Here is a 57,671-nt window from a genome sequence, read left to right as displayed (position 1 = left end):
GTAGGGGTGCACGTTCCAGAGCGCCCGGCCGATGTTGCCGCTCTTGGAGGCGGAGGCGGAGTAGAGCTGCTTCGCGAGGTCGACGGAGGCGGGAGCCGTCGCGACCTGCAGACCGTTGAGGTACAGGGTCACGGTCGTGCCGTCCATCGTCGCGGTGACGTTGACCCACTGGTCCTTCTGCAGCGGCGAGGAGCTGGAGACTCCGGTCTCGCCGCCGTCCTTCAGCTGCTTGATGATCGCGCGGGCGCTGCCGCCGTCGAACGACGGAGCGAAGGCCGACGCGGCGTCGGGGCTGATGCCCAGGCACCACAGCCACTGGAAGCCTCCGGTGCCGGACCACTTCGTCCAGGCGGAGACGGTGGTCTGCGTCACGCCCTGGAAGAGCCCGTTCGGCACGGTCAGGTACGGCGCGGAGGTCGAGTCCGCCGCGCCCCCGGGAAGGTCGATCGCGGTCGTACCGGCCTTCCGACCCGCGACGTACGTCGCTCTCGCGCTGTTGACGACGGTGCCGTCGAGCTTCTTCGACGAGAGGTCGGCGACCGTGGATCCGGACACCTGCCCCTGCTCGAAGTCGTACTGGAGGATGAGCGCGTCGGCGGGGACGGAGGTGTCGGCCGCGGAGGCGGACTCGGCGCTCGGGAGAGCGACGGCGAGGGCGGCGAGTGTCGCGGCACTCAGCGCGAGGGCGAGGGAGCGGGTGCCGCGCCTCGGGGAGGACATCGTTGTCACGCTGGTCACTTTCTGTGGGGACAGCCGGCCGGACGACGGCGGGCGTCGGTCCGGGGTCGGAGCAACAGTGCTTCGAACCGGTTCGACAAAACTAGGTTCCGCGCCTGCGACACGCAAGAGGACCTGAGAAGTTCCTCGTCCGGCTCGCAGGTGCCGGCGGTCGCTCGGGCTCTCGCCGGGACCCGTCAGCCCGCCGGAGCGGCCGTCGCCGCGGAGATCGGCGACCGGCCCGCAGGAGGACGTCCTGGAGGCGGTCGAGGGGAGCCGCCCGGACTGGCTGAGCCCCGACGGCGTCCTCCCGCGGTGACCCGCAGGACCGCGGCGGCCTGTGCCGCGTGCGGGAGGATGAGGGCATGACGCTCCCTCCGCCGACGCTCCTCTCCCCGCCGCTCCAGGACCGGCTGGCCCGGTGGTTCGACGGGGAGGCGCCGCCGGCCCCCTCGGTGAGCTGGGCCCTGTTCGACCGCACCGGGCTGCTCGTCCACCACGGCCGCGGCGAGCACCGCCTCGACGGCGCCGCTCCCGGGCCCGGGACCGTGCACCGCATCGCCTCCATGTCGAAGAGCTTCGAGGCGGCGGCGGTGCTGATCCTGCGCGACCGCGGGCTGCTCCGCCTCGACGACCGCGTCGCCGACCACGTGCCGGAGTTCACCGACCCGCTCGACTCCGCGGGCCGGCCGCTGCCCGTGACAGTCAGGATGCTCCTCAGCAACTGCTCGGGGCTCCCGGAGGACAACGGCTGGGCCGACGACGTCATGGCTCTGACGCGGGAGGAGTTCCTCGAGGTCGTCAGCCGCGGGCTGACCTTCACGGAGCGGCCGGGTGAGGTCTACCAGTACTCCAACATCGGCTTCTGGCTGCTCGGCGTGCTCGTCGAGAACGTGACCGGGGAGGACTTCCCGTCCTTCGCGACGCGGACGATCCTCGAGCCGCTCGGCCTCCACGACACCCGCTACGACAGCGGCGACTACCCCGACGGCACCGACCTCGCGGCCGGCTTCAGCACCTTCGACGACGGAGCGACCTGGGTGCCCCGCCCCGTCACCGGCACCGGAGCGGGCGCCTGCGCCGCGAGCATGTTCAGCACGGTCGGCGACATCGCCCGCTGGAGCGGCTGGCTCTCCTCCGCGTTCGAGGGCGAGGACGGCGCGGACGACGACCCGGTGCTGAGCCGCGCCTCCCGCCGCGAGATGCAGCGCGGCTGGACGCCGGTCCCCGCGCTGAGCCCTCGCGCCGTCGAGAGCACGCTCGACGGCTCCGCGTACGGGTTCGGCCTCGTCGTCGAGCACGACGTCCGCTTCGGCGGGATCGCCCACCACTCCGGCGGCCTGCCGGGCTGGTCGTCGAACATGCGCTGGCATCTGGAGTCGGGCCTGGGGGCCGTGGTCTTCGCGACCGCGAACGGGGCGAAGCTCGCCGCCGCCGCGACGGGACTGCTCCGCGCCGCCCTCGAGGACACCGCTCCTCCGGCGCGGACCATCACCCTCCTCCCGTCGACGCTCGCCGCGGCCGCCGCCGTCGAGGCCGCGATCGTCGCGGGAGACCTCACCCGGGCGGGGGAGGCGGGCAGCGGCGCCCTGTTCAGCCCCAACCTGCTGAGCGATGTGCCGGCCGACGTGCGCGCCCGCCGCCTCGCCACGGCGATCGCGGAGATCGGCGGGCTCGCCGAGGACCCGACCGCGAGGCCGCTGGTGGAGCGGCTGCTCTGGAGCGCCTCCGCGGCGCAGGCGGCCTTCCTCCTGCCGGGCCGCGACGGAGAGCTCGAGTGCCGGCTCGAGACCACGCCGACCGTCCCGGCCCTGATCCAGCGCCTCGAGATCGTCGTGCGCGAGGCGCCGACGGCTGCCCTCCCGGTCGTGCGCTTCTACCGTCCTCGGGCCGGCTAGCGGTCGAAGACGAGGCGCGGACGCGGCGGACCTCGACGCTCCCGCACCGAGAACGGCGGGCGGCCCTCGAGGGACCGCCCGCCGTCACGCTCCCGCGGTCAGCGGATCGTCGTGCTCGCCGTGTCCGCGTTGCTGCGGATGGACGGGTCGGGCGTCTTCGTCGAGAACGCCGCCGCCAGCGCGGTCGCCGTGCCCGAGACGGCCGCCCTCACCGTGATCTTCTCCGACACGGTCCGCCCGTCCGCCAGGCCGGCCCGCTGGAACACCACGACGTTCCCGACCCTGGTGTACGAGCCGGTCGCCGAGACGAACTGCACACCCGCGGGCAGGACGACCTGCGAGAAGACCGACCCAGACGCAGCCGGACCGGCGTTCGTCGTGATGAGGGTGTAAGTGAGCGTCCTCCCCTTCACCGCCGAGGCCGGCCCGGAGAGGTCGACGCGCAGATCGGCCTTCGTCGCGACCTGCTTCGGCGAGACCGTCAGCGTGCTCGTCGCCCGAGCCGTGCCCGCCGAGTTCGCGGCCTGGATGCTGAAGGTGGTGGTCCCGGCCGTGGTCGGCGTCCCGGAGAGGCGCCCGGTCGCGTCGAGGGTGAGTCCGGCGGGCAGTGCGCCGGAGACCAGGGAGACCGACGGAGCGGGCGTGCCGCTCACCGCGTAGCGGAAGTCGTAGGCCGAGCCGACGACGCCGGCCGCGACCGTCCCGGAGAGGGTCGGCGCGACCGTCGGTGACGAGACGGTGACGGTGCTGGTGGTCTCCGCGGAGGCGGTGCCGGCGCGGGCCGCCAGCGTGAACGTGAAGGTGCCCGGCGCGGACGGAGTCCCGGTCAGGCGCCCGGCCGGAGTCAGGGTGAGGCCGGACGGGAGCGCACCGGAGGAGACGGCCACCGACGGCGCGGGGAAGCCGGAGACGGTGTAGCCGAAGTCGTAGGGGGTGCCGACGACGCCCGGCCCGGGGGTGCCGGAGATCGCCGGTGCAACGGCGGCGGGGGAGACGACGACGGTGCTGGTGGTCTCCGCGCTCCCCGCAGCGTTCGAGGCCCGCAGGGTGAAGGTGGAGCGTCCGTCGGCGGTCGGCGTCCCGGTCAGGCCGCCACGATCATCGAGGCTCAGGCCGGCGGGGAGCGTTCCGGAGACGAGCGAGACCGTCGGCGCCGGTGTGCCCGTCACGCTGTAGTCGAAGTCGTACGGGGTGCCCACCGTCGCGGCGGGCGGGTCGCCGGCCAGGGTCGGCGCGACCGTCGTCTCCGCCACGGCGAACGTGTGCGGGGCCCCGACGGTAGCGCCGAAGGGGTTCCGCGCGGAGACGGCGAAGGTGGACGTGCCCGCGGTCGTCGGCGTGCCGGAGAGGAGCCCGGACGCGCTGAGGGTCAGGCCGTCGGGGAGTGAGCCGGAGGCGATCGCGAACGAGGCGGGGCGGTCGGCCGCGAAGGTGTACGAGGCGGCCGCTCCGAGCGGCCCGGACGCGGGAGGAGCATCCGCCGTCAGGACCGGACGCGGGCCCCGGGCGAGCACGTGATCGGGTCCGGCTGCGAGAGCCGTCGTGCCGGCGAGGCCGGCGGGTGACTGCAGCTGCCCGGCCGAGCTCCGGCCCCAGCCGACGATCGTGCCGTCGCCCTTCAGCGCGAGGCTGTAGTCGGACGCGGCGGCGATCGCCACGACCCCGGACAGGCCTTCCGGCACCGTGGTCTGGCCGTAGTCGACGACGACCGAGTCGGAGCTCGCGCCCCAGGCGACGACGGTGCCGTCCTCCTTCAGCGCGAGGCTGTGGGTCTCTCCCGCCGCGACGGCCACCACGCCCTCGAGCCCCGCGGGGACGTCGGTCTGCCCGTAGAGGTCCCAGCCCCAGGCGACCACCCTCCCGCCGGACACGGCGAGGCTGTGGCGCTGGCCCGCGGCGATGGCCGTGACGCCTCCGAGGCCGGCCGGGACCAGGCCCTCGCCCAGCCCGTTGCTGCCCCACGACGTGACGGTGCCGTCGTTGCCGAGCGCGAGGCTGTTGTCGCGGGAGGACGAGATCGCGACGATCCCGGTCAGCGCGGCACTCCTCGACACCTGCCCGTCGCCGTCGTAGCCCCAGGAGACGACGGTCCCGTCGCTCTTCAGCGCATGGCTGCTGTAGTCGCCGGCGGAGACCGCGACGACCCCCGTGAGACCGTCGGGGACGCTGGTCTGCCCGTACGACCCGCGGCCCCAGGCGACGACCCCGCCGTCGCCTTTCGCGGCGAGGCTGTGGGTCCGGCCCGCGGCGAGGGAGAGGACGCCCTCGACCCCGGCCGGGACCGTGGTCTTCCCGTCGGTGCCGCTTCCCCAGGCCGCCACCCCGAGGACAGGGGCGGACGGAGCGGCGACCGCCGCGAGAGGAACGGCGGTGCCGACGAGGAGCGCGACGGCCGCGGTCAACCCGAGCAGACCCCGCCGGAGCCGCCGCGCCGCTCCTGGATCCCGCGGCTGCGACGTGCCGTCCTGGACGGCGGGCGGACGAGGGACGGTGCTGGAGCGCATGTGCTGCCTTCGATCGGGACGGCCCTCATCGGCCGTCCTCGAACCGTGGCACGGCCGTCCCGCCGCTGACAATGTCCTCTAGCGGCCCTGTCCGGAAGAGGGCGCCGCGGAGCTCCGCGGAGGGGACGTAGGCCCGGTCTCACTGCGGCCGAGCGCTCCCGCCGCGGGCCCGTGACGGTCAGCGCATCCCGAGGGACGCCGTCGCGTCCGGACCGCTCAGCGGGGTCGGAACGGGGACCCCGGCTCTCCCGCGTACGGGGCGTCCGCCTGGTCGAAGTCCCAGCGGCCCGCGGTGGACGGGCGGACGACGGGGGTCTTCGTCGGGGTCGGCGTCGCCGACGGCGCCGGCGCGGCGGCCAGCCCGGCGTGCCAGCGGAAGATCGCGTCGATGCCGTCCTGGTTCACCCACGACGGTGCGTTGTGGCCGAGCGCGTGCGTCCGGACGGTCGCCTCCCTGGCCGTGGCCGTCGCCTTCTTCACGAGGGCGAGCCCGTGCAGTGCCGGCGGCACGCTCGGGTCCGGGTGGGCCGTGTCGGACACCACCGCGCGGATGTTCGCGCCGGCCCAGGCGGAGGCGGGCAGCCGCTTCGGGTTGTGGGAGTCGATCTGAGCGGTGCTGCCGCCGAAGGCACCGCCGATCGAGAAGCGGCCCCGCGTCGTGCGGTCGTGGGTGTCGCGGAGGTCGTAGACGCCGTTGACCAGGTAGACGCCGTTGATGCCGGGGAAGACCCGCGCGCCGTAGTCCTCGCAGGCGAGCGCGCCGCCGGCCGACATCGCCCAGAGGTAGCTGGCGGCGATCGGGAACTGGCCGGAGAGGTAGGCGTAGCCGTTCCGCTGGTGCTTCTGCGCGGTGTCGTTGGTCCAGATCGTTCCGCCGAGCGTCTGGCAGATCGCGATGGCGCCCCGCTCGACGGCGAGCTCGGCCGGGTACGCGAAGACGCTGGACAGCGAGGTGTGGTCGGCCTGCGCGGAGTGGATGAACCAGATCACCGGTACCGCCGCGGCCTGCCGCGGCTTCACCGTCTGCGGCACGAAGATCCGCGCGAGGTCGCCCGCGATCGAGACCGTGAGGACGTCGTAGAGCACGCCGCGGTTCTTCGTCCTCACGTTGATCGTGCGGGTCCTCTCCCCGGGCAGGCCGGGCACGGGGGAGGCGGAGGCGGAGGCGGCCGGGAGCGTCGCCGCGCCCAGAGCGAGAGCACCCGTGAGGGCGCCGCCGATGACGGCGCGCCGCCGGAGGCCGGGAGTTCGAGAGGGGGGTACTGCTGAATCGTCGGGGGACACGGGGGCTCCTCGTGCAGGGACCGCGAACCGACGAGGTCGGCGGAGCGGTCCGGGTCGGCGGGGGGTGTGCCTGCAACGCTAGCCGGAGGACCGGCCGGACGACCCGTCGATGCGCGCCAGTCGCGGGACGGCGGAGGGACGACGCCGCAGGGGCGGAACGATCCACGGCTCGGCGACCGCATCGGCGGCGGATCGAGGCGCTCAGGAGGCGAAGGAGAGGCCCGTTCCTGATCGTCCGCCCCGCCGGTTCCGACCCTTTCGCCCCGTTCGGGAGCACTTCCCCGCACCGGTCTGGCCCCCCGGTGTGAAGGCTCCCAGGTTCCTCGCGCTCGTCGGCGGACCGGTGCCAGCGTGAAGGGACCGAGAAGCAGAAGGAGAAACGACCATGACTCTTCGACGAACTCTTGCCACCCTCGCCCTCACGGGCGCCATCGCCTCCGTCGGCGTCGTCGCTGTCGCGACGCCCGCCTCCGCGGCCGAGGTCGCGAACGGACAGTACGTGAACGCCGGGAACTACGCGTGCGGAGCCCAGGAGGTGGCCACCGGCGCCACCCTCGGACCCGAGGGCGTCCTGCGCCAGCGCGCTCTCGTCTTCCGCAACTGCGGGTCGAGCACGGTCGAGCGCAAGGCCGACATCATCGCCGACTTCGACGGCAGCTGCTACTCCGTGGCGCCGGGCAAGGCCCGAGTCCTCGACGCGCTGTTCGTGGCGGCGGGACGCAACACCTACCGCGCGTCCAAGGCCTGCTGAGGTCGCGTGCTCCGCCGGAGGGGCGGGTCGGGGACATCCCCGGCCCGCCCCTCCGGCTGTCCGGAACGACCACGCCGTCCGAGCCGTCCTCCCGCCGACCCGCCCGCGGATCACTCCAGCACAGGCCCCAGCTCCGCCAGGACCTCCGCGACCCGGGCCCGCGCCCGTGCATCCAGCCCGCGGACCGGACGCGGGAGGCAGCGCGCCTCGGCGAGACCGAGCTGCTCCGCCATCGCCGCGACCACGCGGTAGCTGCCGCCGTGCTCCGCGAAGAGGTCCCAGACGGGCTGCAGGCGCGCCGATCCCGCGATCGCCGCCGCCTCGTCGCCCGACTGCGCCGCCCGGGCGATCGACAGCGCCGTCCGCGGGAAGAGGCCGCCGATCACCGAGTACCAGGCGTCGCAGCCGCCGAGCAGCCCGCGCGCACCCGCGGCGTCCCCCGAGACCCCGACAGTGACCCCCTCCGGCACCCGCGCCCGGATCTCGCGGACGCGCGCCGCCGCGGCGCCCGGTCCCTCCGGCACGCCGGGGATCTTGAGGGAGGCGACCTGCGGCAGCCGGGCGACGGCCCCGTAGAGGTCGTCGGAGAAGGAGAAGCGCGTCGTCCCGGGGTTGTCGTACACGACGAGCGGCACCGAGAGCTGAGCCGTCACGTCCTCGTAGAGCCCGAGCACGTCCTCGTCCGTCAACGGCTGGTAGCCGAGCGGCGCCAGGAGCACCGCGCTCGCCCCGGCGCTCTGCGCGTCCTCGGCGAGCGCCAGCACCTGCGAGGTGCGCAGCGCCCCGATCCCGACCACGACCGGCACCGGGCCGGCGCTGCGGACGGCGATCTCGGCGGCGCGCCGGCGCTCGCCGCGGTCCAGGTACGGAGCCGAGCCGGTCGAGCCCAGTGCGCCGATCGAGTCGACTCCCGCCCGCGCGAGCCGCTCGACGAGAGCGGCGAACGACCGCTCGTCGATGCTGTCGTCGCGGAGCGGAGTGAGGGGGAAGGCGCTGAGTCCGGTGAGCACGTCGGTCCGTTCGCTGGGGGCGGGAGGGGCCCGGCCAGTCTCCCCGGCGGCAGGGGCCCGGTCGAGGCCAGAACCGCCGGGGGCCGGGGGACCAGCCGTCACTCCGCGTCGAGCACCACTCGGGAGTGGAGTCCGAGCCGGTCGAGGAACGCCTCGTCGTGGCTGACGACGACCAGGCCGCCCCGCCAGACGGCGAGAACGTCGACGAGGTGGTCGGTCGTGGCTAGATCGAGATCGTTCGTCGGCTCGTCGAGCACGAGCAGCTGCGGAGCGGGCTGCGCCAGCACGAGCCCGGCGAGCGCGACGCGGAACCGCTCGCCGCCCGAGAGCGACGCGATCCTCCGATCGACCACGTCGCCGCGCACCAGGAGCCGCGCGAGGGCGTTCCGCAGCTCGACCGCCGGACGATCCGGCGCGGCCCGGGAGACGTGCTCCCGCACGGTGGCCTCCTCGTCGAGGAGTCCCTCGCGGCGCTGGGGGAGCCAGCCGACCCGCTCCGTCAGCGCTCGGGCCGTGGTGCCGGCGAGCGGATGCTCCCGCGCACCCGGCGCCCCGACGAGGTGCTCGAGCAGGGTGGTCTTCCCCGTCCCGTTCGCGCCGACCACGGCGATCCGCTCCGGCCCCTGGAGCACCGTCGTCCGGCCGCGCACCGTCACCTCCGCCAGACGGCGCCCGGCCGCGACCCCGGGGTCCGGCAGGTCGAGGCGGACCCGGTCGTCGTCCCGGACTGCTCGCGACGCTGCGTCGACCTGCTCGCGCGCCCGCGCCTCCGCGGCCCCGTGCCCGGAGCGCAGCCGTCCCGCGGTCGCCTCGGCTCGTCCTCTCCGCGCGTTCGCGAGGATCGCGGGCATCGACTCCGCCGATCGCGCCCCCGCCCGCGCGCGGCGGGCGATGGTCGTCTCGGCCTCGATGCGCTGCCGCCGCTCGGCGCGGAGAAGCCGGTCGGCGTCGCGCAGATCGCGCTCCGCGGCCGCCTGCTCGAGGGCGAGCCGCTCCTCGAACGCCGAGAACGTCCCGCCGGAGGTGCGGACCGCCCCGTCGCGCAGCTCCGCGATCTCGTCGACGTGCTCGAGCAGCTCCCGGTCGTGGCTGACGAGCACGAGCGTCCCGCGCCACCGGTCGACCAGGTCGAGCAGAAGCCCTCGGGAGCGCCGGTCGAGGTCGTTCGTCGGCTCGTCGAGCACGGCGATCGGCCGACCGCGCAGCCGGACGCCGGTCACGGCCGTGAGGACGGCCTGCCCTCCGGAGAGGGTCGCGACCGGCCGCAGCAGGTCCGCCTCCTCCAGGTCGAGACCGGCGTCGCCGAGTGCGGCGAGCGCTCGGGCCTCGAGGTCCCAGTCGTCCGCGAGCATCTCGAAGTGCCGCGGATCCGCGTCGCCGCGGAGGATCGCGTGCAGAGCGTCCAGGCGATGCCGGATCCCGAGGAGATCGGCGACGGTGTCGCCGGGCCCTCGCCGGAGGCGCTGGGGCAGCAGGTCGACGGGTCCCGTCGTCGAGACGCTCCCGGCGGTGGGGGAGAGGCCGCCGGTGACGAGGCGGACGAGGGTCGACTTGCCGGCGCCGTTCGCGCCGACGAGACCGGTGCGCCCGCGTCCGAACGCAGCGGTGACGCGGTCGAGGACGACGGAGCCGTCGGGCCAGGCGAACGTGCAGTCGTGGAGGACGACGGCGGGCGGGGTGGTGCGGGAAGTGGAGGGCACGGTGCTCCAGGGGTCGGTGTCGGCGCACGACGACCACCGGACTCCGAGGGAGCAACGGCTCGCCCCTGAGGGGCGGGCACGGGGGACGTCAGTGCGAGAGCAGCTGCTGCGTCGTGGACGCAGTACCGGTGCTGGAGCGCAAGAGTCCGTCTTCCGTGCGGGGAGCCCCCGTGACCGCGAGCCGCTGGATCGGCCGGTATAGCGGCCGGCACCGACGTCGCGGCTCGCGACGAGGTACGGGTCGACCGTACGTGCCCGTCGGACCCGCGCGCAACCGTGACCGACTGCTCGTCCGCGGCCTGCGTCCGTCGGCGCCGTCGCGCGGCTCGCGGCGGACGGCTCTCCACCCACGGCGGGACGGCCGGACCGCCCTGGTATGCACGCTGCTGCCCACCGGTCGAGGGGGTCGCCGGCGGGCCCTCCCGTCGCCGCGCCCTCACTACGCTGAGCCCATGGTGACCATTCGCGACGTCGCGGCCGATGCGGGGGTGGCCCGCAGCACGGTGTCCTACGTGCTCTCCGGCAACAAGAAGCTCCCGGAGGCGACCCGCCTGCGCGTGCTCGCGAGCGTGGAGCGGCTCGGCTACCGGCCCGACCCGATGGCGCGGGCCCTGGCGCTGCGGCGCACGAACATCCTCGGCTTCTTCGCCTCCGTCGATCCGGAGTCGCGGCAGACCGATGTCGACGTCTTCATGCGCTTCGTGCGGGCGGCGATGTACGCGGCCCGCGCCCGCGGCTTCGACCTGCTGATGATGGGCACGGGCGAGGGGGAGCTCGCGCGCGACGTCCTCGCCGATGCGCTCGTCGTGATGGACATCCGCCGGGACGACCCCCGGCTGCCGGTCCTCGCGAGCATCGGCCTGCCGACCGCGCTGGTCGGCTACCCGGGCGAGGGCAGCCCGTTCAGCGCGATCGACCTCGACTTCGACGGCGCGGCGCGGGTCGCCGTCGACCACCTCGCCGACCTCGGGCACGTCGAGATCGCGGTCCTCGGGATGGGCCCCGACGCCTACGAGAGCGGCTACGCCTTCGCCCTGCGGTTCCGCGAGGGCTTCCTCGACCAGTGCCGCCTGCGCGGCGTGCGGGGCGCCGTCATCCCCAGCACCGACGACGTCGACGACTGGTTCGAGCAGGCGCAGGAGCAGCTCCCCGGCCTCAGCGCCGTGGTCACTCACGGGCCGGGCGTGCTCGAGCCGTTCCTGCAGCGCCTCAGTGGCCTGGGCCTGCGCGTCCCGGAGGACTGCTCGATCATGACCATCGCCCCGGAGGCGGTGATGCGGCACGCCGACCAGCCGGTCACCGTGGTGGACCTGCCCGGCGACGAGATGGTCTCGCGGGCGGTCGACCTGGTGCTCGACGAGCTCGCCGGCACCGCGACTCCGGGAGTGACGGAGCTGCTGCCCGCAGTGGTCGTGGACCTCGGCACCACCGCGCCCTTCTCGCCGGGCACCAGCCGGGGCGTCGTCCCCTCGTGGCGGCGGGCGCGCGGCTGACGTCGACCGGGTCGCCGGGGGCGTTCCCCGGGCGATCGGTGAACCGGTTCTCCGAAATCTATTGAACCGGTTCTCCGACTCGGTTAGGCTCGCCACGACTACCGGACGGACCGCCTCAGCGGGCGCCCCCGGAGGGTCTTCCCGGCGCGAGCGCTCCGCTCGTCCCGACCGTATTCAGAGAGGAATACCGTGAAGAACAGCATCCGACGGGCCGCAGGCGCCGCCTCCCTCGTCCTCATCGCCGGAGTCGCCCTCAGCGCGTGCAGCGCACAGGGAGCGGGCGACGACTCGTCGAAGTCGCTCACTCTCTGGGACAGCTTCACCCAGTACGACGCGTCCTCCCCCTACGGCCAGCTTCTGGCCGGCTGCGAGGCCTCGACCGGGATCACCCTCGAGCGCACCTCCGACCCCGACCTCACCACCAAGCTCCTGCAGTCGGCCGCGTCGAAGACCACGCCGAACCTGGTCGTCCTCGACAACCCCAACGTCGCGAAGTTCGCCGACACCGGCCTGCTCGTCGACAACGCCGCCTCCGGGCTCGACACCAGCGACGTCCTCCCGAACGTGCTCGCCGCCGGCCAGCTGGACGGGAAGACCTACGGCTCGTCGATCGGCTCGAACACCCTCGCGCTCTTCTACAACAAGGCGCTCTTCGAGGCCGCCGGCGTCACTCCGCCGACGACCTGGGACGAGCTGACCACCGCCGCGAAGGCCCTCACCGCGGGCGACGTCACCGGGCTCGGCTTCTCCGCGATCGGCACCGAGGAGGGCACCTTCCAGTTCCTGCCCTTCTTCTGGGGCTCCGGTGCGACCCTCGAGGACATCTCCTCCGACGACGCCGTCTCGGCGCTCGCGCTCTGGACCGACCTGGTGAAGAGCGGCTCGGCCTCGCAGGCGAACGTCAACGCCAACCAGCAGGACGTCCGCGACCAGTTCCTCGCGGGCAAGCTCGGGATGATGGTCAACGGCACCTGGCAGCTCTCCGCCCTCGACGAGGCGGGCATCGACTACGGCGTCGTGCCGATCCCGGCGAAGGACGGGGGAGCGGCACCGAGCCCGCTCGGCGGCGAGTTCGTCGAGGTGGTCGCCTCCGACGCCGCGAAGCAGACCCTCGCCACGGAGTTCGCGCAGTGCGTCATCCAGCCCGACAGCCTGAAGGCCTGGGCGGCCGGCCAGTCGTACATCATGCCGTACGCCGACGCGGCCGCCGAGCAGGCGACCGAGGACCCCGCGCTCCAGCCGTGGGTCGAGGCCATCTCGGTCGCGCAGGGACGCACCAGCGACCTCGGCGTCGCCTACCCGGACACCTCGAAGGCGCTCTGGACCGCGATCCAGGAGTCGCTGACCGGCTCGAAGACGCCGCAGGCGGCCCTCGACGACGCCGCGGCGAGCCTGAAGTAGCGGCCGCATGACCGACCCCGCCGTGCTCACGGCGCCGGTCGCGGGCGGGGCGGCCACCAGGCCGCCCGCCCGCCGCCGACCCCGCTCCCACCTCCGCCTCGCCGCAGCCGCCTTCATGGCGCCCGTGGTGATCTTCCTCGCCGTCTTCTTCGTCTACCCGATCATCCGCGGCGTCGTCCTCAGCCTCCAGGACTTCGGACCGTCGTCCTTCGTGACCGGGATCGCCCCCTTCGTCGGCTTCGACAACTACGTCACGGTCGTCACCGATCCGATCTTCGCGAGCATCGCCTGGCACACCGTGGTCTTCACCGTGGTCTCGCTGGTGGGCCAGTTCACGATCGGCATGGCCCTGGCGCTGTTCTTCAGCCGCCGGTTCCCGCTCTCGGCGACGTTCCGCTCCCTCATCCTGCTGCCGTGGCTCCTGCCGCTGATCGTCTCGGCGACGGCCTGGCGCTGGATCTTCGACCAGCAGTTCGGCATCCTGAACGCCGCGATCGGCACGCCGGTCGGCTGGCTGACCGATCCGTCCGTCTCGCTGTGGGCGGTCATCATCGCCAACATCTGGCTGGGCATCCCGTTCAACATGGTGCTGCTGCACGGAGGCCTGCAGGGCATCCCCGAGAGCCTCTACGAGGCCGCGGCACTGGACGGCGCCTCGCGCTGGCGGTCCTTCTGGAGCATCACCTGGCCGCTGCTGCGACCGGTGACCTCCGTCACGCTCCTCCTCGGCCTCGTCTACACGATCAAGGTGTTCGACGTCATCTGGATCCTCACCAAGGGAGGCCCGGCCAACAGCTCGCACACCCTCGCGACCTGGGCCTACGAGCAGTCCTTCACCGACCTGCAGTTCGGAGTCGGTGCGGCGGCCGGCCAGATCCTCGTGATCGTCGCCCTCGTCTTCGGCGTGATCTACATCCGCGCCCAGCGCAAGGAGGACCTCGGATGAACCGGCACACCACAGGGCTGCGCCGCGGGATCGACGTGGTCATCGCGATCGTGCTCTGCGGCTTCCTCCTCTTCCCGCTCTACTGGATGGTCAACGTCTCGCTGACCAAGCCGCAGAACCTGATCCAGACCCCGCCGAGCCTGTTCCCCGGCGACCCGACCCTCGACGGGTACGTGCAGGCGTTCTCGACGCAGCTGCCGAACCTCATCACGAGCCTCGTGATCTCGATCGGCTGCGTGATCCTGACGCTGGCGATCGCCCTGCCCGCCGCTTTCGCGATGGCGAAGTTCCGGGTGCGGGGGACCGGCGTAGTGATGTTCGTGTTCCTCCTCGCCCAGATGATCCCCGGGATCGTCCTGGTCACCGCGCTGTTCGCGATCTACAACGCGCTGGGGCTGCTCAACACCTATCCGGGCCTGATCCTCGCCGACGCGACCGCCTCCGTGCCGTTCGCGGTGATCATCCTCCGGGCCTTCATGCTCGGCATCCCCGACGAGCTGATCGAGGCCGCGCGGATCGACGGTGCGAGCAACTGGCGCTCCTTCGTCTCGATCGTCATCCCGCTGAGCCGGAACTCGATCGTGACCGCGGGCCTGTTCTCGTTCCTGTTCGCCTGGGCCGACTTCCTCAACGCGAACTCGCTCACCTCGGGCAACAGCATCGTGCCGTTCACCCTCGGCCTCTACCGCTACATCGGATCGACCACCACCAACTGGAACGGGATCATGGCGACCGCCGTGATCGCCTCCATCCCGGCCGCCGTGCTGCTGATCGTGGCCCAGCGCTACGTCGCCGCCGGGGTCACCGCCGGCGCGGTCAAGGACTGAGCGCCGTGCCCGACTCGAGGAAGCAGGAGCACATGGACACCGACGCGTTCGCGCTCGAGGGGGACCGCCTCGTCTGGCGCGGCGACGGCGAGACCGTCGTCGTCGAGCCGTGGGGGAGGGACAGCGTCCGGGTCCGCGCCCGCCGGTCCGGGGAGGTCCTCGACACCGACTGGGCGCTGATCGCCCCCGAGCGCCACGCGCCGGAGGTCTCGATCGAGGGACCGCGGGCGACGCTGCGCGCCGGCGGCATCACCGTCGTCCTCGAGCAGCAGGAGGGCTACGGGTACCAGACCGGCTACCACGAGCTCTCCTGCTCCCTCTCCTTCTACGACCGTCGGGGGGAGCTGCTCTTTCGGGAGCTCGGGAGCGGGGGAGCGCTCAAGCTGCGCGCCCGCGAGCAGCGTCCGCACCTGGGCGGCGACTTCCGGCTGACCGCGCTGTTCGAGACGTCCCCCGACGAGAAGCTGTACGGGATGGGGCAGTACCAGCAGGACATCCTCGATCTGAAGGGCTGCACGCTCGAGCTCGCGCACCGCAACTCCCAGTCGAGCGTCCCGTTCGTGCTGTCGAGCCGCGGCTACGGGTTCCTCTGGCACAACCCCGCGATCGGCCGCGCGACCTTCGCGGCCAACCGCACGGAGTGGTCCGCCGAGTCCTCCCAGCAGCTCGACTACTGGGTGACCGCGGGGGAGACCCCGGCCGACATCACCCGGGCCTACGCCGACGCGACCGGGCACGTCCCGATGATGCCCGAGCACGGCCTCGGCTTCTGGCAGTGCAAGCTGCGCTACTGGAACCAGGAGCAGCTGCTCGAGGTCGCCCGCGAGCACCGGCGCCGCGGCCTGCCGATGGACGTGATCGTGGCCGACTTCTTCCACTGGCCGCACATGGGCGACTTCCGCTTCGAGGAGGAGTTCTGGCCGGATCCGTCCGCCATGGTCGCCGAGCTGCGCGAGCTCGGGATCGAGCTGATGGTCTCGGTCTGGCCGCAGGTGTCGGTCGAGTCCGAGAACTACATCGCGATGAAGAAGGGGAACCTCCTCGTCAAGGCCGAGCGGGGCCTGGACCTGCACATGCAGTTCGAGGGTCCGAGCGCGTTCTACGACGCGACGAGCCCCGCCGCCCGGAGGTTCGTCTGGGAGGCGTGCCGGCGCAACTACGGCGAGCACGGGATCCGGCTCTTCTGGCTCGACGAGGCCGAGCCCGAGTACGGCGTCTACGACTTCGACAACTACCGCTACGCCGCCGGCCCCGCCGTCCAGGTCGGCAACCTCTACCCGCAGGCGTTCTCCCGCGGCTTCTTCGAGGGGCAGAGCGAGGGCGGGGAGACCGCGATCGTCAACCTCGTCCGCACCGCGTGGGCGGGCAGCCAGCGCTACGGCGCGCTCGTGTGGTCGGGCGACATCCACTCGACCTTCGCGGACCTGCGCCACCAGATCACGGCCGGCATCCACATGGGCGTCGCGGGGATCCCGTGGTTCACGACCGACATCGGAGGATTCGCCGGGGGAGACCCGTCGGATCCGGAGTTCCGTGAGCTCCTCGTGCGCTGGTTCCAGTTCGGCGCGTTCAGCCCCGTGATGCGCTTGCACGGCGACCGCGCGCCGTCGGCCCCGGTCACGGCCGCCGACGGGAGCCGCCGCGCCGAGACCGGAGCCGCGAACGAGGTGTGGAGCTTCGGCGAGGAGGCCACGCCGATCCTCACCCGACTGCTGCATCTGCGTGAGACCCTGCGCCCGTACACGCGCGAGGCGATGCGGGAGGCGCACGAGCTGGGCCAGCCGGTGCTGCGCGCGGTGTTCCACGAGTTCCCGGGGGACCCGGAGGCCTGGGATCTGGCCGACCAGTACCTCTTCGGATCGGACCTGCTGGTGGCTCCGGTCACGCACGCCGGAGACGTCTCCCGACGGGTCTACCTGCCCGCCGGGGCGCGCTGGACGGAGCTCTCGACGGGCGCCGAGCACGAGGGCGGGCAGTGGATCGTCGCCGACGCGCCGCTGGCCGTCATTCCGGTCTTCGCGCGCGACGGCCGGCAGGCGCACCTCGTCGGGCAGCTCTGAGCGGAGGCTCCCCGCTGACCGGAGGGTTCCGCCGGGAGGAGCGCCCCGCGTCAGCCCGTCCCCGCGAGCCAGAAGTCGACCGCGTCGGGGGACGGGCGCCCGGCGACCCGGACGACGTCGCCGAACTCGAGCACGCTGTCCGGATCCTCCTGGACGGCCGGCCACCGCTCGCGGCCGGCGGCGTCCGGATCGCCGTGGGAGATGAATGCGAGCCAGCGCGCGGTCATCTCCTGCTCGAGCCGGCGGTCGACGTCCGTGTAGTCGGCGTCGCCGTCCGCCCCGAGGTTCCCGTACGCGTACATCACCTCGGCGCCGTGGTACGCGCCGAACCGCTCGAGTCCGCTCTCCGGGGGAGTGCGCGTGAAGATGTAGGCGTGGACGCCCGCCCGCCCGGTCCGGGCGGCCGTCAGCGCCCAGAGCCGCATCGGGGCGGTCATCGTCCGGTCACTGCCGGCGCGCAGCCGGGAGTCGACGACCTGATCCTCGACGGCACCCGGGTACAGCGCGAGGAATCGGTCCGCGTCGTCTCCGTGCTCCCGGCGCACCTCCTGCTCGTAGGCGTCCGGATCCGAGTCGACGCCTCCCAGCAGATCGAGCGAGGTCTCGTCGGAGTTGCTGCCGAGCAGGAGGGGGACGTCGTTCTGCCGACCGGCCTTGTAGACGGCGAGCGGCGTGTCGGGGAGGACGACGCCGTCGATCGAGGGCCACCAGTGCTGCGAGAGGTCCGCGGCGGCCGAGACGATGCGCTCGGCCGGCAGGGCCCTCATCTCGGCCAGGCTCGCCCCGCCGAGCGCCTCGCTCAGGCGCGCAGCCGCCTCCCGTGCGGTGGCGGCGTCGTCGTAGAGGTCGCCGGCCTCGCGGTCTCCCGCCGACCCCAGGCATCCTCCGCTCTCCCCGATGATCCCGTGGAGGAGGCCGGCCGCGAGGGGCGAGGCCCCGAGGATGCAGGCGCTGCCGGAGCCGGCGGACTGGCCGGCGGCCGTCACCCGCCCCGGGTCCCCGCCGAAAGCGGCGATGTTGTCCTGCACCCACTGCAGAGCGGCGACCTGGTCGAGCAGTCCCTGATTTCCCGGGGTGCCGCCGCCGAGCACATCACCGGCGAGGAAACCGAGGACGCCCAGACGGTAGGCGACGGTGACGACCACCGCGCCCCGGGAGGCGAGCGCCGCGCCGTCGTAGGCGGGGAGGGCGCCGGACCCCGAGACGAACGCGCCGCCGTGGAGGTAGACGAGGACCGGGCTGGAGTCGCCCGCCCCGCCGGCCGGCGTCCAGATGTTCAGGCGGAGGCTGTCCTCGTCCGTCGCGTACCCGCCGAGGAGCGTCTCCTCCAGCGGCAGGTCGAGCACGCGGGTCGCCGCTCGGGAGAGGAACGTCGGCTCCGGCTGAACGGCGGAGGGGCCGAAGTCGTCGGCCACGAGGGTCGCCGACCGCTGCGGGGCCGGGCGGGGCGCCTCCCAGCGCAGCGGGCCGACCGGGGGAGCGGCGTAGGGGATCCCCGCGAAGGCGTCGACCCCGGCCGCGGCGTCGTGCACACCGACGACGTCGCCCTGCCGGGTCGTGACCGGGGCGGTGTGCGGACCGGCGAGCGTCCGCGTCGCCGGGAGAGGACCCGCGGCGAGGGCGACGGCTCCGACGAGCCCTGCGGACGCGACCCAGGCCGCCGTGCGCAGCATCCAGTGCCGGTGCCGCCAGCTCCTCGAGACGGCCGCGATCAGGACCGCGGCCGCCGCGACGACGAGCCACCCCCACCACTCCACCCGGTTCAGCCAGGCGAGGACCGCCCCGATGAGCACGACGGTCGCGGTCGACAGCCACCGGGACCGTCGCCGTCGAGGTTCGGGCGTTCCAGTTCTCGATACGGTATGCATTGGAAACGAAACGTACTGAAAAGGCCCATCCAGCGCAAGGATCCGAATAGGCTGGGGGCGTGGTCACAGGCGAGCAGGCTCCGGTCCGGCGGAGGAGCGAGACGCGACGACGTCTCCTCGCCGCGGCCGCCGAGCTCTTCGAGAGCACGGGCACCATCGGCCAGCGCGTCGAGGACATCTGCGCGCAGGCGGGCTTCACCCGCGGCGCGTTCTACTCGAACTTCGCCGGTGTCGACCAGCTCTTCCTCGCACTCCACGAGGAGCAGACCGCGAGAGTGTGGGGGAGCCTGCAGGAGGCCCTCGACGTCCAGCTGCAGGAGGAGCACCGCGCGGCGACCCTCGACGGCGCCGTACGCTCCCTCCTCGACGCGCTCCCGTCCAGCCGCGAGTGGTTCTCCCTGCGGTCGGTGCTCCTGGCACGCGCTGCCGCGGACCCGGAGTTCGCCGAGCGGATGATGATCGACGACGACCGCGTCTCGCGCGAGCTGGGCGAGCGCTTCGCCGCCCTCGCCGCCGCGCACGGCCGCGTCCCCGCCGTCGAGTCCGCCGTCCTGGCGAAGGCGGTCGTCGCGGCGCACGTCGGGTCGGTGAGCCAGTGGCCCGTGGACACCAGCGCCGAACTCACGCAGCGCCTGGTCGTCGCCGCGGTGATCCGAGGCCTCACCGTCGAAGCGCCCGGTCTGCCATCGGAGCGCGGCGGCGATCGATGACGTCCTGTCGCAGGAGCGTTGAGGGGAGCCGATCGCCATCCCTGCAGAACGGGACTTCGGTCGAACTGACATAATGTACATTATCGGATAACGGTGGACGGACCGGACGGACCGGGACCGAGGCCGCCCGACGGTCCGGCACGTCATCAGCGGATCGGCGAATGCTCCACCCACGGCTCGACGTCCTCGTACCAGCACGTCTCGGTCGGAGTGTCGAAGCGCGTGACCAGCCGCAGCTGCGGATCGACGGTCATCGTGCCGCGGACGCCGTCGTCGGCCTGGTGTCGAAGACGGATCACGGTGAGCGCGCCGTCGATCGACGCGCCGGTCATCCGGTACCCGTCGCTCGGCCGTCCCCAGACCGGCAGGTTCAGCGGGAAGGCCAGGCGGGCCGCCAGCGGCTCCGGCAGCAGCTGCCATCGGTCCAGCGGACGCTCCTCGCCCCCGGAGACGTACCGGCCGGTCGGGGCGTCGTACGCGTCGACCGTCCCGGTGCGCTCGTCGACGCAGGAGAACGACGCCTCGACGGGCCGCACCTCCAGTCGGTAGGTCTCGGTCCTCTCGGGCGTCCGCCGGAAGGCGCGGCACCGGAAGGGCGAGCGCCTCCTCCAGTTCGCCATCACCGCGACGGCGTCGAGGAGGATGCTCGTCTCGCCGTCCCTGTCGAAGTCGCCACGCCGCCCGGAGGCTGCCGATGTGCGGAACCCGTCGGCGCGGACGGACTCCCCCGATGCCGGTCCGCTGCCGTCCATCGGAGTCATCCGTCGAGGATCGCAGACCCGCGCGCCGGGGTCATTCCGCGAAGGCGATCAGGCGAAGTCGGAGATGTCGCCGACGAGGCGGGTGTTGTCCGCGGGGATCGGCTCGACGGCCGCCAGAGCGACCTGGGCCGCGAACTCCTGCACGTTGTAGAGCTTGCCGGCCGACTCGCGACGCGAGCTGATCGCGCCCGGGTTCGCGCGCTCCAGCAGGGTCGCGGTGATGGTGCCCTCGATCATGTCGCCCGAGACGACGACGAACTCGATCCCGCGCTCGGCGAGCTCACCGATCCGCTCGCGCAGGGCGTCCTCGCCGGCGCGCTTGGAGAGCGCGACGGGCTCGTACTCGGGCATCGTGGGCGTGGTCCGGATGAAGTGCGCCTGGTGGCTCGTGACGAACACGACACGGGAGCCCTCGGAGAGCAGCGGCAGCGCCGCGTCGAGCACGGCGACCTGCGAGTCGCGGTTGAGGACCATCGCGTAGTCCTCCCCCATGTTGCTCTCCATGCCGCCGGAGGCGTTCAGGACGAGCACGTCCAGTCCTCCGTACTCCTTCTCGATGCGGGAGAAGAGCTCGGCGCGCGGGTCGGCGTCGGTGAGATCGGCGCCGACGGCGATGGCGGTGCCGCCGGCTCCGACGATCTGCGCGACGAGCTTGTCGGCGCGCGGCGCCTTCGAGCGGTAGTTGACGACGACGCGGGCTCCGGCCTCGGCCAGGTAGCGGACCGTGTCGGCGCCGATGCCGCGGGACGACCCGGTGACGAGAGCGCGCTTGCCGTCGAAGGAGCCGGGGGCGAGGGGATTGGACACGGGTATTCCTCCAGAACGCCGGCTCGGAGACCGGATCGGGCACGATGACGGGCCACGGCCCGACGGAGGAGTCTACCAAGGGCCTCGAGACCGTCGGCGCACCCCCTCTCCCAGCCCTCGTCCGGGGGGCGTTGATAGCCTGGGAATGCTCGTCGAGGGGAAGGAGCACACAGCATGGACGCTGTCACCCAGTACGCGTGGATCCTCTGGCTCGCGCTGATCCTCATCTTCGTGATCGTCGAGATGATCACTCTCGAGTTCACGTTCCTGATGCTCGCCGTCGGCAGCATAGGCGGACTGCTGACCGGGCTGGTCGGGGCTCCCTTCTGGGTCCAGGTCCCCGTCGCGGCCGTCCTCGCCGCCCTCCTGCTGTTCACCGTCCGGCCGCCGCTGCTGCGGCTGCTGAAACGGGGCGGCGATCCCACCCCCAGCGGAGCGGACGCTCTCCTCGGGCTCTCCGGCAGCGTCGTCCTCGCCGGCCCCGGAGCCGGCCAGGTCAAGCTCGCCAACGGCGAGACCTGGACCGTCCGCCTGTCCCCGCTCGTCGAGGACCGCACACTCGGAGTCGGCGAGAGAGTCGTCGTCACCGCCATCGAGGGCGCGACCGCGGTCGTCGTCCCCGCCGAAAGGAGCACACCGTGACACCGTCCTCCGTCGTGACCATCGTCGTCGTCGTCGCCGCCGTCGTCATCTTCGCCCTGGTCGTCCTCTTCCGAGCGGTCCGCATCATCCCCCAGGCCACCGCCGGGGTCGTGGAGCGCCTCGGCAAGTACCACAAGACCCTGCTGCCGGGCCTCAATCTCGTCGTGCCGTTCATCGACCGGGTCCGCCCGCTGATCGATCTGCGCGAGCAGGTCGTCTCGTTCCCGCCCCAGCCCGTGATCACGGAGGACAACCTCGTCGTCTCGATCGACACGGTCGTCTACTTCCAGGTGACGGACGCCCGCGCGGCGACCTACGAGATCGCCAATTACCTCGGCGCGGTCGAGCTGCTGACCACCACCACGCTCCGCAACGTCGTCGGCGGCCTGAACCTCGAGGAGGCGCTGACCTCCCGCGACAACATCAACGGGCAGCTGCGCATCGTCCTCGACGAGGCCACCGGCAAGTGGGGCATCCGCGTCGGACGCGTGGAGCTCAAGGCCATCGACCCGCCCCTCTCCATCCAGGACTCGATGGAGAAGCAGATGCGCGCCGAGCGCGACCGTCGAGCCGTGATCCTCACCGCCGAGGGCACCAAGCAGTCCCAGATCCTGAACGCCGAGGGTCAGCGCCAGGCCGCGATCCTCGCTGCGGAGGGCCAGGCGAAGGCGGCGGTCCTGCGGGCCGAGGGTGAGGCCAAGGCGATCACCACCGTCTTCCACGCCATCCACGAGGGCCGCCCCGACAGCGAGCTCCTCGCCTACCAGTACCTCCAGACACTCCCCAAGATCGCCGAGGGCAGCGCGAACAAGCTCTGGGTCATCCCGAGCGAGCTCACCGAGGCGCTGAAGGGCATCGGAGGAGCGCTCGGCCAGCGCGGCCAGTCCGCCCCGGCGGTCCGCCCACAGGACGCGGCACCCCCGTCGGCGCCTGCGGCTTCCGCGCCTGCCGCATCCGGGTCCGTCGGCTCCACGCCTGTCGTGCCCGGATCCGACACGTCCGCCCCCTTGGCGGCCGCGACGACCGACGGAACCCCGGACTCCGCGCCCACTCCCCCGCCGCCGGCCGTCTGAGCCGCGGACCCGGTCCGCGATGCGCGCCTCCGAGCCACCCCTCGTCCTGAGCGGGCCGATGCCCCGGGTGATCGCGCATCGTGGATTCGGCCCGCCGGCCGAGGGCAACACGCTCGCCGCCTTCGAGCGCGCCCTCGCCGCGGGTGCGGACCTCCTCGAGACGGACGCGCGCGCGTCCCTCGACGGGGTCGCCGTGCTCGTCCACGACGCCGAGGTGATCGACCGCTCCGGCCGCCGCCACGTCGTCGCCGCCACCCGGTGGGAGGAGCTCGCCGACCTCCGCCTGGCGGGCGGCGCCCGGCTCGCCTCTCTCGAGCAGGCCCTCGCCGCACTCCCCCGCGCGCGCTTCAACATCGACGTGAAGTCGCGGGACGCGATCGACCCGGTCGTCGCGGCGGTGTCCGGCGCCGCCGCCGCGGAGCGCGTCCTGATCACCTCGTTCTCCGAGATCCGTCGAGCAGCGGCCCTCCGCCGTCTTCCCGGCGCCGCGACCTCGGCGTCGGCGGTCCGCTTCGTCGTCGCCCTGGTCGCCGCCCACCTCGGCGCCGCCCTCCCCGTGCGTCTCGCTCTCCGCGGCATCGACGCGCTCCAGGTGCCCGAGCGCGCGCTCGGCCTCCGCGTCGCCGAGCCGCGGATCCTCGCCCGGCTGCGGGTGACCGGCTGCGAGATCCACCTCTGGACCATCGACGATCCGGAGCGGATGGAGCAGCTCCTCGCGCTCGGGATCGACGGACTCGTGACCGACCGCACCGACCTCGCCCGAGCGGCCGTCGACGCCTTCCTCAGCGCCCGTCAGCCACGCCCTCAGGAACCGCGGAATACGCCTCCGACCTGAGGATTCTCTGGCAATGGCAGGGACGGGAAGACCACCTCCAGGTACGACGTTGACACTGGGGAAGCACAGCGAGAGGAGACCACACAATGGCAGATCGAAGCTTGCGAGGAATGCGGCTCGGATCCCAGAGCCTGCAGAGCGAAGAAGGCGTCGTCTTCTCCCCGCGATCGACGTACGAGTACCACTGCGCGAACTGCGGCCACGACACCGACATGGTGTTCTCGGCCGACGCGGAAGCACCGGAGACCTGGGAGTGCCGCTCCTGCGGTCACGAGGCCACTCTGATGGTGGACTCGAAGCCGGTCGTCGTGGACAAGGGCGAGCAGAAGGCTCCGCGCACCCACTGGGACATGCTGCTCGAGCGCCGGACCCGCGCGGAGCTGGAGGAGCTGCTCGAGGAGCGGCTCGCCTATCTGCGCGCCAGGCGCGGCGAGCACAAGATCGGCGCGTAGCGCCGGTCAGCGGGAACGGCGTCGCGGCTCGCGGGTCCTGAGGACGAACGAGACCATGCCGATGAGACCGGCGGCCAGGAAGTACCAGCCGAGGTCTCGCGCCCACACCAGAGCCGGGGTCGTGGTGGAGCTGAGGGGGACCTCGTCCACCATGGCACCCGGCTCGAACCATGTCAGGGAGTCGATCGTCGCGCCGTCCGGCCCGATGATCGCACTCGTCCCGACGGTCGAGATGTTGACCACGCTGCGCCCGGTCTCGATGGCCCGCAGGCGAGCGATGGCGAGCTGCTGGACGCTCTCGTCCGTCCGGCCGAAGTCGGCGTTGTTGGTCTGCCCGAGGATGACCTGGGCTCCCCCGTCGACCATCGCGTTCGTCAGCGCGTCGTCCGAGATGTCGAAGCAGATCGCGATGCCTGCGAGGACGCCGTTCACGTCGAAGACGTTGGGACGGGTGCCGATCGAGTAGTCCCGGCTCACCAGGTCGACCAGGTCCGGAGCGAACATCCGCCAGAACGCGCGGTCCGGCATGTACTCGGCGAACGGGACGGGATGCACCTTGTCGTAGACCTGCGTCGCCCCCTCCCCCGCCTTCCAGAGCAGCGAGCTGTTGTAGAAGACGTCGTCCGAGGGGTTCGTGATCGTGCCCACGACGAACGGCGCGTCCATCGTCCGGCTGAGGTAGTCGAGGACGGCGGCCGACTGGGCGTTCCGGGTCGGATCGATGTCGACGCCGTTCTCGGGCCACACCACCATGTCGACGTCCTGATCGAGGATCGGCAGCGTCGCCGAGGTGTGGTCCTCGAGGATCTGCCCGCGGTAGCTCTGCGAGAACAGGCCCGCATCGGAGTCGCCCTGGACGGCGGCGATCCGGGTCGTGCCCTCCGTCGGTGCCGGCCAGGCGGGGAACACCAGCGCCACGATCGCGAAGCCCGCGAGAGCGCTGACGCGAGAGAAGGCCGGGACGGACATCTCGCGGACGGCCTGCGCGAGCACGGCCGCGAGGAACGCCACCACGAAGCCGAGGCCGGCGAAGCCGATCCACGCCGCGAGACCGGCGAGCGGGCCGAGGGACTGCGAGATCGCGAGGCGGCCCCAGGCGAAGCCGCCGTAGGGCCAGACGCTGGTGATCGACTCGCGCCCGATCCAGAGCGCCGCCAGGAGGGCGGGGAGGCCGACCATCCGGCCGAGCGGTCCCGTCCAGACGCGGTGGCCGCGCGTGGAGACGACCGCCATCAGCCCCGCGGAGAGCGCGAAGAAGATCGCCTGCAGGCCGGCGAGGGCCGCCCACGGGACCGGGCCGAGGTAGAGGGTCAGCCACTCGATGTGGACGCCCCAGAAGACCGCTCCGCCGACGAGGCCGACGAGGCTTCCGCTCCAGAAGCCGCGCCCCCCCAGCGCGAACAGGATCGCCGCGGCGCCCACGATCGCCAGCGGCCAGACGTCGGAGTCGGGGAAGCCGCGGTCGAGCACGGCGCCGCCGAGGGCGGCGAGGGGCAGCGCCACCCACAGCGGAACGGTCCGCCCGTCGGGCGGAGGAGCGATCGGCGTCATGCGACCGTCGAGTACGCGACGATGCCGCGGCGGACCAGGTCGAGGGCGGTCCGGGCCGCGCGGCCGACCTTGCCCTCGGCGACGACGGAGAGCTGGTCGAGGAGGTCGATGGTCTGCTTCGCCCAGCGCACGAAGTCGCCGGCGGCCATGTCGGACTCGCGGAGCACCATGTCGAGCGGCATGCCCTTGGCCCACATGTTCATCGACAGCGCCAGGCTCGTCGAGATCGGGTTGCTGCCCGGCAGGCGGTGCTCCCGCTCGACGTCGTCGAGCCGGGCCCATAGAAGCTGGGTCCTCTCCAGCGCCTCGGGGAACGCGCCGCGGGGCAGGAACTGCTCGCCGAGCGTCCCCTCCTCGCGTCGCGGCTCGAAGACCAGGCAGCACGCCATCGCCGCGAGGCCGGCCGGATCGAGCTCCGTCCACGCCTGCTTCCGGAGGCACTCGGCGACGAGCAGGTCCCGCTCCCCGTAGATCCGGCGGAGCGTGCGACCGTTGGGCGTCAGCGAGAGCTCGCCGACCTCGTCCCGGCGGAAGTAGCCGAGCTCGAGCAGCACGTCCGTGATGTGGTCGAAGATGCGGGCGACGGCGCCGGTGCGCGAGCGGATCTGGCGCTCGATCTCGTCGGTCTCGCGGCGCAGCTTCCACCAGCGCTCGGCCCAGCGCGCGTGCTGCTCGCGGTCGGAGCAGGCGTGGCACGGGTGCGCCTTCATCCGACGCCGCAGGCTCGTGAGCTGTCCCTGGCGCTTCTCGCGCTCGGCGTGGGAGGCCGACTCGCCGCGCACCGCGCCCCGGCGCTCGAGGTCGCCGATCTCACGGCGGATCGCCGCGTACTGCTCGAAGTCGCCCAGGTGGCACTGCATCGCCGTGACGTAGCCCGCCATCGACTCCTCCTGCTGGCGGACCCGGCGGGCGAGATCGACGACGGACCGGTCGGCCTGGAACTGCGCGAACGACGACTCGAGGATCTCGCGCGTGCGCACCCGCCCGAACTGCTCGATCAGGTTCGCGGCCATGTTGTAGCTGGGGCGGAAGCTGGAGTTGAGCGGGTAGGTCCGCCGGGAGGCGAGGGACGCGACCGCCTGAGGGTCCATCCCGCCGCGCCACTGGATCACCGAGTGGCCCTCGACGTCGATGCCGCGTCGGCCCGCCCGGCCGGTGAGCTGGGTGTACTCCCCCGGTGTGATCGGGACGCGCGCCTCGCCGTTGAACTTCTCGAGCTTCTCGAGGACGACCGTGCGGGCCGGCATGTTGATGCCGAGCGCGAGCGTCTCGGTCGCGAAGACCACGCGCACGAGCCGGCGCAGGAACAGCTCCTCGACGACCTCCTTGAAGGCGGGGAGCATCCCGGCGTGGTGCGCGGCGACGCCCCGCTGGAGTCCGTCGAGCCACTCCCAGTAGCCGAGCACCGCGAGGTCCTCGTCGCGGATCGTCCGGCACCGCTCCTCGACGATCGCGCGGATCTCGTCGCGCTCGTGGCGCTCGGTGAGGCGCACGCCCGACCGCAGCACCTGGCGCACGGCCTGGTCGCAGCCCGCACGGCTGAAGACGAAGAAGATCGCGGGGAGGAGGTTCTTGCCGCGGAGGATCTCGACGACCTCCGCGCGCAGCACGAGCTCCTCGGTGCGCTGCTCCGGGTAGCGGCCGCGACCGCCTCGGCCGTTGCGGCCGCCCCTGCCGCCGCGCTCGACCCGGGAGCCGCCCTGGGCCATGCGGGCGAGCTCGGGGTTCACCCGGTTCGTCGCCGCCCGACCGGAGGAGTCGAAGAGATCGACCAGCTTGCCGCCCACCATGACGTGCTGGTCGAGCGGGACGGGCCGCTCCTCGGAGACGATGACCTCGGTCTCGCCCCGGACGGTCTGGAGCCAGTCGCCGAACTCCTCGGCGTTCGACACGGTCGCGCTGAGCGAGACCAGCCGCACGCGCTGCGGGAGGTGGATGATGACCTCCTCCCAGACGGCGCCGCGGAAGCGGTCGGCGAGGTAGTGCACCTCGTCCATCACGACGTAGGCGAGGTCGCGCAGGAGGTCCGAGTCGGCGTACAGCATGTTGCGCAGCACCTCGGTCGTCATCACGACGATGCGGGCGCGCGCGTTGACGTTCGAGTCGCCGGTCAGCAGGCCGACCTCGGAGGCTCCGTAGTCCTCGACGAACTCCTGGAACTTCTGGTTGCTCAGCGCCTTCATCGGCGTCGTGTAGAAGACCTTGGCCGTCGGGTCCTGCATGGCCAGGTGGATCGCGAACTCGGCCACCGCGGTCTTGCCGGCGCCGGTGGGCGCGGCGACGAGGACGCTGTGGCCGTCGTCGAGCGCGCTGCAGGCCTCGTACTGGAAGGGGTCGAAGTCGAACGCGAGGGTCGAGCGGAACGCCTCGACCCTCGCGTGGCCCTGGCGCGTCCGGAACGCGGCGAACCGCTCGGCGGGAGACGGTCCGGTCACGCGGGCAGGTCGGAGGGGCTGCCGTCGAACACCAGCTGGCGCTTGGCGGCGCGCCGGTCGTGCAGGATCGCGATCCCGCAGGCGAGGAAGAACAGGAAGATGATCGGGATGGCCAGGAGGAACATCGAGATCGGGTCGGCCGCGGGGGTCGCGATCGCCGTGAAGAGCACGATCGCCATGATCGCGATGCGCCACGACTTGAGGATCAGCATGCCGGGGAGGATGCCGAGGAAGTTGAGGAGCACCAGGAAGACGGGCAGCACGAAGGCGATGCCGACGACCAGCACGAGCTTGAGAACGAACTCGTAGTAGATCTTGGCGTCGAGGAAGCTCGCCGCGTTGCTGCCGGTGAAGCTCGTCAGGAGCTCCACGATGTGCGGGAACACGAACCAGCCGGCCGCGCAGCCCGCGAAGAACAGCGGGATGGCGGTGAGGATGAAGCCGAGGCCGTACCGCATCTCCTTGCGGGTCAGGCCCGGGACGAGGAACGCCCAGATCTGGTACAGCCAGACCGGGCTTGCCAGGACGATGCCCACCGTGATGGCGATCTGCAGCCGCAGGTCGAAGGCACCGGCGATCGTCGGGAAGTTGAGGATCGCCTCCTTGCCCTGGGTGGAGGCCACCTCGGAGATCGGAGCCTTGAGGGCCTCGAAGACCCACTCCGAGACGAACCACCCCGCGACGCACGCGATGACGATCGCGATCGCCGACTTGAAGAGCCTGTTGCGAAGCTCGACGAGGTGCGCCCCGAGCGACATGCGCCCGTCGGGGTTCTTCGTCCGCTTCGTCCGTGGCTTCTTCGGTGCCACGGACGTCATTACTTGAGCGGGGACTCGGGCGGCGTGGTGGTGCCGGTGCCGGTGGTCGTGCCGGTGGATCCGGCGACGGTGCCGGTGGTCCCCTCGGTCGACTCACGGCGCTCGGTGCCGTCCTCGTCCTTCATGGTCTTGACCTCGCTCTTGAAGATCCGCATCGACTGCCCGACACTGCGGGCCAGCTGCGGGAGCTTGGGCGCACCGAACAGGAGGAGGATCACGGCGAGGATGATGAGGAGGTGCCACCCCTGGAGGCCAGCGAACATTGCAGACTCACTTCACTTGTCGGTTGCGGTGTACGAGGAGCTTACCCTGTTCGACCCGTTCTGACCGGCGGAGATCGATCCTGTCGCGACGTGCGTCACGCCGGCCCTCGTGCGCACGCCTCACGTCGTCGCGATCGGCGAACAGCGACGAGGACGGCCGGGGCGGCAGGTCGTCCGTCATTCCAGGACTCAGTGTCTCGAGTTTCGCGGTGACCTCGGACAGCTGTCCGAGGAGCACCTTCCCCTTGCGCCAGTAGGAGAGGGCGAAGAGGACCAGCATCGCCAGAGCGCCCAGCGCGAGGCCGAGCCAGATCAGGATCCACGACCACCAGGTCACGACGACTCCCCCTCGTTCGCGGCGAGCGCGGAGGCCGCCCAGAGCGCGACCGCGGTGCGCGCCTCGGGGGGTGCCACCACGGTGACGAGACCCGCCAACGACGCCACCAGGCGCGTCAATCCCTCCAGATGGGCGACGCGGAGACGGACGAGGACACCGTGGTCCTCCTCCCCCGGCACGGGATCGGGGAACTCGGCGTCGGCCGCGTAGTCGCCCAGCAGCACGACGGCGCTGGGGGCGACGCGCAGGTCCACGACGAGATCGGAGGCGGAGGCCTCGAAGAGCCGTTCCGAGAGGGTCACCTCGTTGCGGCGCCGGACGATCGGCGTCCCCGTGTCGCGGAGGGAGCGCATCCTGTCGACCCGGAACGTCCTGACGCCCTCGCGGAGGTGGTCCCATCCGCGCAGGTACCAGTCCCGATCGACCGATTCGAGCACGAAGGGGTCGACGAGCCGGGACTCGGTCTCGCCGCGGGCGCTGCGGTAGTCGAAAGCGACCTGCGTCGCCGAGCCCATCGCTGTCCGCAGGAGCGCCACAGCGCTGTCCGCGCCCGTGCCGCGCGAGACCGCGACCGCGCTCGGGGCCGAGGAGGCGCCGCGTGCGAGCTTCCCCATCAGCGAGGCGATCCGGTCGTTGCCCTGGTTCTCGGGCAGCGCTGCGAGGTACTGCATGCCGGCGATGAGGGCGGCGGCCTCCCGCGCCGAGAACCTCGGCGAGTCGTCGATCGCGACCTGGTGGGTGAGGACGACGTGGTCGTTCTCCTCGAAGTCGTCCCAGCCGATGTCGAAGAGGTCGTTCGCCTGGTACTGCGCGGTCTCGCCGGGGATGCCCGAGACGGCGATGAGGCGCACCGCGCGGCGCACCTCCTCCTCCGGGATCTCGAAGTGCGCGGCGACCTCGGCGACGGAGACGCGGCCCCGGTCGAGCAGGTAGGGAACGAGGGAGAGGAGGACGGCCAGGCGGTCGCGCGCCTGCAGGGAGCGGGGTCTAGCCACGGGGATCCCCTCCATGGTCGTCCAGGGTGCGGCGGAGGCGGTCGAGGACGCGGCGGCGGAGCTCCTCCGGCTCGAGCACCCGCACCTCGGGACCGTGACCGGCGAGCTCGTCCGCGAGCACGTCCGGGTCGGTGTAGTGCAGGCGCAGCAGGCCCTGGCCCTCGCCCTCGGCCTCGGCACGCCCGCCGAGACGGAGGGCGGCGTCGGAGTCGGGGGCGACGCGCAGGAGCGCGCTGTTGCGCTGCAGGATCTCGTCGAGCTGGGCGAGAGCGGTCGCCGCGTGGTCCCCCTCCACGAGAGGCGCGGTGCGGCCGGTGGACGCGACCGGCCCGACGATCCGCGACAGGAGGAAGGTCCGCGTGCCCTCGGCGCCCTCGTCCCAGCCGTGGAGGTGCCAGCGCCCCTGGTGGTTCACCAGGGCGCGGGGCTGCACGGTGCGCACGCGCGGCTCCTCGCCGCCGGGCTTCAGATAGGGGAAGCGGACGACCTGGCCGCGGTCGAGCGCAGCGTTGAGCGGCTCGAACGAGGCCTCGCGGACCCGGATCGAGGGGCTGATGCCGATGACGGGGTCGACGGACTCGACCCCGATCGAGCGCAGCTTGATCAGCGCGCGCCGCGACTCCGCCGAGAGCGTCCCCTCGCGCCAGACCGCCCCGGCCAGGCGGAGCAGCGCGAGCTCCTCCGGGTCGAAGGTCAGGTCGGCCGGGAGGTCGTAGCTGCGCTTCGCGATGCGGTACCGGACGGTCTGGGTGTTGCCCGGGTCGCCCGGGGCGTCGACCGTCTCGATCGGGATGCCCAGCTCGCGCAGGTCGTCCTTGTCGCGCTCGAACTGGCGCTCGAGCGAGGTCCGGTCGCCCCGGCCCACCCGCTGCCGGTAGCCCTGCACCGTGGAGAGGACGTCGGCCTTCGTCAGTCCGTTCTCGGCCGCGACGAGCGCGAGCACGAGGTTGAACAGACGCTCCTCGGCCGGGACGCGGCTCGAGGACGGGGCGTCGGAAGGCACGCCCTCCAGTCTAGGGCCGGGCCCGGTCAGACCTTTCCGAGGATGTCGGCGACGAAGATCAGCGTCGCGCCGCCGGGGATCCCGCCCTGAGGGGAGCCCTGGTCGCCGTAGCCCTGGTCCGGCGGGATGACCGCGATGACCTGGGATCCGACGGGCTGGCCGATGAGGGCGTCGGCGAATCCGGCGATGACTCCGCCCTGGGTGGTCGAGCCGTCGGCGGCCGTGAAGACGGCGGGAGCGCCCTTCTCCCAGCTGGAGTCGAACACCTTCCCGTCGCTCCACTGCCAGCCTGTGTAGGCCACGACGACCTGGTCGCCCTCGGCGACGACGTCGCCGTCGCCCTTCTTGAGCTGGGCGATGCGGAGGTCGGTCGGCGCGTCACCGGAGGGCTTCGCGAGCCCCGGGCGTCCGTCGTCGCCGAGCGTCACCGTCGGGAAGCCGTCGGGCGCGGGCTGGGCGGCGCCGTTCGCGCGGGCCAGCGAGGCCTCACGGACGTCCGCGACGAGCACGAGCGTGTCGTCCTCCGAGATGCCGAGCTGCGACGAGGACTGGCCGAAGCCGTCCTCGGGGGCGATCGCGATGGCGACGCGCGAGCCGACCTGCGTGCAGAGGAGGCCCTCGTTCAGGCCGACGAGCCCGGCTCCGCCGACGCCGAAGCGGGCGGTGCTCGACCCGTCGTAGGGCGAGGTCTCGAGGACCGTGCCGTCCGCTCCGTTGACCAGGGTGTAGTCGATGGTGACGAGCTGGCCCTTCTCGAGCGGTGCGCCCGAGCCCTCGATGAGGGTGCTGACCTGCGTGCCGTCCGCCTTCAGCGGCGTCGGGACGCTGACGTCCGGCTTCGCTCCGAAGTCGCCCGTGGCGCTGACCGCCGCCGAGGAGTCGCCGGAGGAGAACGGAGCGTCGCAGTCCGCCTGCGAGGAGGACGCGGTGCATCCGGTGAGAGCGGCGACGATGCCGATGCCGGCGATGAGCGCGGTGGTCCTGCGCACGGGTCCTCGATTCGAGTGAAGGGGAGCGGTGACGCCCGGGGTGGAGACGGCCCGGAGGCCGGGAACAGCTTAGAGGATGCCCTCGTCGTCGGGCTCCGCGGTCTCCTCGCCGAACCCGCGGGCCCGGGAGAGCTCGGCGCTGGTGGCGGACTCGCGGACCCGCTTGCGCAGGCTCTTGGGGCTCACGGCGCGCTCGCCGAGCGCGCCGGGGGTCCAGGCCTCCACGTCCTCGTCGCTGAAGTCCGTCTTCGACGGGCGACGCTTGAGCTCGGGGAGCACGGTGTCCGGAGCGAGCCGGCGAGCGGTGATGAGGAAGCCGGTGTGGCCGATCATCCGGTGGTCCGGCCGGACCGCGAGGCCCTCGACGTGCCAGCCGCGGACCATGGTCTCGTTCGACGACGGGTTCGTGAACAGGCCCGAGGCGCGGATCGCCTCCGCCGTCCGCGAGAGCTGCGTGACGGTGGCCACGTAGCAGAGGAGCACTCCCCCGGGCGTGAGAGCCTCGGCGGCGACGTCGAGGCACTCCCAGGGCGCGAGCATGTCGAGCACGACGCGGTCGGCCTCGCCGGACGGGACCGTGCCGGGCAGCGCCTCGACGAGGTCGCCGACGGTGACGCTCCAGTTGTCGGGCGTGTAGCCGAGGAAGGTCTCGATGTTCGCCCGTGCGACATCCGCGAACTCCTCGCGCCGCTCGAACGACGACAGCCGGCCGGTCGGACCCACCGCCCGCAGCAGCCAGAGCGAGAGCGCGCCGGAGCCGACACCGGCCTCGACCACGCGGGCGCCGGGGAAGACGTCGGCGAGGGCGAGGATCTGGGCCGCGTCCTTCGGGTACACGATCGCCGCGCCGCGGGGCATCGACATCACGAAGTCGGCGAGGAGAGGGCGCAGCGCGAGGTGCTCGACGCCGACGGTGTTGGTCACCACCGAGCCGTCGGGCAGCCCGATCACCGTGTCGTGCTCGATGCCGCCCCGGTGCGTGTGGAACACCTTGCCGGGAACGAGCGTGATGGTGTTCATCCGCCCCTTGGGTCCCGTCAGCTGGACGCGGTCCCCCGCGCGGAAGGGTCCGGAATGCTGCAGTGCCTCACCGGTCATCGGCGGGCCTCCGTCTCGGTCGTGGCCGGGCCGGAGCCGCGGTGCTCGGAGGACAACGTCGCGAGGTCCGCGACGGTGCGGCCCGCGAGAGTGGGCCAGAGGGCGTAGGGGGCGGCGGGATCCAGCTCCAGCTGGTGCGGGACGCCGATCGCCGCGGCTCCGGAGGCGACGGCCGCGCCGAGGCCCGTGAGGGAGTCCTCGATCGCGACGCATGCGGTGATGTCGACACCGAGGGTGCTCGCGGCGAGGAGGTACGCCTCGGGGTGGGGCTTGCTGCGCTCGACCATGTCGCCGCTGACGACGGCGGCGAAGGCGGGGAACGGGATCCGGTCCACGACGGCCGCGGCCATCCGCGAGATCGACATCGTGACCAGCGCCTGCGGCACACCCGCCTCGGACACCGCGTGCAGCAGCTCGAGCGCGCCCGGTCGCCACGGGATGCTCACGGCCAGCTGGTCGACGACCTCGTCGGTCATCCGGTCGATGATCGCGTCGACGGAGAGGTCGACGCCCTTGCCCTGCAGGATGCGGGCGGCGGCGGGCAGGCCCGAGCCGACGAGTCCCATCGCGTCCTCGTGGGTCCACACTCCGCCGAAGGAGGAGACGAGCGCGTGCTCCGACGCCATCCAGTACGGCTCGGTGTCGACGAGCGTCCCGTCCATGTCCCAGAGGACGGCGGCGGGGGCGGACGCTCCTCCGAGCGGCTCGGAGGACAGCGGCCGGGCGGAGGTCTCGGGAGTCACGAGCGACCATGGTACCGGCAGGGCCGCGCCCCTCCCCGGCCGCGGGCCGAGAGCGAACAGCGCGGCCGATCCCGCCGGACGGGACGGGCGCGGCCGGGGGCGGTCCTATCCTGGACGGAGGGACAGGCGCGGTGTGCGCTCCCCGCACATCGAGCCGAACGCGGAGATCCTGCCTATGAACGTGATCACGGGGAACGTCCTGGTCGTGGCCTTCGAGGGCTGGAACGACGCCGGGGACGCCGCCAGCGGCGCGCTGCGGCTGGTCAAGGACGCCGGGGAGTACGTGCCCCTCTTCGCCGTCGACGCCGAGCAGTACTACGACTTCCAGTACACCCGCCCCATGCTCTCGATCGGCGAGGACGGCCGCCGCAGCCTCGCCTGGCCCGGCACCCAGATCTTCGGCCCGGCCGACACCTCGGTCGACGCCGAGAGCGCGCTGTACCTCATGATCGGCACCGAGCCCTCGCGCAGCTGGAAGAGCTTCGCGGCCGAGGTCGTCGACGCCATGCTCGCGATAGACATCTCCGCCGTCGTCTTCCTCGGCGCGATGCTCGCCGACGTCCCGCACACCCGGCCGATCTCCATCTTCGCCTCGAGCGAGAACGCGGAGCTGCGGAGCTCGTTCGAGCTCGAGCGCTCCAGCTACGAGGGGCCGGTCGGCATCCTCAGCGTGATCGGCGAGGCCGCACAGAAGGTCGGCATCCCCGCCGTCTCGATCTGGGCCTCCGTCCCGCACTACGTGCACAACGCGCCCTCGCCCAAGGCGATGCTGGCGCTGCTCGAGAAGCTCGAGGAGGTCGTCGGCCTGGCGATCCCCCGCGGCGACCTCGTCGAGGAGGCGGAGGAGTGGGAGCGCGGCATCGACGCCCTCGCCGCCGAGGACGAGGAGATGGCGTCGTACATCGCCCAGCTCGAGCAGGCGCGCGACACCGTCGACTCGCCCGAGGCGAGCGGCGAGGCGATCGCCCAGGAGTTCGAGCGCTACCTGCGCCGCCGCGGCGACGGCCGCTCCGGCGAGGAGCCCTGGCGCCCGTAGCCTCCGCCGGCGCCCGCTCGTCCGAGACGGTCGTCGATCACGGGACCGCTCCCGGCCGCCCTGACGGGACTCGCCCACGACGGGACTCGAGCCTTACGGGACTCGAGCCTGACGGGGTTCAGGCCGGGCGCACCCCGAGCAGGGCGTCGACCGCGTCGCGCAGGAGCGACGGGTCGTCCACGCCCTCGGTCAGTGCGGCGTCGACGACGGCGAGGGCGGCCGGAGTGCCGAGGTCGTCGGCCAGCGCCTCGCGCAGCTGCGCCAGCACCTCGAGCGCCGAGCGCGGTCCGACGGCGGCGAGGGCCGCCTCCCAGCGCGCCAGGCGCGCCTCGGCCGACGGCAGGTCCTCGGGCAGCCACTCCCAGTCGGAGCGGTAGTGGTGCGCGAGGAGCGCGAGGCGGATCGCCCGCGGGTCCGCGCCCTCGCTCCGCAGACGTGAGACCAGCACCAGGTTCCCGAGCGACTTGCTCATCTTCTCGCCCTGGTAGGCGACCATCCCGGCGTGCGCGTAGGCGCGGGCCAGAGGACGGCCGGACAGCGACGCGGCGTGGCCGGCGCTGAACTCGTGGTGCGGGAAGACCAGGTCGCTCCCGCCGCCCTGCAGGGTGAACTCGGGTCCGAGCCGGTCGAGGGCGATCACCGAGCACTCGATGTGCCAGCCCGGACGGCCGCGGCCGACCTCGGCGTCCCAGGCGGGCTCGCCGGCGCGCTCGGCCCGCCAGAGCAGCGGATCGAGGGGGTCGCGCTTGCCGGCGCGCTCCGGGTCGCCCCCGCGCAGCGCCGAGAAGCGGGCCATCGACTCCGCGTCGAGCCGGCTCTCGCTGCCCAGGTGCCAGACGGCGCTCTCGGCCGCGGCGATGTCGTAGTAGAGGTCGCTCGCGCCCTCCTCCGCCGCGTCCGGAGCAGCGACGCGGTAGGCGACGCCGTCGCGCTCCAGGCGGGCGACCGCCTCCGCGATGGGATCCACGGTCTCGGTGACTCCGACGTAGTGCTGCGGAGGCAGGACGCGCAGGGCGGCCATGTCGCCGCGGAACAGCTCGACCTGCTCCTCGGCGAGGTCGCGCCAGTCGACACCGGTGGCCGTCGCACGCTCGAGCAGCGGGTCATCGACGTCGGTCACGTTCTGGGCGTACTCGACCGTGTAGCCCGCGTCGAGCCAGACGCGCTGGACCGTGTCGAAGGCGAGGTAGGTCGACGCGTGCCCGAGGTGGGTGGCGTCGTAGGGCGTGATGCCGCAGACGTAGAGGCTCGCGACTCCGCTGGGCGCGTCGAGCTCGACGGGGCCGGCGGTCGCGGTGTCGTGCAGGCGCGGTGCGCTCCCCCGGCCGGGCAGGGCGGGGACGTCGGCGGCGGTCCAGGCGCGCATCTAGGCGGCGATCAGGCCGGTGGCGAGCGCGACCATGAGGACGACGCCGAGGACGATGCGGTACACGACGAACGGGAGGAAGCTGCGGCGGGAGATGTAGCTCATGAAGAACGCGATCACGACGAAGCCGACCACGAACGCGACGATGGTCGCCACGAGAGTCTCGAGCCCGCCGACCTGGACCTGGTTCGGGAGCACGACCGGGTCGCTGATGCTCTTGTACAGCTGGTAGAGACCGCTGCCGAACACCGCGGGGATCGCGAGGAGGAAGGAGTAGCGCGCCGCCGCCTTGCGCTCGTAGCCGAGGAAGAGGCCCGCGGTGATGGTGCCTCCCGAGCGCGAGACGCCGGGGATCAGGGCGAGTGCCTGCGCGCCTCCGAAGATCAGGCCGTCGCGGACGCCCAGGTCGCGCAGGCGGCGCTTCTTCGCGCCGACCGCGTCGGCGATGCCGAGCAGGATGCCGAAGAGGATGAGGGTGGTGGCCACCACCCACAGAGAGCGGAGGGTCGTCTCGATCGCGTCCTGGAAGACGAGGCCGAGGACGATGATCGGAAGGCTGCCCAGGATGATGAGCCAGCCCATGCGGGCGTCCGGGTCCGAGCGCGGGATCCGGCCGACGAGGGAGCGCGCCCAGTGCGACACGATCCGCACGATGTCGCGCCAGAAGTAGATGATGACGGCGGTCTCGGTGCCCAGCTGCGTGATCGCGGTGAAAGCGGCTCCGGTGTCGCGGCCGCCGAGACCGGGCAGCAGCTCGCTGACGATCCGGAGGTGGGCGCTGGAGGAGATGGGGAGGAATTCGGTCAGACCCTGGACGAGTCCCAGGATCAGCGCGTCGAGCAGGCCCATGCGTCACTTTCGAGGAGGGCTGGGGCGTCGTCGGCCAGCAGTCGGTCGGGATCGGTCGGTGCTGACCCGGTCCGCGGCGCCGTCAGGAGCTCAGCAGGAGATCGGTCAGGACCTTCCTGCCAAACACTAGTGCGTCCAGTGGAACGCGCTCGTCGACCCCGTGGAACAGCGCCGGGAAGTCCAGGGACGACGGCAGCTGGAGCGGCGCGAACCCGTATCCGGTGATGCCGAGCGTCGAGAGCGCCTTGTTGTCGGTGCCTCCGGAGAGCAGGTACGGGAGGACCTCGGCGCCCGGATCGAACCGGCGGATCGAGGCGGCCATGCTCTCGACGAGGGGGCCGGCGAAGGGCACCTCGAGTCCGATGTCGCGGTGCTGGACGAGGATCTCGACGTGCTCGCCCGCGAGGACCTTCAGCCGCTCGAGCACCGCGTCCTCCTCGCCGGGGAGGACGCGCACGTCGATGGTGGCGTCCGCGGTGTCCGGGATGACGTTGGCCTTGTAGCCGGCCGACAGCATCGACGGATTGGCGGTGGTGCGCAGCGTCGCGGCGATGAAGCGCGAGGCGGTGCCGGTGGCGAGTGCCAGCTCCTCCGGAGTGCTGCGCTGAGGGTCGTGGCCGAGCAGGCGGGCGACCTCGTCGAGCAGCTCGCGCGTGGTGTCGGTGAGGCGGGTGGGCCACTCCTCGCTTCCGATGCGGGCGATCGCCTGCGCCAGCCGGGTGACGGCGTTCTCGGAGTTGATCTGCGAGCCGTGCCCCGCCGTGCCGTGCGCGCGGAGGGTCAGCCACATCAGCGCCTTCTCGCCCGTCTGCACGAGATAGGCCCGCTTGCCGGCCAGCTCGATCGAGTAGCCGCCGACCTCGCTGATCGCCTCGGTCGCTCCGGCGAACAGCTCGGGCCGCTCACGGGCCAGGAATCCCGATCCCCGCACACCGCCCGCCTCCTCGTCGGCGAAGAAGGCGATGACGAGGTCGCGGGAGGGGCGCCTCCCCTCACGGAGGATGTCGCCGAGCGAGGCGAGGATCATCGCGTCCATGTTCTTCATGTCGACCGCGCCGCGGCCCCAGAGCATGCCGTCCTTGATCTCGCCGCCGAACGGGTCGACGCTCCAGTTGTCGGCGATGGCGGGCACCACGTCGAGGTGCCCGTGGACGACGAGGGCGCCGCGCTCGCGGTCCTCCCCGGCGACCCGCGCCACGACGCTCGTGCGTCCCGGGTCGGAGTCGATCAGCTCGGGCTCGAGGCCGAGGTCGCGCAGCTTCGCCGCGACGTACTCCGCGGCCGGGCGCTCCGGCTCCGCCTTCCCGTCGCCGTAGTTGCTGGTGTCGAAGCGGATGAGATCGCGCGCGATGAGCGCCGTCTCGTCGAGGGTGCTGTCGGTCACGGGCGCGCTGTCGATGCTGTCGGACATGCGGGCAACGGTACCGGCGCGGGCTCGACGGCGCGCGGAGGACGGTGGGCCGGGAGGTGGCGTGAGAGGCCCCGGAACCGTGCTAATGTCTTCTTCGGCCGCGGAAACGCAGGTCGAAGGAAACACTCGTCCGGGTGGCGGAAATGGCAGACGCGCTAGCTTGAGGTGCTAGTGCCCGTATAGGGCGTGGGGGTTCAAGTCCCCCCTCGGACACACTGATCGGAACCCCTCGTCTCTCCTCGGAGAGGCGGGGGGTTCCGTCGTTCCCGGCACCGTCCGCTCCTCGCGCCGGCGGGAAAGATGCTGTGGTCGGAGAGAGCAGAAGCCCCGCTCTTTCCCGAAGAGGCGGGGCGTCTCCTGCAGTAAACGGGCGCTCCTGCAGTAAACGGGCGCTCCTGCACCGCAGGGGCGCTCCTGCACCGCAGGGGCCCTCCTGCACAGACCGTGCCTCGGCGTCAGACGCCTGCTGTCGCCGGCGACCAGCCGAGAGCCGGAGCGATCGATTCCACGACAGTGCGCAGGAGCCGCGCGTTGTACTCGACCCCGAGCTGGTTGGGAAGGGTGAGCAGCAGCGTGTCCGCCTCCTGCACGGCGGCGTCCGCAGCGAGCTCGGCGGAGACGGCGTCCGGCTCGCCCGTGTAGCTGCGGCCGAATCGGGCGCGGACGCCCTCGAGGGTGGCGACCTGGTCCTGCTCGCCGCGGCCGCCGAAGTACAGCCGGTCGAGATCGGTCGTGATCGGAAGGACGCTGCGCGACACGGAGACGCGCGGAGTGCGCTCCCAGCCCGCCTCGCTCCACGCGTCGCGGTACTCGCGGATCTGGCGGGCCTGCAGCTCGTCGAAGGGCACGCCCTCCTCCTCCAGGAGCAGGGTCGACGACTGCAGGTTCATGCCCTGCTCGGCTGCCCAGCGCGCGGTCGCGAAGCTGCCGGCACCCCACCAGATCCGGTCCTCGAGGCCGGGCGAGCGCGGCTCGATCGAGAGCGGGAGCGACTGGCGCGTCATCGCCGGATCCGACTGCGCGACCGGCGCTCCGGCGAGCGCCTCCCGGAGGATGCGCACCTTCTGCCGGGCGAGGTCGGGGTCGGTCATCCCCTCCGGGGGGACGAAGCCGAACGCCTCGGACCCGCGCAGGGCGGTCTCGGGCGATCCCCGGCTGACCCCGAGCTCGAGCCGGCCGTCGGAGATCAGGTCGGTGGCGGCCGCCTCCTCCGCCATGTAGAGCGGGTTCTCGTAGCGCATGTCGATGACCCCGGTGCCGATCTCGATGCGGCGGGTGCGCGCGGCGATCGCCGCCAGCAGCGGGAACGGCGAGGCGAGCTGCGGCGCGAAGTGGTGCACCCGGACGTAGGCGCCGTCGATGCCGATCTCCTCCGCCGCCTCCGCGAGCTCGATCGTCTGGAGGAGGACGTCGCGAGCCGAGCGGGTCTGAGACCCGGGGACGGACTGGTAGTGGCCGAAGGAGAGGAAGCCGATGCGCGAGACCATGCCTGCCTCAGCGCTCGGGGGTCCCCCGCTATTCCCGGAGGGTGTGCACGGCGGACGCCGAACCGCGACAGCGCTCCCGAGGAGTCCTCAATACACGTATGGTGGTCGCGTGCCCGCTGATCGGGGCGGAGAGGGGTCGTCGTGGAGCCGATGGTCGGTCGCCTCGGGGCGACTCTCGGGGTCGCCATGCAGACGATCAGCGGGTCGCAGGTGCAGGCATGCGCTCTCCGTCCGCAGCGGAACCGGTCGCCCGGTCGCGTCTCCGCGTCAGTGCGCCTCGAAGTCGGCGGAGACCGAGGCGGTGACCTCGATGTCCTCCGGCTTGAGGGCCAGCGGCTCCTCAGGAGAGGAGAACGCCTTGGCGCGGCTCATCATCGCCGAGCCGCCCTCGATGCGCGTGTGCGGCCGCAGTCCCGGCTCGAAGAGGGTCAGCACCCGCACCTCGGTCAGGCCGAGGGCCGCCGCATAGGCCTCGGCCCGCTCGCGCGCGTCGCGCACGGCAGCGGTGCGGACCTCGCGCTCGATGCCCGCCCGTCGCGCCGCCGTCACGTCCCAGTCGATCCCCGAGATCTGGATCCCCGGCACCTCCGAGATCGAGCCGACCCAGCGCCCGAGAGCCGCGAAGTCCCGGTACTTCACCCGGACCCCGGCGGCCGCGACATGGAACAGCTGCGTGACGTCCGAGTCCTTGATGTACCGGCGGATCGAGGAGACCGAGATCTGATCGGAGGACCACCAGGTGGCGGCGCCGGACGCCTGCTCGGCGGCCGCCTCCTCACGGACCCGCGCGTGCAGGGCGGTGACCTCGGCGAGCGCCTGGGGTCGGGATCGCGACTCGCGCCGGATCTCGAGGCGGACGGTGCCCCGCTCGGCGGGGTGGAAGTGCTGGGCGAGACCGGCGACGGTGATGGTGACCATGGCCCCATGGTGCCGTACGCACCCCGTCAGCTCCGAGCGGCGAGCATCTCCCGGATGCGGTCGGCGAGGGCCCGCTCCGTCGTCAGGTTGCTGACCAGCTGGGCTCGGTGCCCCCCGCAGGCGCCTGGGAGGGGATCTCCGGTGCTCGGGTCGACCCGGCCCAGCAGTGCCCGCTCCCCCTGGGCGATCGAGGCCTCGAGCAGGGCGAGCCGCCGCTCGAGCCGCTCGATCTCGAAGCTCTCGGGCGTGATGTCGGACTCGCGGAAGTGGCCGGCTGTGGAAGTGGGGACGCTCATCGATGATCCGTTCCGTCGGGGGCGCCCAGGAGCGGCGCCATCACCAGGAAGACACCGGAGAACGGCGATCATGACGCGAAGGCGCGAAATGCACTGAGACGTGGCGCGCCACCGGCGGTCAGGAGCGGAAGACGGCCAGGTTCTCGTTCTCCACGATGGCGAGGGTGCGGACGAGGCGGGTGTAGCGCTCGACGAGCTCGCCCTCCCCCGCGCCCTGCCCCAGCAGGGCCGAGATGCTCTCGGCGGGGAAGAGGGAGACGATCTCCATCGCGACGGCCCGAGCGTGCTCGGAGGAGAGAGTGCGCGCGTACTCCAGAGCGCGGGTCAGCTGCGGCCTCTCCTCCCCCTCCGGACTCGCCGACGGCGCCGTCGTGGCGGCATGGCCGAGGACCGCCACGAAGACGCGGGCGATCTCGTCGACCCGGAGTGCGCGGACCAGGGTCAGCAGACGCGAGGAGACGCGGGAGACGCCGCGCGCGAGGAGCTCTCCGCTGAGGGCGCGCACCTCGATCACGTCGCCGCCGCCGAACTCGCCGGAGACGCGCTTGATGCCAGAGGCGAACAGGCTCGAGCCGGCTCCGATGCTCCGCTCGGCCTCGAGGTTGATCTCGACGCGGCCGCGGCCGGTGGCCACTCCGGAGATCCAGCGCTGCTCCACGGGCGGATGCGCGTGCACGGCGCGGACGAGGGTGCCCGGGCCCGGCCCTCCCAGGGCGCCCAGGATGACCTCGGGGGTGCGCGCCCCGGCGATCCTGGTCGAGACGCCGTTGTGCGCGGCGAGCTCGGCGGCCCGCAGCTTGGAGCGGATGCCCCCTCGGCCGGTACCGCCCTTCTGCACGCCGATGCGGCGCAGCTCCGAGATGCCCAGCTCCTCGAGGTGCACGCCCTCGGCGATGCTGCCGGCGAAGACGCCGGGGACGTCGGTGAGCAGCAGCAGCAGGTCCGCGCCGAGGAGCATCGCCAATCCGCCGGCGACGCCGTCGTTGTCCGAGCCGGCGGAGTCGATCGTGTCGTTGCCGTTGACCACGGGCACGACTCCGGCGTCGAGGGCGTGGCGGATCGCCTCGGCGACGTGTGCCATCTGCCGGGGAGAGGCGAGGTCGGACTCGCCGATGAGGATCTGCGCGACCAGGGCGCCCGAGAGCTCGGCCACCGAGCGGTAGAAGCCCATCAGGACGGTCTGGCCCACCGCTGCCGCCAGGCGGGCGCTGATCGGCTCCTCCTGCGAGCGGGCGAAGAGCGCCCGGCCCGAGGAGACGGCGCCGGAGGAGACCAGCACGACGTCCCAGCCCAGCGCGCGGGCGGCGAAGGCGCTCTCGAGCGCGCTGGCCAGGAGAACGGGATCCGGACCCGACTGCTTGGTGACCGAGCTGGACCCCATCTTGACCACGAGGGTCCTTCTGCGCGGCGCGGCCGGGGCGGTGGCGTCGGAGTCGGCGGGGTCGAGCAGGGCGTCGGACATGGCTCCCATGGTAGAGGCGCGGCAGGAGGCCCTCCCTCGCCGAGACCCGGTGGAGAACGCCCCAGGACGGGGATGTCGGAGGCGGATGCGAGACTGCCCGGGACGCCTGGAACCTCCTCCTCAGTGCGCCTCGCCGGGCGGTCGCGGAAGGGTCCGAGCGGCTCGCCGGTGGATGTCGGTGGCGATTGACATACTCGAACACATGTTCGAACATGGGCAGATGAGCCCCCCTTCATCCCTCGTCTCCGCGGAGACGGCCGAGGCCGCAGAGCCCCTTCTGCGGCAGCTCGCGTCGGTGAAGGAGCTGCAGTCCCGCATCCGGGACATGCAGGCGACCACTCTCGAGACCAGGAGCCTCGCCACCCTGCCGGCCTTCTCCTCCGTGCTCCCGGGCGGCTCGCTCAAGCAGGGTGCCGCCTACTCGGTGGAGGGCTCGATGAGTCTGGCGATGGGGCTGCTCGCCGGCCCGTCCGCCGAGGGCTCGTGGTGCGGCGTGGTGGGCGTCCCGGAGTTCGGGGCCGAGGCCGCGGCCGGCATGGGGATCGACCTCGAGCGCCTGGTGCTCGTGCCCGCACCGGCCGAGCACTGGCTCACCGTCACCGCCGCTCTGGTCGATGTGCTGACCGTCGTGCTCACCCGTCCGCCCGCCTCCGTCTCCTCGGCCGACGTCTCGCGTCTGGGAGCACGACTGCGCCAGCGGGGTGCCGCGCTCGTGATCCTCGGCGAGTGGCCCCAGGCCGAGGCGCGGCTCAGCATCCGCAGCAGCCGCTGGGAGGGGCTCGGCGACGGCCACGGCTACCTGCGCTCCCGGGAGGCGATGGTCGATGTGGTCGGCCGGGCCGGCACCCGGGTGCGCACGGTGCGGATGAGCATGCCCGGCGTCGAGAGCGCCTTCGGCTCCCGGGTCGAGCACGGCCGCCTGCACGAGCGGGCGGTCTGAGATGGCGAGCGCACCCGAGCTGCGGCGGACGATCCTCGTCTGGTGCCCCGACTGGCCCCTCCTCGCGGCCGCCGCCGACGCCGGCCTCGGCGACGAGCACCCCCTGGCCCTCACTGAGAAGAGCCTGGTCTTCGCCTCCTCCCCCGCTGCCCGGGCGGAGGGGGTCCGGCGGGGCATGCGCGTGCGCGAGGCGCAGTCCCGTTGCACGGGTCTCGCCGTCCTCCCGTACGACCCGGTGCTCGACCACCGGGCGTTCGAGCCGCTCATCCAGGCGCTCGAGGAGATCACCCCGGGCGTCCAGCTGATCCGGCCCGGTCTGTGCGCGATCCGTGCCCGCGGTCCGCGCCGCTACTACGGGAGCGAGCAGAGCGCGGCCGAGGCGATCCTGCAGCGGCTGGCCGAGCTGGGTCTTCCCGACGCCCGCATCGGGATCGCCGACGGGCTCTTCGCCTCCGAGCTCGCCGCGAAGCACTCCGGCCGCCCCGTCGCCGTCGTGCCCCCAGGAGCAGCGGCAGACTTCCTCGCCCCGCTCCCGCTCGACGCCCTCGAGACCGAGTCCGTCGCAGCCCCTGCCCGTGCTCCCCGCCGGGGGGACGACCTGGTGGCGCTCCTGCGCAGACTCGGCGTCCGCACCCTCGGCGCCTTCGCCGCCCTCCCTCGCGAGGACGTCGCCGCCCGGTTCGGACCGGAGGGCGCCCACGCGCACCTCCTCGCCGCCGGTGCGGAGTCGGAGACGGTGGTGCCCCGGCTCCCGCCGGAGCGCCTCGACCGGGCGATGGAGTTCGAGCCCCCTCTGGACCGCATCGACCAGGCCGCCTTCGCCTTCCGCGTCCCCGCGGAGGAGTTCGTCGCCGGGCTCACCCGCGCACAGCTGGTCGCGACCGCTATCCGCATCGAGGTCGTCAGCGAGCGCGGTGAGGTCTCCTCCAGGAGCTGGCTGCACCCGAGATGGTTCACCCCGGGCGACGTGCTCGACCGGGTCCGCTGGCAGCTGCAGGGCAGCGGGGAGATCGACACCGGTCTCGGAGCGCCGATCTCGCGGCTGTGCGTCGAGCCCGAGGCGGTCGACGCGATCGGCAACCACGAGCAGGGTCTCTGGGGCACCGCTCCGGAGGAGCGCGTCCACCACGGGCTGAGCCGCGTGCAGAGCATGCTCGGGCACGAGGCCGTGATGACCGCGTCGATCGGAGGGGGTCGATCCCTCCGCGACCGCCAGCACCTGATCCCCTGGGGCGACCGGGAGCCGGGCGACGCACGGCCGAGGACCCTGCCCTGGCCCGGCTCCCTGCCGCCGCCCCTCCCGCCGACGGTCTTCGCGGAGCCCGCGGCCGTGCTGGTCCGCGGACCGAGGGGCGAACCCGTCGCCGTCGACGAGCGCGGCGCCCTCAGCTCCGTGCCCGCCTACTTCACCCCCGGGACCTCTCAGGCACGCCTGGAGCCCCTCGCCGGATGGGCGGGTCCCTGGCCGATCGACGAGCGCTGGTGGGATCCGAGCACCGCCGTCCGCTACGACCGCTTCCAGGTGGTCGACGCCGCCGGTGTCGCCTGGCTGCTGCTCTGCCTCGACGGGGTCTGGGCCGCAGAGGCCCGCTACGACTGAACCGGAGCATCCCTCCACCACCGCGAACGAGCACCGAAGGAGCCCCGATGGGCTGGAACAACCCGCCGATCCCCTGGTCGGAGTTCGAGCGCCGCCTCTCCAGCGGCAAGCGCGCCGACGGCACGGTCGTCCAGGGCGACGGCGGCGACAGTCCGGCCTGGTCGCACAAGCGCCCCGCCTACGTGGCAGGGGACGACGTCCGGCCGCCGGCTCATCCGGTGCCCTACGCCGAGCTGCACGCCCACTCCCACTTCAGCTTCCTCGACGGGGCGAGCAAGCCGGAGCAGCTGGTCGAGGAGGCGGTCCGGCTCGGCATCGACACCCTCGCGCTCACCGACCACGACGGCCTCTACGGCATCGTGAGGATGGCCGAGGCCGCGCAGGGGCACGCCGTCCGCACGGCCTTCGGAGCCGAGCTCTCCATCGGGCTCACCTCGCCTCAGAACGGGGTCGCCGATCCGGAGGGGACCCACCTGCTCGTCCTCGCGCGCCGCGAGGAGGGCTACCACCGCCTCGCCCGTGCGATCACCACCGCCCAGCTCGCCGGAGCCGAGAAGGGCAAGCCGAGCTACGACCTCGAGGAGCTCGCGCGCGCCGCCGACGGCCACTGGATCGTGCTGACGGGCTGCCGCAAGGGAGCGGTCCGTCAAGCCCTCGCCGCCGCAGGAGTGGCCGCGGCCGAGCAGGAGGTCCGCGAGCTCGTCCGGCTCTTCGGTCCCGCCAACGTCCTCGTGGAGCTGTACGACCACGGGGATCCCCTCGCCTCGCGCGCCAACGACCAGCTGGCGGCGATCGCCGAGAAGCTCCGGCTGCGGACGGTCGCCACCGGGAACGTGCACTACGCCCGGCCGGAGGAGCGCCCCCTCCAGACGGCCCTCGCCGCGGTCAGAGCACGCCGGAGCCTCGACGAGATGGACGGCTGGCTCCCCGCAGCGGGCGGCGCCCACCTGCGCTCCGGCGCCGAGATGGCCGAGCGCTTCGGCCGCTACCCCGGCTCCGTGGAGAACACGGTGCGCGTCGCCGACGAGATCGCCTTCGAGCTCGGCCGAGTCCGGCCCCGGCTGCCGCGCCAGGAGGTCCCCGAGGGGCACACCTCGATGAGCTGGCTGCGCGAGCTCGTGCGCGAGGCCGTGCCGGCCAAGTACCCCCGCGCCGACGCCGACGTCCTCGCGCGCCTCGAGAAGGAGCTCGCGGTGATCGAGCAGAAGGACTTCCCGGGCTACTTCCTGATCGTCCACGACATCGTCCACTACGCCAAGCGGAACGGCATCCTCTGCCAGGGACGCGGCTCGGCCGCCAACTCGGCGGTCTGCTACGTCCTGGGCATCACGGCGGTCGACTCGATCTTCTACGACCTGCCGTTCGAGCGGTTCCTCTCCAGCATCCGCGACGAGGAGCCCGACATCGACGTCGACTTCGACTCGGAGCGACGCGAGGAGGTGATCCAGTACGTCTACCGGAAGTACGGACGTCTGAACGCGGCCCAGGTCGCCAACGTCATCACCTACCGGCCCAAGTTCGCCGTGCGCGACATGGCCAAGGCCCTCGGATACAGCGCCGGGCAGCAGGACGGCTGGTCGAAGCAGGTCGAGCGGTGGGGGTCCGTCACCGAGAGCACCGACCACGACATCCCCGAGGACGTGGTCGCCCTGACCACCCGGGTGCTGGGCACGCCCCGGCACCTGGGCATCCACTCCGGCGGCATGGTGCTGACCGACCGGCCCGTGGGCGAGGTCTGCCCGATCGAGCCCGCTCGGATGGAGGACCGCACCGTCCTGCAGTGGGACAAGGACGACTGCGCCTGGATGGGCCTGGTCAAGTTCGACCTCCTCGGGCTCGGGATGCTCGCCGCCCTGCAGTACACGTTCGACCTCGTCGCCGAGCACGTCGGCGAGAAGTGGGACCTCTCCACCCTCCCCCGGGAGGAGAAGGGCGTCTACGACCAGCTCTGCCGCGCCGATTCCATCGGGGTGTTCCAGGTCGAGAGCAGGGCGCAGATGGGCACCCTCCCCCGGCTGCAGCCTCGCCGCTTCTACGATCTGGTGATCGAGGTAGCGCTCATCCGCCCCGGCCCCATCCAGGGCGGTGCGGTCCATCCCTACATCCGCCGCAAGCTCGGCGAGGAGCCGGTGACGTACCAGCACCCCCTCCTCGTGACGCCGCTCAAGCGCACCCTCGGCGTGCCGCTCTTCCAGGAGCAGCTCATGCAGGTGGCCGTGGCCGTCGGCGACTGCAACGCGGAGGACGCCGACCTGCTGCGCCGGGCGATGGGGTCCAAGCGCGGGACCGAGAAGATCGAGACCCTCCGCGAGCGGCTCTACCAGGGGATGGCCCGCAACGGCATCACGGGCGAGGTCGCGGACGACATCTACCTCCGGATCCAGGCCTTCGCGAACTTCGGCTTCGCCGAGAGCCATGCGATCAGCTTCGCCCTGCTGGTCTACGCGAGCGCCTGGCTCCGCCTGCACTACCCCGCCGCGTTCACCGCCGCGCTGCTGAGGGCGCAGCCCATGGGCTTCTACGCCCCGCACACCCTGGTCGCCGATGCCCGGCGTCACGGAGTGGAGGTCGTCTCGCCCGACGTCAACCGCTCCCTGGCGCCTCCCGGGCTCGAGGCGAAGGAGGATGCCCCCGCACGCCGGAGGAGCGGCGCCGCCTACGGGAGCGACGACTGCCTCCGCGCCGATCAGCCGCCCACGGGACTGTTCGACCGCACCGAGCACTTCCACACGGACGACCACAGGCGCGACAGCGGCTTCGTGATCCGGCTCGGGCTGGCAGGGGTGAAGGGCATCGGCACCGCGCTCGCCGAGCACATCGTCGCCGAGCGCGAACGCGGCGGACCCTACGCGAGCATGGCCGACCTCTCGCGTCGGGTCGGCACGACCGCGGCTCAGCTGGAGGCCCTCGGCGCCGCGGGCGCCTTCGACTCGCTCGGTCTGCAGCGTCGGCAGGCGCTCTGGGAGGCCGGCACCGCCGCAGGCGACCGCGAGGAGTTCCTCGCCGGCTCCACGGTCGTCGTGCAGCCCCCGCTCCTGCCGATGCTCTCCCCTCAGGAGCGCGTGGTCTTCGACTTCTGGGCCACCGGCATCTCGCCCGACGACCATCCGCTGCGCCACCTCCGCGAGGGGCTCGCTCGCCGCGGCGCCCGCTCCTCGGCCGATCTTCCCGGCATCCCCTCGGGGACCCGGATCGAGGTCGGTGGGGTCGTGATCCACCGCCAACGTCCCTCCACAGCCGGTGGAGTGACCTTCCTCAACCTCGAGGACGAGCACGGGATCCTCAACGTGATCTGCTCCGTCGGAGTATGGAACCGCTACCGCCGCGTGGCCCGCGAGGCACCCGCCCTGCTGGTCAGGGGGATCCTCGAGCGCTCCGACGAGGGGGTGACGAACCTCCTCGCCGACAGGTTCGAGACCCTCACGGTCGGCGCTCGCACCACTTCCCGCAACTTCCGATGACCCCTCAGCGGCACCGCCCGCTCGCCCACGAGAAAGCGACACCATGACCACTCTCGACCACGCCGCTCCCGCTCCGCACCTCGATGCGCCGCTCCTGAACGACCGCGAGCTGCGCGAGCGCGTCTCCTCGCTGATCGGACCGGCCTACCGCCGGGCCCTGTGGCCGATCTTCCTCGACCGCGACGGCGTGCAGCTGCCGATCCTCTACCCGGTGGACGGGCTCCCCGTGCACCCCGACGAGGAGAAGACCGAGCGGATCGTCGCCACCCTCGCCAAGGCCGTCGCGCACCAGGACGTGGGCTCGCTCGCCTTCGCCCTGGAACGTCCCGGGCGCGCCTTCCTCGGCGAGACCGACCGGGTCCTCGCCCGTCACCTGGCGGCGGCGTGCCACAAGCGGGCCATCCCCCTCCGCGCGCTCCTGCTCGTCCACGACGAGGGAGTGCGGGTCGTGACCGCGACGGAGTACGCCGCGGTCACGCTCTGAGCGCTCGGGCCCGAGGCGGCCGTTCAGGACAGCGGCGGTCGGCCACCTGAACAGCCGGCCGCCACGGAGCTCAGGCGCTCAGCGTCACCAGCAGCGAGGAACCGCCGAGATCCACCTCGGTGTCCCCGGGCTGCACCGCGTACTCCCCGACGCCGAGCAGCGTCTCCGCCACCTCCGGGAGGGCGATGCGGGCGGCGGACTCGCCGACGTTGATCGCGACGGTCACCCGACCGCGGCCGAGAGTCAGCCAGCGGGCCTCCTCGTCGAACTCCACGCGGAGCGACCCGAAGCGCGGGTCCGTCAGCTCGGGGTAGCGGCGGCGGATCGCCGCCAGCTCGCGGTACACCTCGAGGGTGCGGGCGTGACGCCCCTCCCCGACCTCGGACCAGTCGAGCCGCGAGCGCAGGAACGTCTCCGGGTCCTGCGGGTCGGGCACGACCTCCGGGTCCCAGCCCATCTTCGCGAACTCCTCGATGCGGCCCTTCGCCGTCGCCTCGCCCAGATCCTTCTCCGGGTGCGAGGTGAAGAACTGCCACGGGGTCGACGCCGCCCACTCCTCGCCCATGAACAGCATGGGAGTGAAAGGGCCCAGCAGCGTCAGAGCAGCGGCGATCGCGAGACGGCCCTCGTCGAGGGACGCCGTCAGACGGTCGCCGACCGCCCGGTTGCCGATCTGGTCGTGGTTCTGGCTGCAGACCACCAGGCGCCAGGTCGGCATGTGCTCGGTGTCCACCGGACGGCCGTGGTGACGGCCGCGGAACGTCGAGAGGGTGCCGTCGTGGAAGAAGCCCCGGGTCAGCACCTTCGCGAGGGCGCCGAGCGGCGCGAAGTCCTCGTAGTAGCCCGTGGTCTCCCCGGTCAGCGCGACGTGGACCGCGTGGTGGAAGTCGTCGCTCCACTGCGCGTCGAGCCCGTAGCCGTGCGCCTCCCGCGGAGTGATCAGCGTCGGGTCGTTGAGGTCGGACTCGGCGATCAGCGTCAGAGGGCGCCCGACGTGGGCCGACAGCACGGCCACCTCGCTCGCCATCTCCTCGAGCACGTGCACGGCCCGCTCGTCCGAGAGGGCGTGCACCGCGTCCAGGCGCAGGGCGTCGACGCGGTAGTCGCGCAGCCACATCAGAGCGTTGTCGATGATGTACCCGCGGACGGTGTCCGAACCCTCGCCGTCCAGGTTGATCGAGCTGCCCCAGGTGTTGGCCTTCTCGTTCTTGAGGTAGGGGCCGAACTCCGGCAGGTAGTTGCCGCTCGGGCCGAGGTGGTTGTAGACGACGTCCTGGACCACGCCGAGGCCGGCGCGGTGGGCGGCGTCCACGAAGCGCTGGTACGCCTCGGGTCCGCCGTACGGCTCGTGCACGGCGTACCAGAGGACGCCGTCGTAGCCCCAGTTGTGCGTTCCGTTCACCGCGTTGACCGGCAGCAGCTCGACGAAGTCCACGCCGATCGAGCGCAGGTGCTCGAAGCGCTCCGCCGCCGCGTCCAGGGTGCCCTCGGGTGTGAACGTGCCGAGGTGCAGCTCGTAGATGACGGCGCCGGCGAGCTCGCGCCCGGTCCAGGCGGAGTCGCCCCACTCGTGCGCCGAGGGGTCGAACGTGCGCGAGAGCTCGTGCACGCCCTTCGGCTGGCGGCGCGAGCGGGGGTCCGGCAGCGGACCACTGCCGTCCACCCGGTACCCGTAGTCGACCTCGCCGGTGGCCGGGGCCGACGCGGGCGCCCGCCACCATCCGTCGTCTCCGTGGCGGGTCATCGTCAGCGACGAGTCGTCGCCGAGAAGGAGCTCGACCGTCGAGGCCTCGGGGGCCCAGACGTCGAACCGCTCGGGCCCGGTCGTCGGGAGTGCGTAGCGGTAGGGAGTCGTGCTGATCACTGCTGTCTCCAGGAGGGGTCGGATCGGTCTGCGGTGCGGTGCGGAACCGGTCAGGAGACCGGGGCGAGCAGTGCCACGGGGTAGTCGGCGAGGATCTCGGCGACCGGAGTCACTCCTCCCGCGAAGGTGCGGCCGGTGAGGACGTCCTCCATCGGGTGCCCGGGCAGGACCACGACCGTGCCGTTCCACCCGCCCGAAGCGGCGAGGCCCTCGGGGAGCCTGGTCGCGACGGTCAGCGCGCCGCCACGGTCGAAAGCGATCGCGTGCTCGGCGGCGGGCCCGATCGCGGGGACGGCGGCGTAGCGGGTGAACAGCTCGGGGCGGTCGCGGCGGAGCCGGAGGGCGCGTGAGGTGACGAGGAGCTTCGCGGCTCCCTCGGCGTCGATCGCGGGCTTCCAGCCGCCGTCGATCCGCTCCAGCAGCGCTCGACGCTGCCCGAAGTCGACCTCGCGGCGGTTGTCCGGGTCGACGAGGGAGGTCTCCCAGAGCTCGCTGCCCTGGTAGACGTCCGGGATGCCCGGGGCGGTGATCTGCACGAGCTTCGCGGCGAGGCCGTTCGACCAGCCGGCGGCCGACACCCGCTCGACGGTCTGCTCGACCAGCCGGCGGACGGCGGGCTCCTCGAACGCCGCGTCGATCGCCGTGTGCATCCGCTTCTCGAACTGCTCGTCAGGAGCGGTCCAGTGCGTCGAGTCGTCGGCCTCGCGCGACGCCTTCTCGGCGTAGGCGTGCAGGCGCTCGCGGCTCGCGGGCCAGGTCCCCACGACGGCCTCCCAGAGCAGGTGCTCGATCGGGCCGTCGCCGAAGCCGACGAGGGCGTGGAGCTCGCGGAGCGTCGCCGCCCACGCCTCCGGGTCCTCGGCCAGTGCGGTGATGCGGGCACGGGTGTCCTCGCCGCGCTTCGTGTCGTGGGTCGAGAGCGTGGTGAGCGAGGCGGGGAACGAGGCCTGGCGCACGGCCTGGCGGCGGTGGAACTCGACCAGGTCGATCGCGAACTCGTCCGGGTCCGCTCCGACCTCGTTCAGCGAGGTGAGGCGGCTGAAGCGGTAGAACGCCGTGTCCTCGACGCCCTTCGCCATCACCATGCCGGAGGTCTGCTGGAAGCGCACGGACACCGGAGTGCCGGTCTCGCCGAGCGCCGCGGCGACCTCGTCGATGGTCGCGCGGATCTCGGGACGGCGGCGCACGGCGTCGACGCGGGCGTGCTCGAGGTGCTCCGCTCCGTAGGGGAGGTAGCTGCGGTAGACCGGGTAGGTCGCCAGGAGCTCCGCCAGCGCGTCGTCCGCTCCCTCGATGCCGGGGATCAGGCGGGCCAGCCGCAGGACCTCGGAGCGGAGGATCCCGTCCGCGATGCCGCGCTTGGTGTCGTGGATGAGGTCGGCCCACTGCAGCGGGGCGCCCTTCCCCGTGAGCTCGGCGTCGAGGCCCTCCAGCACGGGGCGGGCGTCGGGGTCGACCAGGATGCGGTCGACGTCGGCCAGGGCGTCGTAGCCCGTGGTGCCGACGGTCGCCCAGTGCGGCGGGAGCTTCTCGTCGCCCTCGAGGATCTTCTCGACCCAGATCGGCGCGCCGCCGATCGCGCGGGCCAGGTCGTCGAGGTATCCGCCCGGGTCGGCCAGGCCGTCCGGGTGGTCGACGCGCAGGCCGTCTGCGAGCCCCTCGGTGAACCAGCGGACGATCTCGGCGTGCGAGGCGTCGAACACCTCGGGCCGCTCGACCGTGATGGCGGCGAGAGTGTTCACCGCGAAGAAGCGGCGGTAGTTCAGCTCGGCGTCGGCGCGGCGCCAGTTCACGAGCTCGTAGCTCTGGCGCTCGTGCACCGTGCGGCCGGAGTCGCCGGGCTCGGCGGTGCCGGGCGCGATAGGCAGGCGGTTCTCGTAGTAGTGCAGCTCGTCGCCGACGACCTCGAGCGCGTCGAGCTCGCTGTCGCTGTCTCCCTCGCTCGCACCGTCGCCGAGGATCGGCACGCGCAGCTTCCCGCCCCCCGCCTCCCAGTCGATGTCGAAGGCGGTGGCGTAGCGGGAGGACTTCCCGTTCCTCAGCAGGTCCCACCACCACGAGTTCTCGCTCGGGGTCGCGACGCCCATGTGGTTGGGGACGATGTCGATGAGGACGCCGAGGCCCTCCGCCCGCGCCGCGGCCGAGGCGTTCGCCAGGCCGGCCGCGCCACCGCGATCGGGATCGACCTCGGTGTGGTCCACCACGTCGTAGCCGTGGTCCGAGCCGGGCTCGGCCTTCAGCAGCGGCGAGAAGTACAGCCAGTCCGCTCCGAGCGCGCGCACGTAGTCGGCGACGCGGGCGGCGTCGTCGAGGTCGAACGCCGACCGGATCTGGAGGCGGTAGGTGGAGGCGGGCAGACGCACGTCAGGCTCCTGTCGAGGGTGCGGTCGCGGAGTCGGTCGACTCGGCGTGGGGGCTGGTGGGTCCCGTCGAGGAGACGATCGGGATGGCCGAGGTGGCCGCCAGGGACGCGAGCGAGGCGGCGACCGAGTGGTCGACCTCGGGCTCGGGGGTGCTGTGCTCCTGGAGGATGACGAGCGACTTCGCCTGGACGGTGAGCATCGCCCCCGCCGGACGCGGGATCGAGTCCGCCTCGGCGCCGGCGGTGTCGACGAGGACGCTCCACTCGAGCGCGTACTCGTCGCTCGGGATCGCGAACTCGACGTCGACGTCGTCGGCGTTGAAGTACAGGAGGAAGCTGTCGTCGGTGACGGGGCGCCCGCGCTGGTCGCGCTCGCGGATCCCGTTGCCGTTGAGGTAGATGCCCACCGATCGGCCGAGACCGGAGTCCCAGTCGGACGGGGACATCTCGGTGCCGGCGGCGGTGAACCAGACGATGTCGGGCAGGGGCTCGCCGTCGCCGCGCAGGACGGGGCGGCCGTCGAAGAAGCGCATGCGGCGGAAGGTCGGGTGCTCGGCGCGCAGGCGGATGAGCGCCGCGGTGAACTCGAGCAGCGGCCGGTCGGCGTGCGCCCAGTCGATCCAGGTCAGCTCGCTGTCCTGGGCGTAGGTGTTGTTGTTGCCGTTCTGGGTCCGGCCCAGCTCGTCGCCGTGGAGGATCATCGGAACGCCCTGGGAGATCAGCATCGTCGCGAGGAAGTTCCGCTGCTGGCGCGCCCGGAGCGCGAGCACCCGCGGGTCGTCCGTGGGCCCCTCCACGCCGTGGTTCCAGGAGCGGTTGTGCGACTCGCCGTCGTTGCCGTCCTCGCCGTTGGCGTCGTTGTGCTTCTCGTTGTACGAGACCAGGTCCCGGAGGGTGAAGCCGTCGTGCGCCGTGACGAAGTTGATCGAGGCGACCGGGTAGCGGCCCGAGTGCGCGTAGAGGTCGGCCGAGCCGGTGAGGCGCGAGGCGAACTCCCCCAGCGTCGACGGCTCGCCGCGCCAGAAGTCGCGGACCGTGTCGCGGTACTTGCCGTTCCACTCCGTCCACTGGGGCGGGAAGTTGCCCACCTGGTAGCCGCCGGGCCCGACGTCCCACGGCTCGGCGATCAGCTTCACCTGCGAGACCACCGGGTCCTGCTGGACGAGCTCGAAGAAGGTGGAGAGCCGGTCGACGTCGTAGAACTCGCGTGCCAGCGCCGAGGCGAGATCGAAGCGGAAGCCGTCGACGCGCATCTCCGTCACCCAGTAGCGCAGCGAGTCCATGATGAGCTGGAGCGAGTGCGGGTGGCGCACGTTCAGGGTGTTCCCGGTGCCGGTGTAGTCCATGTAGTAGCGCTTGTCGTCGTCGACGAGGCGGTAGTAGGCCTCGTTGTCGATGCCGCGGAACGACAGGGTGGGGCCGAGGTGGTTGCCCTCCGCCGTGTGGTTGTAGACCACGTCGAGGATGACCTCGATGCCGGCCGCGTGGAGCGCCTTCACCATGCTCTTGAACTCCTGGACCTGCTGGCCCTGGTCGCCCGTGGAGGAGTAGGTGTTCTGCGGTGCGAAGAAGCCGATCGTGTTGTAGCCCCAGTAGTTCGAGAGGCCCTTGTCCATCAGCGTGGAGTCGTTCACGAACTGGTGCACGGGCATGAGCTCGATCGCCGAGACGCCCAGGTGCTTGAGGTGGTCGATCACCGCGGGGTGGGCGACTCCGGCGTAGGTGCCGCGGAGCTCCTCCGGCACGTCGGGGTGCGTCTTGGTGAGCCCCTTCACGTGCGCCTCGTAGATCACGGTGCTGTCGTAGGAGGTGCGCGGGCGGCGGTCACCGGCCCAGTCGAAGAAGGGGTTGATGACGACGCCCATCATCATGTGCGGCGCCGAGTCCTCGTCGTTCGTCGAGTCCGGGTCGCCGAAGGTGTACGAGAAGAGGGACTGGTCCCAGTCGATCTCCCCCGAGATCGCCTTCGCGTAGGGGTCCAGCAGCAGCTTGTTCGGGTTGCAGCGGTGGCCGGCATCGGGGTCGTACGGTCCGTGGATGCGGAAGCCGTAGCGCTGGCCCGGCTGGACCTGCGGGAGGTAGCAGTGCCAGACGTAGGCGTCCGACTCCTGGATCTCGACGCGCGTCTCGGTGCCGTCCTCCTCGAAGAGGCACAGCTCGACGCGCTCGGCGATCTCGCTGAACAGGGCGAAGTTCGTGCCGCTTCCGTCGAACGTCGCGCCCAACGGGTAGGCGGTTCCGGGCCAGGTCTCCACGAGACTCCTCAGGGGATTGTTCTCGGGCAGTCCGGGAGACGCCGATGTGCGGTCTGCGGATGCCCGACGTCGGGGGTGATGGTCCGTCACTTCCGCGACGGACCGACTGCTCAGCTTAGCGAGCGTGTCTCGAGCATTCCCCTGACGGTCAGCGCTCATCGCGCGGTCCTCCTCCGGTGGTCACGACCGGCGGCCGGAACCGCCGTCCGGTTCGTCCTGCGGGCGCGTGAGCGGGCAGGTCGTTCCGGTGGGTCACGCTCGAACAGTACGGTCGCGCCCGGTCCGCCGGGGAGGGCTGGCGCCGCGCCGGGTGCATCGGCTAGAACGCGCCGGAGGGACTGTCCGGCGCACGCGGAGGGGCCGGCCGGGCTGGGCGGGAGCAGCGATCGGCTCCGTCGTCGAGAGCGCGGCGCCACGTACCGGGGCGCCTCACCGCGATCAGTGCGAGCCGAGCCTGCGCCGCAGGAGGTCGATCCGCGCCTGCAGCTGGGTCACGCTCGCCTGCGCCACCGCGGGTCCGCCGCAGAGCCGGCGCAGCTCGGTGTGCACCTGGCCGTGCGACTCGCCCGTCCCCCGTGCCCACAGGCCGACCAGGGAGTTGAGCAGGCTGCGCTGCTCCTTGAGCGTGCGGTAGAGCGGCGCCGGGATCTCGCTCGCCGGCTCAGCCGGGGCCGCCGCGCCCGCGCGGCTGCCGGCGCGCTTGGCCTGCCGCTGCTGCCGGTGCTGGAGCAGCTCCCGCACCTGGTCGGGCTCGAGGAGCCCCGGCAGGCCGATGAAGTCGAGCTCCTCCTCGCTCTCGACCTCGACCTCCATCCCGAACTCGGCGCCCTCGTAGACGACGCGGTCGAAGGTGGCGGCCGAGCCGATCGACTCGAAGCGGCCCTCCTCCAGGAGATCGGAGGACGCCTTGTCGCTGCGCTCGGCGTCGGCCATCAGGTCGGCCTCGGGGTACTCCTCGTCGTCGGAGGTCCTGCGGTCGAGGGCGTGATCGCGCTGCAGCTCCATCGAGCCCGCCAGCGCGAGCAGGCCGGGCACGTTCGGGAGGAACACCGAGGCGGTCTCGCCGCGGCGCCGCGCGCGCACGAAGCGGCCGATCGCCTGGGCGAAGAACAGAGGAGTCGACGCCGATGTCGCGTAGACGCCGACGGCGAGCCTCGGCACGTCGACGCCCTCGGAGACCATGCGGACCGCGACCATCCAGCGACCGGTGTCCTTCGCGAATTCCTCGATCCGGTCGCTCGCCTCCTTCTCGTCGGAGAGCACGACGGTGACGGTCTCGCCGCTGATCTCGCGGAGCATCGCGGCGTAGGCGCGCGCGGTGTAGTGGTCGGTCGCGATGACCAGGCCGCCGGCGTCGGGCACGGCGCGCCGCACCTCGGTGAGGCGGGTGTTGGCGGCGCGGAGGACCGAGGGGATCCAGTCGCCCTTCGGGTCCAGCGCGGTCCGCCAGGCCTGCGAGGTGATGTCCTTGGTGTTGCCCTCGCCGAGCCGCGCCTCCATCTCGTCGCCGGCCTTCGACTTCCAGCGCATCTGCCCGGCGTAGACCATGAACAGCACCGGCCGGACGACGCCGTCCGCGAGCGCGCGGCCGTAGCCGTAGGCGTAGTCGGTGAGCGAGGTGCGGATGCCCTCCTCGTCCGGCAGGTAGCTGACGAACGGGATCGCCGCCGTGTCCGAGCGGAACGGCGTCCCGGTCAGCGAGAGCCGGCGGACCGCGGGCTCGAAGGCCTCGCGCACCGCGTCGCCCCAGCTGAGGGCGTCGCCGGCGTGGTGCACCTCGTCGAGGATGACGAGGGTGCGGCCGGACAGGGTGAGCTCGCGGTGGAGCTCGGCGCGGACGGCGACCTGCGCGTAGGTGACGGCGACGCCGTGGTAGTGGCGGGCGTGGCGGCCCATGCGGTTGGTGAAG

General features: G+C 72.4%; 46 protein-coding genes and 1 tRNA gene (2 of these 47 running past the window's edge). 18 read left to right on the top strand and 29 right to left on the bottom strand.

Annotated elements, in window-relative coordinates; all coding sequences use genetic code 11:
* On the bottom strand, nucleotides 1–720 hold the 5' end (the start) of the coding sequence (locus tag C5C36_RS02275) for a LamG-like jellyroll fold domain-containing protein (protein WP_104309152.1). 3,222 nt of this gene lie to the left of the window's left edge; only the first 720 of its 3,942 coding nucleotides appear in the window; its start codon is at nucleotides 718–720; the stop codon falls past the left edge of the window.
* Nucleotides 721–1,082: 362 nt separating this feature from the next.
* Here C5C36_RS02275 and C5C36_RS02270 point away from each other — a divergent pair, with 362 nt between their 5' ends.
* On the top strand, nucleotides 1,083–2,615 hold the full coding sequence (locus C5C36_RS02270) for a serine hydrolase (RefSeq protein WP_104309151.1): 1,533 nt from the start codon (nucleotides 1,083–1,085) through the stop codon (nucleotides 2,613–2,615).
* Between the two features lie 98 nt (nucleotides 2,616–2,713).
* Here C5C36_RS02270 and C5C36_RS02265 read toward each other — a convergent pair whose 3' ends face one another.
* Nucleotides 2,714–5,119: a putative Ig domain-containing protein gene (locus C5C36_RS02265; RefSeq protein WP_104268664.1), complete on the bottom strand. Its 2,406-nt coding sequence runs from the start codon at nucleotides 5,117–5,119 to the stop codon at nucleotides 2,714–2,716.
* 216 nt (nucleotides 5,120–5,335) lie between these two features.
* Nucleotides 5,336–6,403 carry a hypothetical protein gene (locus C5C36_RS02260; protein ID WP_104246834.1) on the bottom strand — a complete coding sequence of 356 codons (1,068 nt, stop codon included), beginning with the start codon at nucleotides 6,401–6,403 and terminating at the stop codon, nucleotides 5,336–5,338.
* Nucleotides 6,404–6,788: 385 nt separating this feature from the next.
* On the opposite strand from C5C36_RS02260, the gene C5C36_RS02255 reads away from it, so the two are divergent.
* On the top strand, nucleotides 6,789–7,154 hold the full coding sequence (locus C5C36_RS02255; protein ID WP_104232590.1) for a hypothetical protein: 366 nt from the start codon (nucleotides 6,789–6,791) through the stop codon (nucleotides 7,152–7,154).
* Nucleotides 7,155–7,264: 110 nt separating this feature from the next.
* On the opposite strand, the gene C5C36_RS02250 is transcribed toward C5C36_RS02255, so the two are convergent.
* Together C5C36_RS02250 and C5C36_RS02245 are read right to left on the bottom strand one after the other, a co-directional pair.
* A complete protein-coding gene (locus tag C5C36_RS02250) occupies nucleotides 7,265–8,164 on the bottom strand; it encodes a dihydrodipicolinate synthase family protein (protein WP_104232591.1) in 900 nt (299 codons plus the stop codon).
* Between the two features lie 98 nt (nucleotides 8,165–8,262).
* Nucleotides 8,263–9,864: an ABC-F family ATP-binding cassette domain-containing protein gene (locus tag C5C36_RS02245; RefSeq protein WP_104309150.1), complete on the bottom strand. Its 1,602-nt coding sequence runs from the start codon at nucleotides 9,862–9,864 to the stop codon at nucleotides 8,263–8,265.
* A gap of 452 nt (nucleotides 9,865–10,316) precedes the next feature.
* On the opposite strand from C5C36_RS02245, the gene C5C36_RS02240 reads away from it, so the two are divergent.
* The 5 genes from C5C36_RS02240 (at nucleotide 10,317) to C5C36_RS02220 (ending at nucleotide 16,591) form a co-directional block, all read left to right on the top strand.
* Entirely contained in the window at nucleotides 10,317–11,357 is a 1,041-nt protein-coding gene (locus tag C5C36_RS02240) for a LacI family DNA-binding transcriptional regulator (protein WP_104222050.1), read from the top strand.
* Nucleotides 11,358–11,546: 189 nt separating this feature from the next.
* Complete coding sequence (locus tag C5C36_RS02235) at nucleotides 11,547–12,758, top strand: extracellular solute-binding protein (protein WP_104222048.1); 1,212 nt, start codon at nucleotides 11,547–11,549, stop codon at nucleotides 12,756–12,758.
* 7 nt (nucleotides 12,759–12,765) lie between these two features.
* Nucleotides 12,766–13,704 (top strand): carbohydrate ABC transporter permease, encoded by a 939-nt coding sequence (locus C5C36_RS02230; RefSeq protein WP_104225253.1) that lies wholly within the window; start codon nucleotides 12,766–12,768, stop codon nucleotides 13,702–13,704.
* A complete protein-coding gene (locus C5C36_RS02225) occupies nucleotides 13,701–14,531 on the top strand; it encodes a carbohydrate ABC transporter permease (RefSeq protein WP_104222044.1) in 831 nt (276 codons plus the stop codon). The genes C5C36_RS02230 and C5C36_RS02225 overlap by 4 nt, the downstream gene beginning before the upstream one ends.
* A 32-nt stretch (nucleotides 14,532–14,563) precedes the next feature.
* Complete coding sequence (locus C5C36_RS02220) at nucleotides 14,564–16,591, top strand: TIM-barrel domain-containing protein (RefSeq protein WP_104309149.1); 2,028 nt, start codon at nucleotides 14,564–14,566, stop codon at nucleotides 16,589–16,591.
* Nucleotides 16,592–16,641: 50 nt separating this feature from the next.
* On the opposite strand, the gene C5C36_RS02215 is transcribed toward C5C36_RS02220, so the two are convergent.
* Nucleotides 16,642–18,384 carry a carboxylesterase/lipase family protein gene (locus tag C5C36_RS02215; RefSeq protein WP_104309148.1) on the bottom strand — a complete coding sequence of 581 codons (1,743 nt, stop codon included), beginning with the start codon at nucleotides 18,382–18,384 and terminating at the stop codon, nucleotides 16,642–16,644.
* Between the two features lie 134 nt (nucleotides 18,385–18,518).
* On the opposite strand from C5C36_RS02215, the gene C5C36_RS02210 reads away from it, so the two are divergent.
* A complete protein-coding gene (locus C5C36_RS02210) occupies nucleotides 18,519–19,169 on the top strand; it encodes a TetR/AcrR family transcriptional regulator (protein ID WP_104309147.1) in 651 nt (216 codons plus the stop codon).
* A gap of 146 nt (nucleotides 19,170–19,315) precedes the next feature.
* Here C5C36_RS02210 and C5C36_RS02205 read toward each other — a convergent pair whose 3' ends face one another.
* Both C5C36_RS02205 and C5C36_RS02200 read right to left on the bottom strand, forming a co-directional pair.
* Nucleotides 19,316–19,930: a hypothetical protein gene (locus C5C36_RS02205; RefSeq protein WP_146085293.1), complete on the bottom strand. Its 615-nt coding sequence runs from the start codon at nucleotides 19,928–19,930 to the stop codon at nucleotides 19,316–19,318.
* A gap of 48 nt (nucleotides 19,931–19,978) precedes the next feature.
* The gene (locus C5C36_RS02200) at nucleotides 19,979–20,737 is read right to left on the bottom strand and encodes an SDR family oxidoreductase (RefSeq protein ID WP_104309145.1); all 759 of its coding nucleotides are present in this window, start codon (nucleotides 20,735–20,737) and stop codon (nucleotides 19,979–19,981) included.
* Nucleotides 20,738–20,911: 174 nt separating this feature from the next.
* Here C5C36_RS02200 and C5C36_RS02195 point away from each other — a divergent pair, with 174 nt between their 5' ends.
* From C5C36_RS02195 to C5C36_RS02180, 4 genes are all read left to right on the top strand, one after another.
* The gene (locus C5C36_RS02195; protein ID WP_104222034.1) at nucleotides 20,912–21,379 is read left to right on the top strand and encodes an NfeD family protein; all 468 of its coding nucleotides are present in this window, start codon (nucleotides 20,912–20,914) and stop codon (nucleotides 21,377–21,379) included.
* On the top strand, nucleotides 21,376–22,452 hold the full coding sequence (locus C5C36_RS02190) for an SPFH domain-containing protein (RefSeq protein ID WP_104309144.1): 1,077 nt from the start codon (nucleotides 21,376–21,378) through the stop codon (nucleotides 22,450–22,452). The genes C5C36_RS02195 and C5C36_RS02190 overlap by 4 nt, the downstream gene beginning before the upstream one ends.
* A 58-nt stretch (nucleotides 22,453–22,510) precedes the next feature.
* Nucleotides 22,511–23,287: a glycerophosphodiester phosphodiesterase family protein gene (locus C5C36_RS02185; RefSeq protein WP_258063223.1), complete on the top strand. Its 777-nt coding sequence runs from the start codon at nucleotides 22,511–22,513 to the stop codon at nucleotides 23,285–23,287.
* Between the two features lie 86 nt (nucleotides 23,288–23,373).
* Nucleotides 23,374–23,739, top strand: coding sequence for an RNA polymerase-binding protein RbpA (locus C5C36_RS02180; RefSeq protein WP_068207052.1), 366 nt, complete (start codon nucleotides 23,374–23,376; stop codon nucleotides 23,737–23,739).
* Between the two features lie 6 nt (nucleotides 23,740–23,745).
* Here C5C36_RS02180 and lnt read toward each other — a convergent pair whose 3' ends face one another.
* The 10 genes from lnt to C5C36_RS02130 form a co-directional block, all read right to left on the bottom strand.
* Nucleotides 23,746–25,290 (bottom strand): apolipoprotein N-acyltransferase, encoded by a 1,545-nt coding sequence (gene lnt, locus C5C36_RS02175; RefSeq protein ID WP_104309143.1) that lies wholly within the window; start codon nucleotides 25,288–25,290, stop codon nucleotides 23,746–23,748.
* Nucleotides 25,287–27,725 carry an RNA helicase gene (locus C5C36_RS02170; protein ID WP_104309142.1) on the bottom strand — a complete coding sequence of 813 codons (2,439 nt, stop codon included), beginning with the start codon at nucleotides 27,723–27,725 and terminating at the stop codon, nucleotides 25,287–25,289. The genes lnt and C5C36_RS02170 overlap by 4 nt, the downstream gene beginning before the upstream one ends.
* Complete coding sequence (gene tatC, locus C5C36_RS02165) at nucleotides 27,722–28,543, bottom strand: twin-arginine translocase subunit TatC (RefSeq protein WP_374952911.1); 822 nt, start codon at nucleotides 28,541–28,543, stop codon at nucleotides 27,722–27,724. Before tatC ends, C5C36_RS02170 begins: the two co-directional genes overlap by 4 nt.
* Nucleotides 28,543–28,806 carry a Sec-independent protein translocase subunit TatA gene (tatA, locus tag C5C36_RS02160; RefSeq protein ID WP_104222022.1) on the bottom strand — a complete coding sequence of 88 codons (264 nt, stop codon included), beginning with the start codon at nucleotides 28,804–28,806 and terminating at the stop codon, nucleotides 28,543–28,545. Before tatA ends, tatC begins: the two co-directional genes overlap by 1 nt.
* Before the next feature lie 7 nt (nucleotides 28,807–28,813).
* Nucleotides 28,814–29,143 (bottom strand): hypothetical protein, encoded by a 330-nt coding sequence (locus C5C36_RS02155; RefSeq protein WP_104222020.1) that lies wholly within the window; start codon nucleotides 29,141–29,143, stop codon nucleotides 28,814–28,816.
* Nucleotides 29,140–30,138, bottom strand: a complete 999-nt coding sequence (locus C5C36_RS02150) for a YafY family protein (protein WP_258072160.1) — start codon at nucleotides 30,136–30,138, stop codon at nucleotides 29,140–29,142. Before C5C36_RS02150 ends, C5C36_RS02155 begins: the two co-directional genes overlap by 4 nt.
* Nucleotides 30,131–31,141 carry a YafY family protein gene (locus C5C36_RS02145; protein ID WP_104222016.1) on the bottom strand — a complete coding sequence of 337 codons (1,011 nt, stop codon included), beginning with the start codon at nucleotides 31,139–31,141 and terminating at the stop codon, nucleotides 30,131–30,133. Before C5C36_RS02145 ends, C5C36_RS02150 begins: the two co-directional genes overlap by 8 nt.
* A 26-nt stretch (nucleotides 31,142–31,167) precedes the next feature.
* A complete protein-coding gene (locus tag C5C36_RS02140) occupies nucleotides 31,168–32,130 on the bottom strand; it encodes an FKBP-type peptidyl-prolyl cis-trans isomerase (protein ID WP_104222014.1) in 963 nt (320 codons plus the stop codon).
* Between the two features lie 69 nt (nucleotides 32,131–32,199).
* Nucleotides 32,200–33,228, bottom strand: a complete 1,029-nt coding sequence (locus tag C5C36_RS02135) for a tRNA (adenine-N1)-methyltransferase (protein ID WP_104222012.1) — start codon at nucleotides 33,226–33,228, stop codon at nucleotides 32,200–32,202.
* The gene (locus tag C5C36_RS02130; protein ID WP_258064119.1) at nucleotides 33,225–33,971 is read right to left on the bottom strand and encodes an HAD family phosphatase; all 747 of its coding nucleotides are present in this window, start codon (nucleotides 33,969–33,971) and stop codon (nucleotides 33,225–33,227) included. The genes C5C36_RS02135 and C5C36_RS02130 overlap by 4 nt, the downstream gene beginning before the upstream one ends.
* A gap of 175 nt (nucleotides 33,972–34,146) precedes the next feature.
* Between C5C36_RS02130 and C5C36_RS02125 the strand changes: the two genes are divergently transcribed.
* A complete protein-coding gene (locus tag C5C36_RS02125) occupies nucleotides 34,147–35,007 on the top strand; it encodes a proteasome assembly chaperone family protein (protein ID WP_104222142.1) in 861 nt (286 codons plus the stop codon).
* 118 nt (nucleotides 35,008–35,125) lie between these two features.
* On the opposite strand, the gene mshC is transcribed toward C5C36_RS02125, so the two are convergent.
* The 3 genes from mshC to C5C36_RS02110 all read right to left on the bottom strand — a co-directional run bounded on the left by mshC (nucleotide 35,126) and on the right by C5C36_RS02110 (nucleotide 38,633).
* Nucleotides 35,126–36,373 (bottom strand): cysteine--1-D-myo-inosityl 2-amino-2-deoxy-alpha-D-glucopyranoside ligase, encoded by a 1,248-nt coding sequence (gene mshC, locus C5C36_RS02120; RefSeq protein WP_104225264.1) that lies wholly within the window; start codon nucleotides 36,371–36,373, stop codon nucleotides 35,126–35,128.
* Nucleotides 36,374–37,222, bottom strand: a complete 849-nt coding sequence (locus tag C5C36_RS02115) for an undecaprenyl-diphosphate phosphatase (protein WP_104222008.1) — start codon at nucleotides 37,220–37,222, stop codon at nucleotides 36,374–36,376.
* 82 nt (nucleotides 37,223–37,304) lie between these two features.
* Nucleotides 37,305–38,633: a M20/M25/M40 family metallo-hydrolase gene (locus C5C36_RS02110; RefSeq protein WP_181068004.1), complete on the bottom strand. Its 1,329-nt coding sequence runs from the start codon at nucleotides 38,631–38,633 to the stop codon at nucleotides 37,305–37,307.
* A 128-nt stretch (nucleotides 38,634–38,761) separates the two neighbouring features.
* On the opposite strand from C5C36_RS02110, the gene C5C36_RS02105 reads away from it, so the two are divergent.
* Nucleotides 38,762–38,846: transfer RNA gene (locus tag C5C36_RS02105), tRNA-Leu, on the top strand.
* Between the two features lie 242 nt (nucleotides 38,847–39,088).
* Here the strand turns inward: C5C36_RS02105 and C5C36_RS02100 are convergent.
* From C5C36_RS02100 to proB, 4 genes are all read right to left on the bottom strand, one after another.
* Complete coding sequence (locus C5C36_RS02100) at nucleotides 39,089–40,120, bottom strand: LLM class flavin-dependent oxidoreductase (protein ID WP_104273062.1); 1,032 nt, start codon at nucleotides 40,118–40,120, stop codon at nucleotides 39,089–39,091.
* A gap of 267 nt (nucleotides 40,121–40,387) precedes the next feature.
* Nucleotides 40,388–41,038: an SIMPL domain-containing protein gene (locus tag C5C36_RS02095; protein WP_104222004.1), complete on the bottom strand. Its 651-nt coding sequence runs from the start codon at nucleotides 41,036–41,038 to the stop codon at nucleotides 40,388–40,390.
* A 26-nt stretch (nucleotides 41,039–41,064) separates the two neighbouring features.
* A complete protein-coding gene (locus C5C36_RS02090; protein ID WP_104222002.1) occupies nucleotides 41,065–41,334 on the bottom strand; it encodes a hypothetical protein in 270 nt (89 codons plus the stop codon).
* 118 nt (nucleotides 41,335–41,452) lie between these two features.
* Nucleotides 41,453–42,796 carry a glutamate 5-kinase gene (proB, locus tag C5C36_RS02085; protein ID WP_181065651.1) on the bottom strand — a complete coding sequence of 448 codons (1,344 nt, stop codon included), beginning with the start codon at nucleotides 42,794–42,796 and terminating at the stop codon, nucleotides 41,453–41,455.
* A gap of 220 nt (nucleotides 42,797–43,016) precedes the next feature.
* Here proB and C5C36_RS02080 point away from each other — a divergent pair, with 220 nt between their 5' ends.
* The 4 genes from C5C36_RS02080 to C5C36_RS02065 are packed head-to-tail and all read left to right on the top strand — an operon-like array spanning nucleotide 43,017 to nucleotide 49,281.
* Entirely contained in the window at nucleotides 43,017–43,736 is a 720-nt protein-coding gene (locus tag C5C36_RS02080) for a hypothetical protein (protein WP_104273061.1), read from the top strand.
* Between the two features lies 1 nt (nucleotide 43,737).
* The gene (locus C5C36_RS02075; protein ID WP_104262932.1) at nucleotides 43,738–45,336 is read left to right on the top strand and encodes a DNA polymerase Y family protein; all 1,599 of its coding nucleotides are present in this window, start codon (nucleotides 43,738–43,740) and stop codon (nucleotides 45,334–45,336) included.
* Nucleotides 45,337–45,383: 47 nt separating this feature from the next.
* Nucleotides 45,384–48,797 (top strand): error-prone DNA polymerase, encoded by a 3,414-nt coding sequence (locus C5C36_RS02070; RefSeq protein WP_104309140.1) that lies wholly within the window; start codon nucleotides 45,384–45,386, stop codon nucleotides 48,795–48,797.
* A gap of 43 nt (nucleotides 48,798–48,840) precedes the next feature.
* Entirely contained in the window at nucleotides 48,841–49,281 is a 441-nt protein-coding gene (locus tag C5C36_RS02065) for a hypothetical protein (protein ID WP_104221992.1), read from the top strand.
* A 70-nt stretch (nucleotides 49,282–49,351) separates the two neighbouring features.
* On the opposite strand, the gene treZ is transcribed toward C5C36_RS02065, so the two are convergent.
* The 4 genes from treZ to C5C36_RS02045 all read right to left on the bottom strand — a co-directional run.
* Complete coding sequence (treZ, locus tag C5C36_RS02060; protein WP_258072159.1) at nucleotides 49,352–51,145, bottom strand: malto-oligosyltrehalose trehalohydrolase; 1,794 nt, start codon at nucleotides 51,143–51,145, stop codon at nucleotides 49,352–49,354.
* Between the two features lie 50 nt (nucleotides 51,146–51,195).
* On the bottom strand, nucleotides 51,196–53,508 hold the full coding sequence (gene treY / locus C5C36_RS02055; RefSeq protein WP_104309139.1) for a malto-oligosyltrehalose synthase: 2,313 nt from the start codon (nucleotides 53,506–53,508) through the stop codon (nucleotides 51,196–51,198).
* A 1-nt stretch (nucleotide 53,509) separates the two neighbouring features.
* Nucleotides 53,510–55,762 (bottom strand): glycogen debranching protein GlgX, encoded by a 2,253-nt coding sequence (glgX, locus tag C5C36_RS02050; protein WP_104237465.1) that lies wholly within the window; start codon nucleotides 55,760–55,762, stop codon nucleotides 53,510–53,512.
* Nucleotides 55,763–56,200: 438 nt separating this feature from the next.
* Nucleotides 56,201–57,671, bottom strand: the 3' portion of a protein-coding gene (locus C5C36_RS02045) for a DEAD/DEAH box helicase (RefSeq protein WP_104221986.1). Its footprint extends 332 nt past the window's final position; the window shows 1,471 of its 1,803 coding nt (coding positions 333–1,803); the start codon falls outside the window, past its right edge — the gene reads right to left on this strand; its stop codon occupies nucleotides 56,201–56,203.

This window comes from Rathayibacter sp. AY1G1 (genome assembly GCF_002932095.1).
GTDB lineage: Bacteria > Actinomycetota > Actinomycetes > Actinomycetales > Microbacteriaceae > Rathayibacter.
This window is presented reverse-complemented; position numbering and strand designations above follow the sequence as displayed.

Coding starts and splice junctions, on each gene's coding strand:
- C5C36_RS02270 (WP_104309151.1), top strand. CDS start 1,083: ATGACGCTCCCTCCGCCGACGCTCCTCTCCCCGCCGCTCCAGGACCGG.
- C5C36_RS02265 (WP_104268664.1), bottom strand. CDS start 5,119: ATGCGCTCCAGCACCGTCCCTCGTCCGCCCGCCGTCCAGGACGGCACG.
- C5C36_RS02255 (WP_104232590.1), top strand. CDS start 6,789: ATGACTCTTCGACGAACTCTTGCCACCCTCGCCCTCACGGGCGCCATC.
- C5C36_RS02240 (WP_104222050.1), top strand. CDS start 10,317: ATGGTGACCATTCGCGACGTCGCGGCCGATGCGGGGGTGGCCCGCAGC.
- C5C36_RS02230 (WP_104225253.1), top strand. CDS start 12,766: ATGACCGACCCCGCCGTGCTCACGGCGCCGGTCGCGGGCGGGGCGGCC.
- C5C36_RS02225 (WP_104222044.1), top strand. CDS start 13,701: ATGAACCGGCACACCACAGGGCTGCGCCGCGGGATCGACGTGGTCATC.
- C5C36_RS02220 (WP_104309149.1), top strand. CDS start 14,564: ATGGACACCGACGCGTTCGCGCTCGAGGGGGACCGCCTCGTCTGGCGC.
- C5C36_RS02205 (WP_146085293.1), bottom strand. CDS start 19,930: ATGACTCCGATGGACGGCAGCGGACCGGCATCGGGGGAGTCCGTCCGC.
- C5C36_RS02195 (WP_104222034.1), top strand. CDS start 20,912: ATGGACGCTGTCACCCAGTACGCGTGGATCCTCTGGCTCGCGCTGATC.
- C5C36_RS02185 (WP_258063223.1), top strand. CDS start 22,511: ATGCCCCGGGTGATCGCGCATCGTGGATTCGGCCCGCCGGCCGAGGGC.
- C5C36_RS02180 (WP_068207052.1), top strand. CDS start 23,374: ATGGCAGATCGAAGCTTGCGAGGAATGCGGCTCGGATCCCAGAGCCTG.
- lnt (WP_104309143.1), bottom strand. CDS start 25,290: ATGACGCCGATCGCTCCTCCGCCCGACGGGCGGACCGTTCCGCTGTGG.
- tatC (WP_374952911.1), bottom strand. CDS start 28,543: ATGACGTCCGTGGCACCGAAGAAGCCACGGACGAAGCGGACGAAGAAC.
- tatA (WP_104222022.1), bottom strand. CDS start 28,806: ATGTTCGCTGGCCTCCAGGGGTGGCACCTCCTCATCATCCTCGCCGTG.
- C5C36_RS02135 (WP_104222012.1), bottom strand. CDS start 33,228: ATGACCGGTGAGGCACTGCAGCATTCCGGACCCTTCCGCGCGGGGGAC.
- C5C36_RS02125 (WP_104222142.1), top strand. CDS start 34,147: ATGAACGTGATCACGGGGAACGTCCTGGTCGTGGCCTTCGAGGGCTGG.
- mshC (WP_104225264.1), bottom strand. CDS start 36,373: ATGCGCGCCTGGACCGCCGCCGACGTCCCCGCCCTGCCCGGCCGGGGG.
- C5C36_RS02115 (WP_104222008.1), bottom strand. CDS start 37,222: ATGGGCCTGCTCGACGCGCTGATCCTGGGACTCGTCCAGGGTCTGACC.
- C5C36_RS02110 (WP_181068004.1), bottom strand. CDS start 38,633: ATGTCCGACAGCATCGACAGCGCGCCCGTGACCGACAGCACCCTCGAC.
- C5C36_RS02100 (WP_104273062.1), bottom strand. CDS start 40,120: ATGGTCTCGCGCATCGGCTTCCTCTCCTTCGGCCACTACCAGTCCGTC.
- C5C36_RS02095 (WP_104222004.1), bottom strand. CDS start 41,038: ATGGTCACCATCACCGTCGCCGGTCTCGCCCAGCACTTCCACCCCGCC.
- C5C36_RS02090 (WP_104222002.1), bottom strand. CDS start 41,334: ATGAGCGTCCCCACTTCCACAGCCGGCCACTTCCGCGAGTCCGACATC.
- proB (WP_181065651.1), bottom strand. CDS start 42,796: ATGTCCGACGCCCTGCTCGACCCCGCCGACTCCGACGCCACCGCCCCG.
- C5C36_RS02080 (WP_104273061.1), top strand. CDS start 43,017: ATGAGCCCCCCTTCATCCCTCGTCTCCGCGGAGACGGCCGAGGCCGCA.
- C5C36_RS02075 (WP_104262932.1), top strand. CDS start 43,738: ATGGCGAGCGCACCCGAGCTGCGGCGGACGATCCTCGTCTGGTGCCCC.
- C5C36_RS02070 (WP_104309140.1), top strand. CDS start 45,384: ATGGGCTGGAACAACCCGCCGATCCCCTGGTCGGAGTTCGAGCGCCGC.
- C5C36_RS02065 (WP_104221992.1), top strand. CDS start 48,841: ATGACCACTCTCGACCACGCCGCTCCCGCTCCGCACCTCGATGCGCCG.